Origin of the sequence: Burkholderia sp. LAS2 (assembly GCF_018417615.1) — a bacterium.
GTDB lineage: Bacteria > Pseudomonadota > Gammaproteobacteria > Burkholderiales > Burkholderiaceae > Burkholderia > Burkholderia sola.
Genome location: NZ_CP071053.1, coordinates 287,656 through 345,326, shown reverse-complemented (window position 1 = coordinate 345,326; position 57,671 = coordinate 287,656). Strand labels below are relative to the sequence as shown.

44 protein-coding genes and 1 pseudogene (2 of these 45 only partly in view) are annotated in these 57,671 nt (G+C 66.6%); 18 read left to right on the top strand and 27 right to left on the bottom strand.

What is annotated here, in order from left to right; genetic code table 11:
• The 4 genes from JYG37_RS21850 to JYG37_RS21835 all read right to left on the bottom strand — a co-directional run.
• Positions 1-3,777 carry the 5' portion of an NAD-glutamate dehydrogenase gene (locus JYG37_RS21850; RefSeq protein WP_124630746.1) on the bottom strand. The gene continues 1,065 nt to the left of window position 1, outside the view, so 3,777 of the gene's 4,842 nt are visible here — the first part of the coding sequence; it begins with the start codon at positions 3,775-3,777; its stop codon lies beyond the left edge, outside the window.
• Between the two features lie 201 nt (positions 3,778-3,978).
• On the bottom strand, positions 3,979-4,167 hold the full coding sequence (locus JYG37_RS21845; protein ID WP_050011899.1) for a 4-oxalocrotonate tautomerase: 189 nt from the start codon (positions 4,165-4,167) through the stop codon (positions 3,979-3,981).
• A gap of 65 nt (positions 4,168-4,232) precedes the next feature.
• Positions 4,233-5,006, bottom strand: a complete 774-nt coding sequence (locus JYG37_RS21840; RefSeq protein ID WP_050011898.1) for a class II aldolase/adducin family protein — start codon at positions 5,004-5,006, stop codon at positions 4,233-4,235.
• Complete coding sequence (locus JYG37_RS21835; protein WP_213346379.1) at positions 4,984-5,874, bottom strand: urea transporter; 891 nt, start codon at positions 5,872-5,874, stop codon at positions 4,984-4,986. Before JYG37_RS21835 ends, JYG37_RS21840 begins: the two co-directional genes overlap by 23 nt.
• 358 nt (positions 5,875-6,232) lie before the next feature.
• Here JYG37_RS21835 and JYG37_RS21830 point away from each other — a divergent pair, with 358 nt between their 5' ends.
• A complete protein-coding gene (locus tag JYG37_RS21830; RefSeq protein WP_050011896.1) occupies positions 6,233-6,787 on the top strand; it encodes a putative glycolipid-binding domain-containing protein in 555 nt (184 codons plus the stop codon).
• Here JYG37_RS21830 and JYG37_RS21825 read toward each other — a convergent pair.
• The 5 genes from JYG37_RS21825 to JYG37_RS21805 form a co-directional block, all read right to left on the bottom strand.
• On the bottom strand, positions 6,748-7,692 hold the full coding sequence (locus JYG37_RS21825) for an alpha/beta fold hydrolase (RefSeq protein WP_089489481.1): 945 nt from the start codon (positions 7,690-7,692) through the stop codon (positions 6,748-6,750). The two genes, JYG37_RS21830 and JYG37_RS21825, sit on opposite strands and share 40 nt — an antisense overlap.
• The gene (locus JYG37_RS21820; protein WP_050011894.1) at positions 7,689-8,594 is read right to left on the bottom strand and encodes a metal-dependent hydrolase; all 906 of its coding nucleotides are present in this window, start codon (positions 8,592-8,594) and stop codon (positions 7,689-7,691) included. Before JYG37_RS21820 ends, JYG37_RS21825 begins: the two co-directional genes overlap by 4 nt.
• Positions 8,591-9,514, bottom strand: a complete 924-nt coding sequence (locus tag JYG37_RS21815; RefSeq protein ID WP_050011893.1) for an SDR family NAD(P)-dependent oxidoreductase — start codon at positions 9,512-9,514, stop codon at positions 8,591-8,593. The genes JYG37_RS21820 and JYG37_RS21815 overlap by 4 nt, the downstream gene beginning before the upstream one ends.
• Before the next feature lie 21 nt (positions 9,515-9,535).
• The gene (locus tag JYG37_RS21810; RefSeq protein WP_050011892.1) at positions 9,536-11,116 is read right to left on the bottom strand and encodes a flavin-containing monooxygenase; all 1,581 of its coding nucleotides are present in this window, start codon (positions 11,114-11,116) and stop codon (positions 9,536-9,538) included.
• Positions 11,117-11,362: 246 nt separating this feature from the next.
• Positions 11,363-12,034: a lysoplasmalogenase gene (locus JYG37_RS21805; protein ID WP_050012098.1), complete on the bottom strand. Its 672-nt coding sequence runs from the start codon at positions 12,032-12,034 to the stop codon at positions 11,363-11,365.
• A 367-nt stretch (positions 12,035-12,401) separates the two neighbouring features.
• On the opposite strand from JYG37_RS21805, the gene speB reads away from it, so the two are divergent.
• Entirely contained in the window at positions 12,402-13,370 is a 969-nt protein-coding gene (gene speB / locus JYG37_RS21800; protein WP_050011891.1) for an agmatinase, read from the top strand.
• 79 nt (positions 13,371-13,449) lie between these two features.
• Here speB and JYG37_RS21795 read toward each other — a convergent pair whose 3' ends face one another.
• The 6 genes from JYG37_RS21795 to JYG37_RS21770 form a co-directional block, all read right to left on the bottom strand.
• Positions 13,450-14,430 carry a sulfonate ABC transporter substrate-binding protein gene (locus tag JYG37_RS21795; RefSeq protein WP_050011890.1) on the bottom strand — a complete coding sequence of 327 codons (981 nt, stop codon included), beginning with the start codon at positions 14,428-14,430 and terminating at the stop codon, positions 13,450-13,452.
• A 277-nt stretch (positions 14,431-14,707) separates the two neighbouring features.
• Positions 14,708-14,932: a hypothetical protein gene (locus tag JYG37_RS21790; protein ID WP_050011889.1), complete on the bottom strand. Its 225-nt coding sequence runs from the start codon at positions 14,930-14,932 to the stop codon at positions 14,708-14,710.
• Between the two features lie 279 nt (positions 14,933-15,211).
• Positions 15,212-15,415 carry a cold-shock protein gene (locus JYG37_RS21785; protein ID WP_006485974.1) on the bottom strand — a complete coding sequence of 68 codons (204 nt, stop codon included), beginning with the start codon at positions 15,413-15,415 and terminating at the stop codon, positions 15,212-15,214.
• Positions 15,416-15,796: 381 nt separating this feature from the next.
• Positions 15,797-16,636, bottom strand: coding sequence for a MerR family transcriptional regulator (locus JYG37_RS21780; RefSeq protein ID WP_050011888.1), 840 nt, complete (start codon positions 16,634-16,636; stop codon positions 15,797-15,799).
• Between the two features lie 9 nt (positions 16,637-16,645).
• Entirely contained in the window at positions 16,646-17,206 is a 561-nt protein-coding gene (locus JYG37_RS21775; RefSeq protein ID WP_124555010.1) for a GNAT family N-acetyltransferase, read from the bottom strand.
• Positions 17,207-17,285: 79 nt separating this feature from the next.
• A complete protein-coding gene (locus JYG37_RS21770) occupies positions 17,286-18,158 on the bottom strand; it encodes a LysR family transcriptional regulator (protein ID WP_213346378.1) in 873 nt (290 codons plus the stop codon).
• Positions 18,159-18,289: 131 nt separating this feature from the next.
• Here JYG37_RS21770 and JYG37_RS21765 point away from each other — a divergent pair, with 131 nt between their 5' ends.
• Entirely contained in the window at positions 18,290-19,288 is a 999-nt protein-coding gene (locus tag JYG37_RS21765; RefSeq protein ID WP_213346376.1) for a quinone oxidoreductase family protein, read from the top strand.
• Positions 19,289-19,328: 40 nt separating this feature from the next.
• Here the strand turns inward: JYG37_RS21765 and JYG37_RS21760 are convergent, their stop codons facing one another.
• The gene (locus JYG37_RS21760; protein ID WP_124630751.1) at positions 19,329-20,843 is read right to left on the bottom strand and encodes an MDR family MFS transporter; all 1,515 of its coding nucleotides are present in this window, start codon (positions 20,841-20,843) and stop codon (positions 19,329-19,331) included.
• 231 nt (positions 20,844-21,074) lie between these two features.
• Between JYG37_RS21760 and JYG37_RS21755 the strand changes: the two genes are divergently transcribed.
• Complete coding sequence (locus JYG37_RS21755; RefSeq protein WP_089489478.1) at positions 21,075-22,634, top strand: methyl-accepting chemotaxis protein; 1,560 nt, start codon at positions 21,075-21,077, stop codon at positions 22,632-22,634.
• 160 nt (positions 22,635-22,794) lie between these two features.
• Here JYG37_RS21755 and JYG37_RS21750 read toward each other — a convergent pair whose 3' ends face one another.
• The 4 genes from JYG37_RS21750 to JYG37_RS21735 all read right to left on the bottom strand — a co-directional run bounded on the left by JYG37_RS21750 (position 22,795) and on the right by JYG37_RS21735 (position 27,258).
• Positions 22,795-23,166 carry a hypothetical protein gene (locus JYG37_RS21750; RefSeq protein WP_239468978.1) on the bottom strand — a complete coding sequence of 124 codons (372 nt, stop codon included), beginning with the start codon at positions 23,164-23,166 and terminating at the stop codon, positions 22,795-22,797.
• A 26-nt stretch (positions 23,167-23,192) separates the two neighbouring features.
• Positions 23,193-24,410: a DUF6402 family protein gene (locus JYG37_RS21745; protein ID WP_213346375.1), complete on the bottom strand. Its 1,218-nt coding sequence runs from the start codon at positions 24,408-24,410 to the stop codon at positions 23,193-23,195.
• A gap of 196 nt (positions 24,411-24,606) precedes the next feature.
• A complete protein-coding gene (locus tag JYG37_RS21740; RefSeq protein WP_050011884.1) occupies positions 24,607-26,280 on the bottom strand; it encodes an ATP-binding domain-containing protein in 1,674 nt (557 codons plus the stop codon).
• 123 nt (positions 26,281-26,403) lie between these two features.
• Positions 26,404-27,258 carry a helix-turn-helix domain-containing protein gene (locus JYG37_RS21735; protein WP_050011883.1) on the bottom strand — a complete coding sequence of 285 codons (855 nt, stop codon included), beginning with the start codon at positions 27,256-27,258 and terminating at the stop codon, positions 26,404-26,406.
• A 487-nt stretch (positions 27,259-27,745) separates the two neighbouring features.
• Here JYG37_RS21735 and JYG37_RS21730 point away from each other — a divergent pair, with 487 nt between their 5' ends.
• Together JYG37_RS21730 and JYG37_RS21725 are read left to right on the top strand one after the other, a co-directional pair.
• Positions 27,746-27,955: a hypothetical protein gene (locus tag JYG37_RS21730; protein WP_027780901.1), complete on the top strand. Its 210-nt coding sequence runs from the start codon at positions 27,746-27,748 to the stop codon at positions 27,953-27,955.
• Positions 27,956-28,131: 176 nt separating this feature from the next.
• Positions 28,132-28,407, top strand: coding sequence for a hypothetical protein (locus JYG37_RS21725; protein WP_050011882.1), 276 nt, complete (start codon positions 28,132-28,134; stop codon positions 28,405-28,407).
• Between the two features lie 118 nt (positions 28,408-28,525).
• On the opposite strand, the gene JYG37_RS21720 is transcribed toward JYG37_RS21725, so the two are convergent.
• On the bottom strand, positions 28,526-29,173 hold the full coding sequence (locus JYG37_RS21720; protein ID WP_050011881.1) for a hypothetical protein: 648 nt from the start codon (positions 29,171-29,173) through the stop codon (positions 28,526-28,528).
• 598 nt (positions 29,174-29,771) lie between these two features.
• Here JYG37_RS21720 and JYG37_RS21715 point away from each other — a divergent pair.
• Together JYG37_RS21715 and JYG37_RS21710 are read left to right on the top strand one after the other, a co-directional pair.
• Complete coding sequence (locus tag JYG37_RS21715; protein WP_213346374.1) at positions 29,772-31,106, top strand: NAD(P)/FAD-dependent oxidoreductase; 1,335 nt, start codon at positions 29,772-29,774, stop codon at positions 31,104-31,106.
• Positions 31,107-31,166: 60 nt separating this feature from the next.
• The gene (locus JYG37_RS21710) at positions 31,167-32,261 is read left to right on the top strand and encodes a potassium channel family protein (protein ID WP_176015788.1); all 1,095 of its coding nucleotides are present in this window, start codon (positions 31,167-31,169) and stop codon (positions 32,259-32,261) included.
• A 119-nt stretch (positions 32,262-32,380) separates the two neighbouring features.
• Here the strand turns inward: JYG37_RS21710 and JYG37_RS21705 are convergent, their stop codons facing one another.
• Both JYG37_RS21705 and JYG37_RS21700 read right to left on the bottom strand, forming a co-directional pair.
• Positions 32,381-33,568, bottom strand: coding sequence for a GGDEF domain-containing protein (locus JYG37_RS21705; RefSeq protein WP_089489474.1), 1,188 nt, complete (start codon positions 33,566-33,568; stop codon positions 32,381-32,383).
• A gap of 174 nt (positions 33,569-33,742) precedes the next feature.
• Positions 33,743-34,651, bottom strand: coding sequence for a LysR family transcriptional regulator (locus tag JYG37_RS21700; RefSeq protein ID WP_124555000.1), 909 nt, complete (start codon positions 34,649-34,651; stop codon positions 33,743-33,745).
• A gap of 143 nt (positions 34,652-34,794) precedes the next feature.
• Between JYG37_RS21700 and JYG37_RS21695 the strand changes: the two genes are divergently transcribed.
• From JYG37_RS21695 to JYG37_RS21680, 4 genes are all read left to right on the top strand, one after another.
• Entirely contained in the window at positions 34,795-35,667 is an 873-nt protein-coding gene (locus JYG37_RS21695) for an NAD(P)-dependent oxidoreductase (RefSeq protein ID WP_213346372.1), read from the top strand.
• 54 nt (positions 35,668-35,721) lie between these two features.
• The gene (locus JYG37_RS21690; protein ID WP_050011875.1) at positions 35,722-37,239 is read left to right on the top strand and encodes an aldehyde dehydrogenase family protein; all 1,518 of its coding nucleotides are present in this window, start codon (positions 35,722-35,724) and stop codon (positions 37,237-37,239) included.
• A gap of 48 nt (positions 37,240-37,287) precedes the next feature.
• Positions 37,288-38,622, top strand: a complete 1,335-nt coding sequence (locus JYG37_RS21685; RefSeq protein ID WP_050011874.1) for a DUF3100 domain-containing protein — start codon at positions 37,288-37,290, stop codon at positions 38,620-38,622.
• 69 nt (positions 38,623-38,691) lie between these two features.
• Positions 38,692-39,882, top strand: coding sequence for a M20 aminoacylase family protein (locus JYG37_RS21680; RefSeq protein ID WP_124592887.1), 1,191 nt, complete (start codon positions 38,692-38,694; stop codon positions 39,880-39,882).
• Positions 39,883-39,905: 23 nt separating this feature from the next.
• Here JYG37_RS21680 and JYG37_RS34845 read toward each other — a convergent pair.
• Positions 39,906-40,025: pseudogene (locus JYG37_RS34845) on the bottom strand (diguanylate cyclase domain-containing protein); the annotation flags it as partial.
• 420 nt (positions 40,026-40,445) lie between these two features.
• Here JYG37_RS34845 and JYG37_RS21670 point away from each other — a divergent pair.
• The 4 genes from JYG37_RS21670 to JYG37_RS21655 all read left to right on the top strand — a co-directional run bounded on the left by JYG37_RS21670 (position 40,446) and on the right by JYG37_RS21655 (position 50,421).
• Positions 40,446-44,834, top strand: a complete 4,389-nt coding sequence (locus JYG37_RS21670; protein WP_213346371.1) for an autotransporter domain-containing protein — start codon at positions 40,446-40,448, stop codon at positions 44,832-44,834.
• Between the two features lie 651 nt (positions 44,835-45,485).
• Complete coding sequence (locus JYG37_RS21665; protein WP_050011871.1) at positions 45,486-47,618, top strand: polysaccharide deacetylase family protein; 2,133 nt, start codon at positions 45,486-45,488, stop codon at positions 47,616-47,618.
• Between the two features lie 33 nt (positions 47,619-47,651).
• Positions 47,652-48,887 (top strand): S53 family peptidase, encoded by a 1,236-nt coding sequence (locus tag JYG37_RS21660; protein WP_050011870.1) that lies wholly within the window; start codon positions 47,652-47,654, stop codon positions 48,885-48,887.
• A 385-nt stretch (positions 48,888-49,272) separates the two neighbouring features.
• Entirely contained in the window at positions 49,273-50,421 is a 1,149-nt protein-coding gene (locus tag JYG37_RS21655; protein WP_213346369.1) for a porin, read from the top strand.
• A 53-nt stretch (positions 50,422-50,474) separates the two neighbouring features.
• On the opposite strand, the gene JYG37_RS21650 is transcribed toward JYG37_RS21655, so the two are convergent.
• Entirely contained in the window at positions 50,475-50,933 is a 459-nt protein-coding gene (locus JYG37_RS21650) for an Lrp/AsnC family transcriptional regulator (protein WP_050012095.1), read from the bottom strand.
• Positions 50,934-51,116: 183 nt separating this feature from the next.
• On the opposite strand from JYG37_RS21650, the gene JYG37_RS21645 reads away from it, so the two are divergent.
• Both JYG37_RS21645 and JYG37_RS21640 read left to right on the top strand, forming a co-directional pair.
• Positions 51,117-52,214 (top strand): branched-chain amino acid aminotransferase, encoded by a 1,098-nt coding sequence (locus tag JYG37_RS21645; RefSeq protein WP_213346368.1) that lies wholly within the window; start codon positions 51,117-51,119, stop codon positions 52,212-52,214.
• Positions 52,215-52,351: 137 nt separating this feature from the next.
• Complete coding sequence (locus JYG37_RS21640) at positions 52,352-54,211, top strand: FUSC family protein (RefSeq protein WP_249746067.1); 1,860 nt, start codon at positions 52,352-52,354, stop codon at positions 54,209-54,211.
• A gap of 509 nt (positions 54,212-54,720) precedes the next feature.
• Here the strand turns inward: JYG37_RS21640 and JYG37_RS21635 are convergent.
• Both JYG37_RS21635 and JYG37_RS21630 read right to left on the bottom strand, forming a co-directional pair.
• Positions 54,721-55,659: a response regulator gene (locus tag JYG37_RS21635; protein ID WP_124555045.1), complete on the bottom strand. Its 939-nt coding sequence runs from the start codon at positions 55,657-55,659 to the stop codon at positions 54,721-54,723.
• Between the two features lie 67 nt (positions 55,660-55,726).
• Positions 55,727-57,671 carry the 3' portion of a hybrid sensor histidine kinase/response regulator gene (locus tag JYG37_RS21630; protein WP_050012865.1) on the bottom strand. Its footprint extends 1,475 nt past the window's final position, so 1,945 of the gene's 3,420 nt are visible here — the last part of the coding sequence; its start codon lies beyond the right edge, outside the window — the gene reads right to left on this strand; its stop codon occupies positions 55,727-55,729.

Here is a 57,671-nt window from a genome sequence, read left to right as displayed (position 1 = left end):
TTCGTCGTCGGTCGGCAGGAACTCGATCACGCGGTTCAGGCGGCCCGCGCGCTCGAGCCAGCGCATCAGGCGCGCCTCGGCGTCGAGCAGTTCGACCGCATAGCGGCCGGCGATCGACAGCGCCTGCGTCTGGTAGTAGTTGTCGCGCAGCACGAGCAGCCCGACTTCGTCGGTCATCTCGGCGAGCAGCGCGTTGCGCTGCTTCTCGGTCATCTCGCCGTCGGACACCACGAGTCCGAGCAGGATCTTGATGTTGACTTCGTGATCCGAACAATCGACGCCGGCCGAGTTGTCGATCGCGTCGGTATTGATGCGGCCGCCGCGCTGCGCGAATTCGATGCGGCCGAACTGCGTGCAGCCGAGATTGCCGCCTTCGCCGACGACCTTGCAGCGCAGGTCCGCGCCGTTCACGCGCACCGCGTCGTTCGCGCGGTCGCCGACTTGCGTGTGCGTTTCGCGCGCGGCCTTCACGTAGGTGCCGATGCCGCCGTTGTACAGCAGGTCGACCGGCGCCTGCAGGATCGCGCGGATCAGCTCGGTGGGCGGCAGCGCGTGCGCGTCGATGCCGAGCGCGGACTGCACGGCCGGCGACAGCGGGATCGTCTTCGCGGTGCGCGGATACACGCCGCCGCCCGGCGAAATCACCGACGTATCGTAGTCGGCCCAGCTCGAGCGTTCGAGCGCGAACATCCGCTGGCGCTCCGCGAAGCTCGTTGCCGGGTCGGGGTTCGGGTCGAGGAACACGTGCCGGTGATCGAACGCGGCGACGAGCCGGATATGCGGCGACAGCAGCATCCCGTTGCCGAACACGTCGCCCGACATGTCGCCGACGCCGACCACGGTGAAATCGGTCGCCTGCGTGTCGATGCCCATCTCGCGGAAGTGCCGCTTCACCGATTCCCACGCACCGCGCGCGGTGATCGCCATCTTCTTGTGGTCGTAGCCGACCGAGCCGCCGGACGCGAACGCGTCGTCGAGCCAGAAGCCGTATTCGTGCGAGATCGCGTTCGCATAGTCGGAGAAGGTGGCCGTGCCCTTGTCGGCGGCGACGACCAGGTACGGATCGTCGGCGTCGTGGCGCACCACGTCGGGCGGCGGCACGATCGCGTTGCCGGCGAGGTTGTCGGTGAGGTCGAGCAGCCCGCGCAGGAACGTCTGGTAGCACGCGATGCCTTCGCGCATCCACGCTTCGCGATCGCTCTGCGGCGGCGGGTTCTTCACGACGAAGCCGCCTTTCGAGCCGACCGGCACGATCACGACGTTCTTCACCATCTGCGCCTTCATCAGCCCGAGCACCTCGGTGCGGAAATCCTCGCGGCGATCCGACCAGCGCAGGCCGCCGCGCGCGACGCGCCCGCCGCGAAGGTGCACGCCCTCGACGCGCGGCGAATACACCCAGATCTCGAACATCGGCTTCGGTTCGGGCAGGCCGGGCACCTTCGCCGGATTGAACTTGAACGACAGGTACGGCTTCGATTCGCCGTTCGCGTCCGCGAGGAAGTAGTTCGTGCGCTCGGTCGCGTTGATCACGCCGAGGAACTGGCGCAGGATGCGATCCTCGTCGAGGTTCGGCACCTGGTCGAGCGCGCCTTCGATCGCCTTCAGCAGCCGTTCGGCCTGCACGTCGCGCGTGTCGCCGATGCGCGGATCGAAGCGCAGCAGGAACAGCTCGACGAGTTGCCGCGCGATCGCCGGATTGCCGGTCAGCGCGCGTTCGATATACGCGTCGCTGAAGGTCGAGCCGACCTGCCGCAGATATTTCGCATACGCGCGCAGGATCGTGACCTCGCGCGCGCTCAGGTGCGCGCGCAGCACGAGGCGGTTGAAGTCGTCGTTCTCGATCCGGCCGCTCCAGATCCGGTCGAACGCATCTTCGAACAGGCCTTTCACGCGCTCGATGTCGAACTCGGTATCGTCGGCGAGTTCCAGCCCGAAATCGTGTACCCACGCGTGCGCGGCGTCCTGCGTCTGGATCCGGTATGGCCGCTCCTCGTCGACGCGCACGCCGAGATGTTCGAGCATCGGCAGGCTGCGCGACAGCGCGATCGGGTCGCCCGCGCGATACACCTTGAAGCGGAACGCGCGCGGCTCGGCCTCGATCGGCCGGTACAGGTTCATCGCGAGCTGGCCCGAGTCCTTCACGCGCTCGATCAGCTCGATGTCGCGCACGGCCGTGCGCGCCGGATAGTCGTCGCGATAGCCTGCCGGGAATGAATCGGCATAGCGCTGCAGCAGGCGGTTGCCTTGTTCTTCGCCGAATGCGTCGAGCAGCGCGTCGGCGAGATCGTCCTGCCAGCGGCGCGTGACCTGCACGAGCCGCGTTTCGAGTTCGCGCGTGTCGACGTCGGGCATCGTGCCCGGTTCCGCATGCACGACGAAGTGAATGCGGGCGAGCGCCGATTCCGACAGCAGCGGCGTGAATTCGACGTTCACGCCGTTGTACGCGTCGACCAGCAGCTTCGCGATGCGGCGGCGCAGGTCGGTGTTGTACTTGTCGCGCGGCACGAACACGAGGCACGACACGAAGCGGTCGAACCGGTCGCGCCGCACGAACAGTCGCGTGCGCTGGTGTTCCTGCAGGCGCAGGATGCCGAGCGCGATGTCGTAGAGCCGGTCTTCGTCGGCCTGGAACAGTTCGTCGCGCGGATAGGTTTCGAGCACCGTCACGAGCGACTTGCCGAGATGCCCTTTCGGCAAAAAGCCCGCGCGCCGCACGATGTTCGCGCACTTGCGGCGCACGATCGGAATCTCGGTGTACGAACCGAAATAGGCGGTCGATGTGTAGAGCCCGATGAAGCGGCGCTCGCCGGTGACCTTGCCGTCGGCGCCGACGAGTTTCACGCCGACGTAGTCGAGGTAGCCGGGCCGGTGCACCGTCGCGCGCGAATTCGCCTTGGTCACGAAGATCGGCCAGGCGCCGGTGATGATGTCGGCGGCGGCCGGCGGCAGCGGCGTCACGTCGGCGGCGCCGGACGTGCGCAGCGATTCGCGCAGGATCCCGAAGCCCGAGCCCTCGATGCCGCGCAGGCCGAAGCCCGTGCCGTCCGATACGAGCGCGTAGTCGCGCTGACCGAGGAACGTGAAGTGATCGGCGGCCATCCATTCGAGGAACGCGCGCGCCTCGATGTCCTCCGCGGTCGATTCGCGCGCCTTCATCTCCTTGATCGTCGCGCGGGCGATGTCGACGATCTTCGGCCAGTCCTCGACCGACGCGCGCACGTCGCCGAGCACGCGCGCGATGTCCTCGCGCAGCGTGTCGAGCAGCGCGGCGTCGCCGCAGCGGTCGACTTCGAAATGGATGAACGACGCGAGTTGCGACTGGCCGTCGCCGGACGTCGCACCGCCCGCGTCGACGCGCTCGATGCCGCCGCCGGCGCCGCGCCAGATGCGGAACACCGGATGCAGCGCCGAGTGCAGCGCGAGCCCGAGACGGTTGATGGCCATCGTCACCGAGTCGACCAGGAACGGCATGTCGTCGTTGACGATCTCGATCACCGTGTGGTCGGAATGCCAGCCGTGCTGTTCGAGGATCGGGTTGTACACGCGCAGGCGTTCGCTGCCGGGCACGAATTTCTGGGCGGTCTGCCAGTGCGCCATCGCGGCGCCGTACAGGTCGGCGATGCCGCGGCTCTGCAGATCGTCGGCATCGACGAAATCGTAGTAATGACGCAGGAAGGGTTCGACGATCCGGAACGTGGCGTCGGGCAGACGAGCGCGCGCGAATTCGACGACATCGGAGAGCAGGTGTGCGACGACTTCCTCGTTCTTCGCTTCCATGGCGGTCTCCGTCGGGTGGCCATTGGCTGCTGCGTCTGTTCGGCATTATGCGCCGATTGCGTGACAAAGCGATGTGCGGGCGCACAACGGAGGCGAGTGGAGGCGCCGGCGTGCGGCACGCGTCGCAGGCGCTGCGGTGCAGGGCTCAGTGCAGGGCTCAGCACAGAGCGGACGGCGCCGACGCGACGCCGCCGTCGGTGCTCAGCGCTCGTCGCTCCACAGCTTCCCTGCCGTCGCCCAGTTCTCCTTCTTCACGTCGGTCAGGATGATGTCGACCGAGCCCGGCGTGCAGCCGAGCGTGTCGCACGTGACACGCGTGATTGCTTCGACGAATGCGCGCTTCTGCTCGACGGTGCGGCCTTCGAACAGCTGGATATTGAAAGTCGGCATGACACAGGCTCCGGTTGGGATTGAACGATTGACGATGGACGATTCGGTCGGGTGCGGATGCGCGGTCAGTCGCGATAAGACGGATCGATCCGGTCGAGCCGGCGCAGCAGCGCCGGCCATTCCAGTTCGCCTTCGATCGCGCCGCCGTCGCGCAACTGTTCGGCGGTGCGCTCGGCGATGGCCGGCTCCGGCAGCACGAGCGGCCCGCCGCCAGCTTGCGCGCGCACCTGGATGTCGCACGCCTTGATCAGCGTATCCATCAGCACGTACGCTTCGGCGACGGTCCGGCCGACCGTCAGCGTGCCGTGGTTGCGCAGCAGCATCGCGGATTTCGCGCCGAGGTTCGCGGTCAGCCGTGCGCCTTCGGCCGGCGAGAACGCGAGCGCTTCGTAGTCGTGGTACGCAAGATCGCCGTGAAAGCGCAACGCGTGCTGCGACGCCGGCAACAGCCCGTCGCGCTGGATCGACACGGCGATGCCGGCCGTATTGTGCAGGTGCATCACGCAGACGGCATCGGCGCGCGCGGCGTGCACGGCCGCATGCAGTGCAAAGCCGGTCACGTTGACCGCGTGCTCGCTGTCGCCGATCCGGTTGCCGGCGAGGTCGATCTTCACGAGGTTCGATGCGCGTACCTCGTCGAACGTGAGGCCGAACGGGTTGATCAGGAAGTGGCCGGGCTCGCCGGGCACGGTCGCGGATAGATGCGTGTAGATCAGGTCGTCCCAGCCGTTCAGCGCGACGAGCCGGTACGCGGCGGCGAGGTCGACGCGCAGCCTGCGTTCGGCGTCGGAGATCGGGCCGCCGGGCTTCACGGCGTCAGGACGGTGTGCGAATGACATCGGGTGCTCCGAGGGTGAGGCGGCGCGCGACGACTACGGTCACCCACGCCGCGAGCGCGAACGGGGCTGTAAACACCGAGATGCCCGCGCGCATCGCGAGCCACTGGATCAGCGCGGCGAGTGCGGCGGCCGCGAGCGCCGCACGCGGCCCGCGCGACATCAGCGCGAGTGCGGCGAGCGCGCCGTTGAAGCCGAGCAGGCCGCCGGCGAACGACGCGTCGCTTGCGCCGAGCGCGATCAGCAGCACGGTCGACGCGATCGCGCCGCCGAGCGCGAACGCGGCCGCGCGGCGTGACGCGACGGCGAGGGCGGCGACGACCAGCGCGCCGGCCCATGCGCCTTGCGCGAAGGTGGTCTGAGCAACGCCCGACAACAGCGCGCCGGTTGCGGAAGCGAGTGTCGGCACCGGGGCGGCGGTCGCGCCGTCCGCATGCTGCAACGCGACAAACGGCAGCCACAGCGCGGTGACGACCAGGCACGGGCTCGAATACGGGCACTGGCGCCAGCGGGCGAGCGACGCCCGCATCGCGCGTTGCACGAGCGCCGCGCCGATCGCGACCAGCGGCACCAGCGCGACGGCGGCGAGTTGATGGGGCGCGAACAATACGGCGATCAGCGCCGCGAGCGCGCCGTTGAAGCCGTGCAGCCCCTGTTCGACGTCGCGGCGTTCGGCGCCGGCCAGCACGGCCGTCATGCTGGCGGCGGCAGAGCCGACCAGCGCCGCGCATGCGAGCCGCAGGTCGTTCAGCGCGAGCGCGGCGAGCAGCAGCGACCCGGTGAGCGCATTCGCCTGCAGCACGATCTGCCCGATGCCGCGCAGCAGGATGCGCAGGTCGATCGACGGCGAAGCGGGGCGGGCAGTAGGCATGATCGCGGCGGAACAGGATGAGCCGCGAGCATAGGACATGCTGCGATGCACCGGAATAGGGAATTCCGGATAGTCAGGATTTGTGGTCGATGCCCTGAAGCGGGGCATCGCGAGGTGCGGTGCGCGTACTCGGGATGTGTTGTTAGCGTTTTCGCGAGATTCTGGCGATTCGATATCAAATTTGCGCCATCGCTATTGCTTTCGCGTGCACGCGGGGTTGCCGAGGGGGGACCCATGCGCGTCAGTTTCAACGCTCTAGCGACCGGGCCGCCGAGCTGGACTCAATCGACGGCGGCATTCCGGATAGCGACGATTTGTGTGACGATGCCCCGACGCGGGATACCAAGGAGGTGGAACGATGCGCGAAGTACGTTGGGCGTCGCTCGAAGGCGACGGAGTCGAACATCTGACGTTCGACCGGAGTGAATCCGGCATCGTCGTCGAAAGCGCGGTGGTCGGCCAGCGGTATGGCCGCGCGTACGGGCTCGCGTATCGCGTCGAATGCGATCTGCAATGGCGCGTGACCTACGCGGTGCTCAAGGTGATGGGCGGCGGCACGCTCGAACTGCGTGGCGACGGGGCTGGGCACTGGCGTGACGGCTCAGGCCGCGAACTGCACGAGCTCGACGGCTGCATCGATATCGACATCGCCGCGACGCCGTTCACGAATTCGCTGCCGATCGGCCGCCTCGGGCTCGCGCGCGGCGAGCGGCGGCCGCTCGACGTCGCGTACATCTCGACGCCGGATCTGAAGGTCATGCCGGTCAAGCAGGCTTATGCGTGCATCGAACCGGGCCGCCGCTACCGCTACGAAGGGATCTTCCGGGATTTCACCGCGGAGATGGACATCGACGACGACGGGCTCGTGATCGACTACGAAACGCTGTTCGAGCGACTGCCGCCGCTGCGCTGATCCGCGGCTCCCGTTCTCGTGGCCGGCGCCGCTGCCGACGCGGCGGCAACCGCGGGCCGTTCATGCGCGGCCGCGAACCGGTCGATCCGCGACGCGATCATGTCCGGATGGCGCAGCACGATCCAGTGCGTGCCGTCGATTTCCTCGCGCACGTGCTCGCCGAGCCAGCGGTCGAGGTCGACCGACATCTCGGGCGTCACGTAGCGGTCGCGCAGCGGAACGAGAATCTGCACCGGCGCCTGCGCGTACCGCTCACGCGGCTTGCGGGCCCGGGCAAGGAAGTTCGCGCGGTACATCTGCATCCCGTTCAGCGCGTTCTTCAGTTGCACGGGATCGCGCTCGGCGCGCACGCGTTCGGTGAGCTGCAGCCAGCGCGGCCACAGCGCGGCGCCGCCGAGCCGCCATACCAGCGACGGCACGAGCGGCAGATGGAAGAACCCGATGTACCACGACTTCAGGCTCTGCTTGAGCCGCATCTTCGCGCGGAACACGTGATCGAGACACGGGCCGGAGATCGACGTGTACGACGCGATGCGGCCGCGGAACGCGGGGTCGGTCACGGCCTCCCAGCACTGGATCGAGCCCCAGTCGTGGCCGACCAGGTGGAACGGCCGGCCGCCGCAGGTCGCGTCGGCCACCGCTTTCAGGTCGCCGGCGAGCCGTTCGAGCGTGTAGTCGGCACGGCGGCGCGGCGCATCGGATGCGCCGGCGCCGCGCACGTCGTACGCGATCACGCGGTAGCGCTTCGCGAGCCGCGCGCGGATCGGCGCCCACACGGTCGCCGAGTCCGGGTAGCCATGCACGAGGATCAGCGGCGGCGCGCGACGCGACCCGCTGACGTAGACGGCGAGTTTCACGTCGCCGGACCGGACGGTCAGCATCTCGTGAGCGCGCGATCGCGTCATGCCTGCGCTACCGAATGCAGCGGCACGCGGCGCGGGGCGGCTTGCGCCGCATAGCGCGCGTTGGTCGCGTCGATGTTATCGAGCAGCGTGTCGAGCTCCTGCAGGTACTGATGGTTGTCGTGATCCCACGGGTGGAAGCCCGGGCGGAAGTAGTCGAGCCATTCGCGCGCGATGCTCGGGAACACGCCGTTCTTCGGGCTGTACAGATACTTCACGAGGCGCCACATGCCGTCGAACTTGCCGTGTTCGCGACGGTGCGCGCGCATCAGCCGCACGTGGAAGTCGAACACGATCGCCCAGAAGAATACCGTCGTCGTCAGCATCGTGCCGGTGCGCAGCAGGTAGCTGCCGAGGCCCGGCTTCATCACGGTGCGCCACACGTCGTAGGACACCGCCTTGTGCTCGGTTTCCTCCATCGCGTGCCACATCCACATCTGCTGGTAGCCCTCGACCGAGCCGTCGATCCGGTGCTCGTGGCCCGACAGCAACTGGTTCGCGAGGATCGCCGTGTAGTGTTCGAGCGCGATCGTGATCGCCAGCTGCATCGAGTGCGGCAGCACTTTCTTGAACCAGCCGAGGATCGTCCACAGACGCTTGTCGAGCTTGTGCGCGGGCAGGCCTGACGCCTGCAGCAGATCGTTGTATTCGATGTGCTCGCGCGTGTGCATCGCTTCCTGCCCGATGAAGCCGATGACCTGCTTCTTCAGCTCGGGATCCTCGATCCGGTCGCGGTAGTGGCGCACCGAATCCATGAAGAAGCGTTCGCCGGCCGGGAACAGCAGCGACAGCGCATTCATGAAGTGCGTGACCGGCACGCCCTGCACATGCCAGTCCTTCGCGCGTTCGGGCGGCAGCGCGAAACGGATGTCGCGCCGCACGGGCATCATGTTCGGTGTCGTCATGATTGTTCTCCCTGATTGCCTGCATTGTTGTAGGTGGCGTGCACCGGTGCCGGCGTGCCGCGTGCGGCACGGCGGGCTTTCGCGGCCTCGCGGCGCGTCGCGAGCACGACGAGCGCCTGGTACGCGGCCGGCAGGAGGCGCGCCATCCAGTCCGCGCCCTTCGCGTCGCGGCCGATCAGCACGCGGCGCTTGTTCTTGCGCACGCCGGCGAGGATCGTGCGCGCGGCGTCGTCGGCGGTCGTGATGAAGAACTTCTCGAAGCTGTCCTTGCCTTGCTGTTCGCTCTCGACGATGAAGCCGACCATGTTCTTCGCGACGCGGCTCGACTGCGCGATGTTCGTGCGGATGCCGCCCGGATGCACGCAGGTGGCCGACACGCCGCACTTCATCATGTCGAGTTCCTGGCGCAGCGATTCGGTGAAGCCGCGCACCGCGAACTTGGTCGCGTTGTAGCCGCTCATGCCCGGCTGCGCGAAGATCCCGAAGATGCTCGACGTGTTGATCACGTGGCCGTCGCCCGATGCCTTCAGGTGCGGCAGGAACGCCTTCGTGCCGTGCACGACGCCCCAGAAGTTGATGTTGACGATCCACTCGAGATCGCTGTAGTCCATCCCTTCGATCGTGCTCGACAGCGCGACGCCCGCGTTGTTGAAGATCAGGTTGACCTTGCCGTGCGCCTTCGCGGTGTCGTCGGCCCACGCGAACATCGCGTCGCGATCGCCGACGTCGAGCACGCGCGTCGATACGCGCACGTTCGGCGCGATCGCACCGACGATTCGTTCGGTTTCGGCGAGGCCGACGCCGTTCTTGTCGGCGAGCGACACGTGGCAGCCGGCCTGCGCGAGCTGGATCGCGAGTGCGCGGCCCATGCCCGAGCCGGCACCCGTGATCGCGGCGACCTTGTTGGCGAAATCTCTCATGTCGATGGCTCCTTGTCTGGCTCAGGCCGCTTCGGCGGACGTGGAAGCGGAAGCGGCCGGCGCGGCGGCGGGCCGCGCGGTCGTGTCGTGCGGTGCGCGATACGCGTGGTAATCGGCGATCGAGAACTGCGCGGTGGCCTGGCGGAAGCGCCACGTGAAGCCCGGCCACAGCGTCGTGTTCTTGCCGGTGCGCGGGTCGAGGTACCAGCTCTTGCAGCCGCCCGTCGACCAGATCGCCTTCTTCAGCTTGCCCTGCAGGTCGTCGTTGTACTGCGCCTCGACGAGCGGGCGTACCTCGATCGCCTCCGCGCGCTCGCGGCGCATCGCCTGCAGCGCGCCGAGGATGTATTCGATCTGCGACTCGATCATGAACACCATCGAGTTGTGGCCGAGGCCCGTGTTCGGGCCGACGATCATGAAGAAGTTCGGGTAGCCGGGCAGCGTCGTGCCGAGATACGCGTGCGCGCCGTCGCGCCACGCATCGACGATGTCGAGGCCGCCGCGGCCGATGATCGCGCCGCGCGGATACGGGTCGGCCACCTGGAAGCCGGTGCCGTAGATCAGGCAGTCGACTTCATGACGCTTGCCGTCGGTCGTCACGACCGCGTCGGCTTCGATGCGATCGATGCCGGTCGTGATCACGTCGACGTTCTTGCGCGACAGCGCCGGGTAGTAGTCGTTCGAGATCAGCACGCGCTTGCAGCCGAGCGTGTAGTTCGGCGTGACGGCCTTGCGCAGTGCCGGATCGGGAATCTGCTTGCGGATGTGACGCAGCGCGAGCTTCTGCACGTTCTTCATCAGCGACGGATGGATCGCGAAGCCGAGCACGCGCGATTCGAGCATCCAGTAGATGCCGCTGCGCACGACCTTCTGCGTGAACGGCAGCGTGCGGAACAGCCATTTCTCGACGCCGGTCAGGTTGCGGTCGGGCTTCGGCATGATCCACGGCGGCGTGCGCTGGAACAGCGCGAGCGACTTCACGCGCGGCGCGATCTGCGGCACGAACTGGATCGCGCTCGCGCCGGTGCCGATCACCGCGACGCGCTTGCCTTCGAGCGGGTAGTCGTGATCCCACTGTTGCGAATGGAATGCGCGGCCCTTGAAGGTCTCGACACCGGGAATCGCCGGCAGTGCGGCGCGCGACAGCCCGCCCATCCCGGACACCAGCACGCGCGCCGACAGCCGCTTGCCGTTCGCGAACGTGAGGCGCCAGCGTTGCGCGGCTTCGTCGTACTCGGCGCGCTGCAACTCGTGATTCAGCCGCAGGTGCGGGCCGACGCCGAAGCGCTGCACGCAGTCTTCCAGATACGTGCGGATCTCCGGCTGCGGCGCGAACATGCGGGTCCAGCGCGGGTTCGGCGCGAACGAGAACGAATAGACGTGCGATTGCACGTCGCATGCGCACCCGGGGTAATGATTGTCGCGCCACGTGCCGCCGACCGACGCGGCCTTCTCGAGGACGACGAAGTCGGTCACGCCGGTTTGTTTCAGGCGGATCGCCATCCCGAGGCCGGCGAAGCCGGTGCCGATGATGGCGATGTCGATGGCTTCATCCCGGCCGTCAGGGCCGGGTGGACCGAAAGGCAACGTGCGAGCATTCATCCGGGTGTCTCCGATCTGGCTCATTTTTTAATGTTACATTGGTTGATGTAACGATAGTGGGTGAACCCGGAAACCGCAAGAGGCTAGAAGCGACGCTCTAAGGGCAGGAAATCAAGCGGGGAAAGGCTGAGCGGGGTTTGGAACGGTCCCGTTTCCGCCATGCGGGATGCGCGGAAAAGGCCGTCGGCAGGGCGGGAGGCGCTGGCGATCAAGCCGCCGGCGCGCGGCGGCCTGTTTGAAACGGTATCAGGGACGGATCGATCGAGCGGCCGTCTCATGGAAAACCCCGGCCACGATCGTGACCTGCGCGAGCGCATAAAGGCCCCAGATCAGATAGTCGATGCCCGGAAAACCGCCGAGGAACCGGCCGACGCCGATCAGCGTGTCCGAGCCGACGAAGATCAGGCTGCCGGTCGCGACCAGCGGGCCGTGCGTGCGGGCGGCGAGCGCGAAGCTCGCCATCGCGCACAGCACGAGCATATAGACGGCGACCGGCGCCAGCAGCTCGCCGAGGTGCGGGAAGAACGCCACGTAGAACGCCGGCGCGGCGATCCACAGCCCGACGAGCGCAACGATGCGCCAGCCACGCGGCCGCGCGCGCCACCGGAAGAAAATCGCGCAATAACACAGGTGCGTGAGCAGGAACGCGCCGAGGCCGAACACGAACGACAGTGGCCAGTCGGGCAACGCGAGCAGCACGTCGCCGAGCACGGCCGTCGCGAGTGCCGCGCACAGCCACGCGCGTTCGCGCGCCGCGCCGCAGGTGCCGCCCGCCGCGAGCAGCAGGATGCCCATCGCGGCCTTCGCGGCGGCCTGGCCCGGATAGGGCGCGGCGGCGAGCGACAGCCCGTACAGGAGCGCAGCCGCGATGGCGAGCGGCCAGAGCCGGCGGTAGGTGGCGGGAAGCGTGGCGATCAAGGCGGGTGTCTCCGGTTTGTTGTTGTCCGCGGTGGACGATGGGCCGTTCACCGCGTGGCTGCCGGCCATTATCCGGAAGAACGGGTGCGCGAAAACCGGCGAACCCTTCTAGGAAACGACGGCGACCGCGGGCGACGCCGCCACCGGACTTTTTTCGCGCGTTGCCCCGGCTGAACCGGGGCAACGGTTCCGATTCGGCTTGCTACGATCGCCGCGGTATTACCGTTGTCGTTGTCGTTGTCGATGTCCCGCCTTGCTTCGCGACTGGATGCGCGAGCCGGTACATGCCCGATGAATCCCCGCCGTGCCCGGCCCGCGCGCTCAGTCGAAGCGGGGCGGTCCGGCCATCACGAAAACAGGTCCGACCATGACCGAACTTTTCCACGGCGACGGCGCGATCCGTCGCACGACGCCGTACGGCTCGTCGATCGAAAACACCTACGCGGGCGTGCTGTCGTTCATGCGCCGCAACTACTCGCGCGCGCTCGACGGCGTCGACGTCGCGATCTCCGGCGTGCCGCTCGACCTCGCGACGACCTATCGCTCCGGTGCGCGGCTCGGGCCGGCCGCGATCCGCGCGGCGAGCGTGCAGCTCGCGGAGCTCAATCCGTATCCGTGGGGCTTCGATCCGTTCGACGATCTCGCGGCCGTCGACTACGGCGACTGCTGGTTCGATGCGCACAACCCGCTGTCGATCAAGCCGGCGATCGTCGAGCATGCGCGCACGATCCTGAGCTCGGGCGCGAAGATGCTGACGCTCGGCGGCGACCACTACATCACGTATCCGCTGCTGGTCGCGCACGCGGAGCGCTACGGCAAGCCGCTGTCGCTGATCCATTTCGACGCGCACTGCGATACGTGGGCCGACGACGATCCGGACAGCCTCAATCACGGGACGATGTTCTACAAGGCGGTAAAGGAAGGACTGATCGATCCCGCGACGTCGGTGCAGGTCGGCATCCGTACGTGGAACGACGACTTTCTCGGGATCGAGCGGCTCGATGCCGCGTGGGTGCATGACCATGGTCCGCGAGCGGCGGTCGAGCGGATCGTCGAGATCGTCGGCGCGCGGCCTGCGTATCTGACGTTCGATATCGATTGCCTCGATCCGGCGTTCGCGCCGGGGACGGGGACGCCGGTCGCGGGCGGATTGTCGTCCGCACAGGCGCTGGCGATCGTGCGCTCGCTCGGCGCGGTGAATCTGGTCGGAGCGGATGTGGTGGAGGTCGCGCCCGCGTACGATCACGCGGACATCACGGCGATCGCGGCTGCGCATGTGGCGTGCGATCTGCTGTGTTTGTGGCGGCAGAAGAAGGTGGCGGGGGCGCTGCGTTGAGCGCGTGCCGCTCTGGACACGAAAGCGGCCGGTGGGGCATCGCGCCCGGCCGGCCTGCTGATGGATGGGGCCGCGAGCGTTACTTCGCCGCCAGCGCACTCGCCACGGTTTTGTCGACCCATGCGTTGTCGGCCACGCTCAGCTTCTGCGGAATGAGCTTCGCCGCGTAGAACGCATCGGCGACACCCTGCTGCGCGGCGACGATGCGCTCATCGATCGGCACCGCACCGAACGGCACCCGCTTGATCCATGTTTCGACGAGTGCCTCGGGCAACCCGACCTTCGGTGCAAGCAGCGCGGCCGTGTCGGCCGGATGCCCGTTGACCCACTGGCCGGTTTCGCGCGCCTGTTTCAGGATCGCGCCGACCACGTCGGGATGCTGTTGCGCGAAACGCCGCGTCGCCTCGTAGAAATTGTTGGTCGCCGCGAGCCCCGCGTAATCGGACAGCGTGCGCACCTTCAGCGCGTTCTGCGCGGCCGCGTAGTACGGATCCCACACGGCCCACGCATCGACATTGCCGCTTTCGAACGCGGCGCGCGCGTCGGCCGGCGCGAGATACACGGGATGGATTTCGTCATAGCGCACGCCGGCTTTCTTCAGCGCCTCGAGCAGCAGGTAGTTCGCACTCGAGCCTTTCTGCAGCGCGACCTTCTTGCCGCGCAGGCCGGCCACCGTCCGGATCGGCGAATCGCTCTTCACGAATACCGCTTCGTTGTGCGGCGCCGGCGGTTCCGCGCCGACATAGACGAACTGCACGCCGGCCGCCTGCGCGAACACGGGTGGCGGCGCGCCGGTGTAGCCGAAGTCGATGCTGTTCGCGTTCAGTGCTTCGAGCAGTTGCGGGCCGGCCGGGAATTCGAACCATTGAACGTCATAGCCGAGCGGCTTGAGTCGCGCTTCGAGCGCGCCCTGCGCCTTGACGATCGACAGCAGGCCGGCCTTTTGATAACCGATGCGCACGATTTTGTCGGTGCCGCCTTGCGCGAATGCCGACGCGGCGGACAGCGCAACGAGCGAGACGGCGGCGGCGCGGGTGATCCAGCGGGTGAAACGAATCATCGAACGAACTCCATGCGAGGCATCTTCGGGGAGCGGCGGGCGCCGCTCGGTTGGAAGAATCGTCGCATGGGCGATCGCGCCCGCAAACGAAGCATTGCCGATATGGATATGACGGCGGCCGCCCTATGCTTTGGCGTCGTGGCCTGCCGGATCGGACGACTCCGTCGTGCCGGAATGCGGCGAAACAGGTGAACGGGCGTGTCATGCAAAAAGCCGGTGGGCACGTTGCCCGCCGGCTTTTTATGACCGTCTGCTGATATCGACAGTAGCGTGGCCTTTAACCGCGCGTATCGACCCAGTTGCGTGCCCAGCGTGCCGAATGCGCGATCGCCTGCGCTTCGCTCGCGAAGTAGTCGAGCGAATAGAACTGGTAGCGGCCTTCGTCGCGCGTGCTATCGGCGCGTTCGAGCAGCAGGTTGGATGAAAAGCTCCCGTCGGGCAGGCGATGCGCCGAGGGTTGGACGGCATAGCCGTTGTACTGTTGAATTCGTTGGTTGTGCATTTTAATTTTAATGATGATCGAGTGCGCGCGTGCCGTGCGAAATGCGCACGGGTATGCCGATTCAACGCCATTGCGAGCGGAATCTGACGCAGTCGGAAAGCGAAAAATAAGGCGTTGCGGCCGGAGGGGGGATGAAGTGCAACGAGACGTGTGGCGCCTGGCAAGCTGCTCACTGAACAAAGGCAGCTCAAGCCGATCGCGCCAACTTTGGGAGACGAAGCTCCGTGGGGATGTCGCTGCGACCCGGCGTCCGTCGACGGACGCCGGGCCCTTCAAACTTTACAGCGGCTTGATGTTGGCCGCTTGCAGACCCTTCGGGCCCTGCTTCGTTTCGAAGCTCACTTTTTGGTTTTCAGCCAGCGTCTTGAAGCCGTCGGCACGAATTTCCGAGAAGTGAGCGAACAGGTCGTCGCCGCCGTTGTCCGGCGTGATGAAACCAAAGCCTTTGCTGTCGTTGAACCACTTGACGATACCGGTATCCATGAAGATTCCTTGAGAAAAAAATAGAGATTTGCTCTGTTGAAGAGCGCGTGAAGCGTCAAGGAGGGAGAGGACAACGAATACCGCTGGGGAGGAGCGAGCAATTGATGAACAGCAATCGGACTTCTTGGACTTCGATGCGTACACTAACCGCCGGGCGGGCTTGCGTCAACCGATAACTTGTAACTGTGTCGCGGCACGCGGGGTTACCGTGCGGGGAGCGATGCGACGCCGTCCGGCTGGAATGCGCGCCGAGCGGCGCGCCTGGCCATTCGCCGACCCATGCGGACCGCGGTTGCGACCGGCAATGGCCGTCGGCGCTGCCGCGAACCGACTACGCACGCGTCGCGGCGACAAGCCGACGCCTGCATGACGGCCGCGCGCCTATCCGTTGTCGCCGTCGCCTTGCGTATCGCTCGTACCGGACTGCCGCGCCGCTTCGTCGCTGAGCTTCTTGTCGAGGATCGTCGCGACCCGGCCGCCGAGATACGCGCCGGCCGCGGTTTCGAGCGCGCGGTTCGTCTCGCCTTCGACGAACACGGCCGCGAGCGGGCGCAGCCGCCAGATCGCGTCGACCAGTTCGGGCACGTCGGTGGCCGGCGGCAGCGTGCCGGCGTCGTAGCGGTCGAGCCGCTTCACGACGAGATCGACGAGCAGCCGCGCGATCGCGTCGAAATGCGGCCGCGCGAGGCTGATCACGTCGAGCAGCTCGCGCGGCGGAATCCCTTCCTTCGTCATCGCGGCCGCCGCCTCGAGCAGCGCGGGGCTTTTCGCGACGAACGACAGGCCGCGCCGTTCGAGCAGCCCGAGCTCGGTCACGCGCGACAGTTGCGTGGTCGCTTGCGGGCCGAACATCTGAGCGAGTTGCGCGAGCGAATAGGTTTTCGGCAGCTCGTGCGACCAGCGGCCGCCGATCGCGTTTTCGAGGCCGAGGATCGAGCGCAGGTCGTGGCCTTCGTCGATCGCCTTGATCAAGTCCTGGATGTTCGACAGCGTGTAACCGCGCGCGAGCAGATGGTTGATCAGCTTCAGGCGCGCGACGTGCGTGTCGTCGTAGATGCCGACGCGTCCGCGTTTCTCCGGCGGCGCAAGCAGCCCGCGATCCTGGTACGCGCGGACGTTGCGCACGGTGGTGTCGGACACGCGCGCGAGTTCGTCGACCGTGTACTCGTTGCGGGAATCCGGCGCAGCCTCGTCGGGCGTGGAATGAGTCTGTTTTGACATGCGGTGATTTTAGCGCGCCGCGGCAGGCTCGGGCGAGGCGGGGCGCGTGTTCGCGCCGTCGCCGAGCGGGCGCTGCATCAGCGCCGTGTCGATCCAGCGGCCATGCTTGAAACCGACCGCTTTCAGCAGGCCGGCCGGTTCGAAGCCGAACGCGCGATGCAGCGACGTCGAGCCGCCGGTGCCGCCGTCGGCGATCACCGCGATCATCTGCCGCCACGGGCCGCCTTCGCAGCGCGCGATCAGCGCCTCGAGCAGCGCGCGGCCGATGCCGCGCCCGCGCTGCGTGTCGTCGATGTAGATCGAATCCTCGATCGTGAAGCGGTACGCGCTGCGCGTGCGGTACGGCGTCGCGTACGCGTAGCCTGCCACGCGGCCGTCGCATTCGGCGACGAGATACGGCAGCCCGTGGTTCAGCACCGCGTCGCGGCGTGCGCGCAGTTCGGCGGCGTCGGGCGGCGTTTCCTCGAACGACGCGACGCTGTGGTGAACGTGGTGCGCATAGATCGCGTGGATCGCGTCGAGGTCGGCGTCGGTCGCGTCGCGCACGACGCAGGCGGTGGCGGTGGACATGGCGGCAGGGCCTGAAGTCAAAACGCTACTATGCCGGCCGTCGACGCGCGTGGCAAAGCCCGTTTGCGGTTTCGGCGGCTTACAGCCGTCCGTCCGCCGCATGAACCGCATCGGCGATCGCGTCGGCGACGCGCTGCACGCGCGGCGACCGGCGTACGTCCGGGTGAACGACGAGCCAGATCTCGCGCTCGATGCCGCAGCGCGGCGCGTTCGCGAGTTCGACGAGCGGCGCGCCGGCGTGCGCGGCCGGATCGTCGACGAGAAACCGCGGCAGCAGCGCGACACCGGCCCCGGCTGCGCAGGCGCGATGCTGCGCGGCGAGGTCGTTGGCGATGAACGCAAAGCGACGCCCGGCCGCGAAGCGTTCGAGCCATTGCTGCTGCGGCGTTTGCGCGAGCGCATCGTCGTAGCCGATGAACGGCCAGCTGTCGGGCGTCGTGTTCGCCCATTCCGGCGTCGCGCACAGCGCGAAGCGCATCGTGCCGAGCCGGCGCGCGGTCAGCCCCGGCTCGCTCGGCCGCGACAGCCGCACCGCGAGATCGGCTTCGCGTGCATACAGGTTCGCCGCGTGCATCTCGCCCATCAGGTCGATCCGCAGCGCCGGCCATGCGCGCTGCGCACGGGCCAGGCGCGGCGCGAGGAAATGGCTGGCGAACACCGGCGACGCCGATACGCGCACGACGCCGTCGAGCGCGGCCGCGCCCTGTGCCGCACGCGCGAACGCATGCGCGTCGGCTTCGAGGCGCGCGGCGTGCTCGGCGAGGTGCAGCCCTTCGTCGGTCGGCGGCCAGCCGCGCGGCAGCCGGTCGAACAGCCGGATCCCGAGCGCCGACTCGAGCGCGTCGATGCGCCGCGCGACCGTCGAGTGCTGGACCTGCAGCGCCCGCGCCGCGGCCGACAGGCTGCCGCCGCGCATCACCGCAAGGAAGTAGCGGATGTCGTCCCAACTCATCGGCAGCGCGGGCGTCCCGGCAGAATCGTAATCGGTCGAATTTTGCACAGTAGGTGGGCGTTCAACGTGAATTCCGTTCGATTATGCACGATGGGATGATCGTGTCACTTCATTCGATAGCGAGGAACGTCATGATCCAAACAGCCAACGCCATCCGGATCGGGATCGACCGTTACGGCGACGCCGGCGTGCTGCGCCGCGTCGATGCGCCCGTCGCGCCGCCCGGCGCCGGCGAAGTGCGGATTCGCCAGACCACGATCGGCGTGAACTTCGTCGACATCTATTTCAGGACGGGTGCGCACGCGTTGCCCGCGCTGCCGGACGCGCTCGGCGTCGAGGCGGCCGGCGTGATCGACGCGGTCGGGCCGGGCGTGACGGCGCTCGTGCCCGGTCAGCGCGTCGCGTATGCCGGCATGCCGACCGGCAGCTATGCGAGCCTGCGCACGATGCCGGCCGAGCGCGTGCTGCCGATTCCCGACGGGCTGAGCGACGAAGCCGCCGCGGCCGGGCTGCTGAAGGGGATCACCGTCTACATGCTGCTGCATCGCGTCCGGCGGGTCGGCGCCGGCGATACGGTGCTCGTGCATGCGGCGGCCGGCGGCGTCGGGCTGCTGGCGACGCAGTGGGCGCGTGCGCTCGGCGCGCGCGTGATCGGTACCGTCGGATCGGCCGCGAAAGCCGCGCTCGTGCGCATGCACGGCGCCGAAGCGGTGGTCGATTATCGCGAGGAGGATTTCGTCGCGGCCGCGCGTGCGTTCGGCGGCGGTGCGGGCGTCGACTACGCGATCGACGGAATCGGCGGCGACGTGCTGACCCGCACGCTCGGGGCGGTGCGGCCGTTCGGGATGGTCGCGAGCATCGGGCAGGTGGCGGCGATCGGCGCGCGGCAGACGTTCGATCTCGACGAACTCGGGCCGGCCCGTTCGATCGCGCTGGCGCGGCCGAGCGTGCTCGGTTTCATCGCGCGCGACGTCGGCGCGTATCGGGACGCCGCGCGTGCGACGCTCGACCGGCTGGCGGGCGGGATGCACGTCGAGATCGGCGCGCGGCTGCCGCTCGAACAGGCGGCCGATGCGCACCGGTTGCTGGAGTCGCGCGCGACGACGGGCGGGGTCGTGCTGCTGGCGTGACGGCGGGTGCGGATGGAGCGCGTCGCGCTCCGCCGGCCGCTCAGTGATGCTTGCGCAGCGGCGCATCCTCGACGAACCATGCGAACACGAACGCGATCGCGATGATCGCCGCAGCCACCAGATACACGACGTGCAGCGAACCGGCGAACGCGTGCAGGTACGCGTCGCGCACGGCATCCGGCAACTGGCGCACGGCGGCCGGGCCGAGCGCGGGCGGCAGCTCGGTGCCGGCCGGCAGCGCGTGCATCATTCGCGACTGCAGCCCGTGCGAGAACAGCGCACCGAACCCGGCGACGCCGAGCGAGCCGCCGATCGACCGGAACAGCGTCGCGCCCGACGTCGCCACGCCCATATGCCGGAATTCGACGGTGTTCTGCACGGCGAGCGTCAGCACGGGCATCACCATTCCGAGCCCGATCCCGAGCAGCGCCATGTACGCGTACATCGTATGCAGCGGCGTATCGAGCGTCAGCGTCGACAGCAACGCCATCGCGATGCCGCCGGTCAGCGTCCCCGCGATCGGAAACGGCCGGTACGAGCCGAGCCGCGAGATCAGCCGCCCGCTGACGATCGACGTGACGAGCATCCCGCCCATCATCGGCAGCAGCTGCATGCCGGCCTGCGACGGCGTCGAGCCTTTCACGACCTGCAGGTAGAGCGGGATGAACGTCACCGAGCCGAACAGCGCGATGCCGACCACGAAGCCGATCAGGCTGACCAGCACGAAGGTGCGATGACGGAACAGCTCGAGCGGCATGATCGGTTCGGCCGCGATGCGTTCCTCATAAATGAAGCCGCCGATCGCGACGAGGCCGAGCACGAGCGTCATCCACAGCTGCGGCGACGTCCACGGCAGCAGCGAGCCGCCTTCGCTCGTGAACAGGATCACGGAGGTGAGGGCGGTCGCGAGGAACGCGGCGCCCATATAGTCGATCCGGTGCTTCACGTGCGCGGTGTGCGGCCGGAACGCGGTGCCGATCACCGCGAGCGCGAGCAGGCCGAGCGGCAGGTTGATCGTGAAGATCCAGCGCCATGAAAGATGCTCGACCAGGAAGCCGCCGAGCAGCGGGCCGACAATCGTCGCGAGGCCGTAGACGCCGCCGAACATCCCCTGGTAGCGCGCCCGGCGATCGGGCGGAACCAGATCGCCGATCGCGGCCATCGTGACGACCATCAGGCCGCCGCCGCCGAGCCCCTGCAGCGCGCGCAGCACGATCAGCTGCGTCATGTCCTGCGCGACGCCGCACAGCGCGGAGCCGGCGAGGAACAGCCCGATTGCGGCCTGCAGCACGATCTTGCGGCCGTACAGGTCGCCGAGCTTGCCGTACAGCGGCAGCACGACGGTGGACGACAGCAGGTATGCGGTGACGACCCAGGACAACTGGTCGAGCCCGCCGAGTTCGCCGACGATCGTCGGCAGTGCGGTCGACACGATCGTCTGGTCGAGCGCGGACAGCAGCATGACGAGCAGCAGTGCGGCGACGATCAGCCCGGTCGGCGCGTCGCGGCGGGCCGCGTCGGCGGCCGGCCGGGTGAGGAAAGTGTCCGTTGTCATCGAGATATCTGCCATGGCAGGGAATTGGGTCGAAATATAGCCATGGATGATTGACTAGTCAATTTCTGCCCAGCCTCTATATGTTGCAGTCGTAACAGGAGGTTGCCCGCCCGAAAAATTGACCACGGTCAGCCTCGATGCAGGAACGGACTCAAGTTTTTTGCAGGCAAACCGTAATACAGAGGGCCGCGGACCGATTGCCGCGGCATTTTTCATCGCTCACGTGCCGTCATGAACCTGAACGCCCTGTTTTCCCGTTTCTCGATCCGTACGCGGATTTTCTCCACGCTCGGCCTCGTCGCCGCGCTGCTCGTCGTGTCGGGGCTGATCGGCCTCGCGGGCATGCAGAGCTCGAACCGCGCCCTCGACGAGGCTTACACGCGGCAACTGGCCGCGAAGACCGCGCTGTCCGCGGCGAGCCTGAACCTGACGATCGTGCGCACCACGCTCGACCGCGCGCTGCTGCATCCGGAAGCGGCGGAGGTGCCCGAGCTCGTCAAGAAGGCCGAGGGTTATTTGTCGAAGGCCGACACGGCGTGGCGCAACTACGCGGCGATGCCGCACGGCGACGACGAAGGCCCGCTCGCGAGTCGCCTCGATGCCGCGCGCCAGGCGCTGATCGGACAGGCGCTGAAGCCGATGATCGATGCGATTCGCGAAGGGCGGCGCGACGAAGCCGACCGGTTGCTGATGACGGTCGCGCCGCCGCTGTCGGTCGCGCTCACGCAGGCGACCGACGCGCTCGATGCGTACCAGGCCGCGCGCGGCAAGGACGTGTACGACACTGCGCAAACCTATTACGGCTGGATGCGCATGGGCGCGATCGCGGGCATCGCATTTGGGCTTGCTGCGTGCCTCGGTTGCGCGATCGGCCTGCATTTCGCGATCACGCAACCGGTGAATCGCCTGCTGTCGCATTTCCGCCGGCTGTCGGACGGCGATCTCACGTCGGAAGTGCACTGGTCGTCGCGCGACGAGATGGCCGAACTGGTCAACGGCGTGACCGGCATGCAGCGCAGCCTCGCGGATACGGTGCGTCAGGTGAGCCAGGGTTCCGAAGCGATCTCGACGGCGACGCACCAGATCGCGGCCGGCAACACCGACCTGTCGCAGCGCACCGAGGAGCAGGCGTCGGCGCTGCAGGAGACGGCCGCGAGCATGGAGCAGCTGACGGCCACCGTGAAGCAGAACGCGGACCATGCGCTCGAGGCGCAGGCCTGCGCGGACAGCGCGAGCGAGATCGCGACGCGCGGCGCGACGGTCGTCGGCGAGGTGATCGGCACGATGAACGAGATCGACCGCAGTTCGCAGAAGGTCGCCGACATCATTGGCACGATCGAAGGCATCGCGTTCCAGACCAACATCCTCGCGCTGAATGCGGCGGTCGAGGCCGCGCGCGCGGGCGAGCAGGGGCGCGGCTTCGCGGTGGTCGCGGGCGAGGTGCGCACGCTGGCACAACGTTCGGCGTCCGCGGCGAAGGAAATCCGCACGCTGATCGGCGAATCGGTCGAGCGTGTCGCGACCGGCTCGCGGCTCGTCGGTACGGCCGGCGCGACGATGCAGGACATTCAGCAGGCGATCGGGCGCGTGACGGGCATCATGACGGAGATCGCGGCCGCATCGAGCGAGCAGCGCGACGGGATCGAGCAGGTGAACCGCGCGGTGTCGCAGATGGATCAGGTGTCGCAGCAGAACGCGGCGCTCGTCGAGCAGGCGGCCGCGGCGGCCGCATCGCTCGAGGAGCAGGCGGATGGGCTGCGTCGCGCGGTGGGGGCGTTTCGGGTGGCTTGAGCGTGACGAGGTGAATTGCCGCGGACCTGTGGGCTGATGCGACCTGTTTCGCGGGTTGGTCGATGCTCTCGTCGGTGATCCGAGCGCGCAGTCTGTCTAGAAACAAAGCCCCGCTAGCGGGGCTTTGTTTCTTATAAATCAAAAACTTAGGTTGTAACCCTTAAAACAAAGGCAATCTGGCGCGAAGCCAATCCCACTTGGAGGGAGGGATCATCAGATGTTTTTTTATATTCGATTCATCGGTCAAGTCGATATAGCGAACCAGGTTGCCCTCGTAGCGCAGGGGCGGGTGAGAGCTATCTCCGTGATACCAGTTGACGGAGAAATATCGTCTCGCAAGAAGCTCGCCATTTTCACTAAACACGCTTAGTTCGATGTTGTCGTCGGTCGCGTCCTGATCATTCCCGCCAGTGCCACACAGCTTGAATCGATACCAAACGCCATTCATGTTTTTTTTGCCGCCATCCAATGTATCCGCGCGATCATAGAAATCGCATCGTCCGTAGGCGGGGCGACTGAAATGAATGATCAAACCTGCGCATATGTAAATGGCAATGGTTAGGCCAATGTATCTGATGGCTCTATTCGGCATATTTCACCAAGATTAAGGTCGATCGGATTATTCAGCTTAAAATAGACTGGCTTTGAATATATCATGAAGTCTCGGCCTCTGTGATGCCTCTCTCTCCAGCGACTGTAATCTGCGTTGTAGATCGGAAAGTAAACGTCGGGCCTTTTGAATTTTCCGAACATGCTTCTTCGGGTGTCGACTGGTTTGTTGATATTTTTTGACCAAATATCAATGTCGAATTCTCGCCTTGGCGATCCTGATCCGGTGAGAAGCGACCCTGTCGCAATGATCACTCCATGTTTGTTCCAGTGGCCTAAATATTGTTTTTCGTTGAATGAGTAGTTGTCTTTCACGTAAACATAGATGTGCGTAATTTTCCCCGTGGCGCTTAGGCAATAAAAGGTGCTTGATTTTTCATATTTGAAGTATTTTTCACTGGAAATTTCGATGTTTCCAATGGACGCATAAATATTAAAATTGGCCAATGCCCCTGTGAGATCCGTCGGGGAAAGGTTTTTCGGGGTGTCAAAATTACCTATTTTAGATAGTTGAAATTGCCAATTGTTGTGAAATTTTTGAAAATTTCCTATAAACGACGAGGTGTTGAAATTGAATGTCGAATTTCTGTCAAAAAATAGCTCTTTGACAAAGGACTTCGTGATGTCTGTTGCTGTGCGTATGGAGCGATCGCTGTAAATATCGCTCTCAAGAAGTTTCTCGTATTTTTCCCTGACATTTCCGAATTTCAACACCCAATCAAGGGTAACGTCATCGTTATTCATCGGCTGGACCGACGTTGGATCGTCATTGTAGGTATGCGCCGCGCCCGCAAACCAGATTCGCGCAAGCCTGGCTGAAACCTTCCAGCCCAGATTGTCCATCGCAATCGGCACGTCCTGGAGATCGAAAGGCGGCGGGTTTTCGCAAACTTCCGATTCCGCCTGCGTCGGCGGTTCTTTGGTTCTTGCCTGATCGGTTTGCGGCGGCGGTCGAGGTGGCGCAGGAGGCTTCGGGGCATTCGAAGGCCCGGAAATCGCTTTCGGAGGCGGTGGCGGCGGCTTTTCGCCCGGTGCAAGCCGGTCGATCGATACGCTCCTTTGCGTATCAAGCGGAACGCACCCTTGGGAACCCTTGTATTCCCTCAACTCCGATCCGAACAATCCCTTTGTCGGTTTGTAGTACGGCAGCTTTTTCACGTCGGCCATGGGCTATTCCGTTTGCAACGAATGGCCTGGCATCGTAAAAGCCGGCTGCAAACGGACAAACCGTCAGGATGGCCTTAACAGGTCGAAACGAGCGTGGACAAGGGTCCGGAGCATCGAGAAATGTGCCCGATTGTGTCAACGGCCCCGATATCGAAGAGTGTCCCCGAAGCGGACAGGCGTTCGCCCGCCCGCCGCGTCAACCCGCGGCGTCCGCGAGTTGCGCGGCCGCGCGCGACGACGCGACGATCAGCAGCTTCATCGTCGCGCGCGTCGCGCCGACGAACAGCTTGCGCGCGGCACGCGCGTCGAGCGTGTCGAAGTCGACTTCGGTGAGGATCACGCACGGCGCCGACTGGCCCTTGAAGCGGTAGATCGAATCGAGCAGCACGTCGCCTTCGCGATACTCAGGGTTGCCGAACAGGTCGTACTTGCCGGTGAAGCGCTTGATCCGGTGTGGGCCGAGCTGGTCGAGCGGCGCGAGCACCGAGCCTTCGCGGCCGCGGTACGACAGCACCGCGATGTCCTGCTTGCGGAAGCCGAGTGACAGCGCCTGCGTGATCGCGCGCTTGGTCGCGTCGATGCAGGCTTGCGCCAATGCGTCGCCCGACGCGCCGTCTTCTCCGTATGCCGACACCGACGGATCGGAGCCGTCGAACGGGCTGCCCGAGCGCAGTTCGGCCGCGAGCGGCTCGACGCGGCCGACGACGTCGCGCACGAAGTCGAGCAGGTCGCGCGGGCTGCGGTAATTCGTGAGCGCCTTCAGCGTGACCCAGCCGGGCAGCGCGACGGGTTCGCGCATGTACAGGTTCTGCAGCGGATCTTCCAGCCACCACCATGCGGCGTTCGGCGCGAGCAGGCGCTCCAGCGCGGCCGCCCACGGCGCATGGAAATCCTGCCCTTCGTCGACGATCAGCACGTCGAAGCGCCAGCGTTCGGGAATCGGCGCTTGCGCGAAGCGCGCCTCGAGCCGTTCGAATTCGCCGGGTACCTGGAAGTCGGGCGTATAGCCGCTGTCGCGCGCGACCCAGTCGCACAGCTGGTGGTAGTTCGCGATCTTCGCGCCGGGCGGCGCGATGCGCGCGATGTAGTCGGCGAGCGGCCGGTTGAAGCAGACGTAGAGCACGCGCTGGCCGCCCGCGACGGCGTCGCGCATCACCTGCACCGCGAGCTGTGTCTTGCCCGACCCGGCGGTGCCCGTGATGCGCAGCCGGAACGGCGTGAAGTCGAGCTGGCGTGCCCATGCGGCGAGCCCGCCCGACAACCGGGTGACGAGCGTGCCGGCCTGCCCGACGAGCGCGCTCGTGTCGGGCGTGAGCGCGAGCTCGTCCGCGAGGAAATGGTGGAGCTTCGGCGCGTTCGGAAAGGGTTCGTCGTTCTCGGGCAGGATCTGCAGGATCACCTGCGCCAGCTGCGCCTTGCGCGACGCATCGACGATGCGGTCGGGCGCGACGCCCGCGATCGACGCGTCGCGGATCGCGTAGTCGGGGCAGTACAGCAGCGCCTCGACGCCGTAGACGCCCGCGCCGAGCGCGGCCGTCAGGCGCCGATGCAGCGTTTCCTGCGTGCGCGCGAGCTGGATCGGGACATTGCGCTCCTTCTGCAGGTAGACCTTCACGAGCCCTTTCGGGGTTTCGCGCAGGAAGCCGGCCTTCTGTTCGATCAGCAGCACGCGGCCGGCCGGGCTCACGACGACGAACGCGGCTTCGCCGAACACCGAGAACGCCTGGTCGGCGCGCGTCCAGTGGACGCCGTGATACACGGTGTAGCCGTCGGGCAGCGCGTGTTCGAGCGCGGCGAGCGTTTCGCGCTCGCGTTCGGCCGCGCCGGTCGCGGCGAGGCTTTTCCAGTCGTCGGGGATGAGGCGGGCCATGGAGTCGTGCGCCGGATGCCGGCGTGGGCGTGAACGGGTGCGGCTATTGTACTGAGGAACCCGTTCATGCCCGCGGCGCCGCGCGTGCGTTGGCCCTTCGACGGGCGGCCGGCCCGGCGGACGTCAGCCGCGCGCGAGCCGCTTCGCGAGATCGGCGCTGAGGATCGCCATGCGCGCGGGTTTTTCGTAGCACACCACGTCGAACGCGCGGATCACTTCGCTGATGTCGGCTTCGCTCGCGCGGCCGGTGAGCAGGTCGCCCGTCAGCACGAAAATCGGCGCGCCCGGGTTGTCGGACGTGCGCACGGCCTTGATCGCGGTGGCGGCCGTGCCGTCGTCGAACAGCCATTCGGTCAGGACCGCGTCGAAGGCCTGGCCCTGCAGCGCGTCGACGAACGCCGCGAGGCCGTCGAACGCGGCCGTCGCGAAACTTTGCCGTTCGAGATAGCGGCACAGCTCGGTCGCGCTGACGCGATCGGGATCGATCACCGCGACGACGAGCTTGTCGCTCTCCGCGCGGCGGGGGTAGATCTCGATCTTGTGCACGTCGTACGCGTTCTGGTACAGCACGCCGGTATGGCGCAGCACGCGCCAGCGGCCATTCTGTTCGTACGCGACGAACTCGGGGCGCGCGCCGGCTTCGAGCGGTGCGCCGATCCAGGCGGTGCACGGAATTTCTGCGACGCCCGCATACAGGACGGCTTCCTGCGAATAGGCGCCGACCATGCCGGGGTCGAGCGTTTGCGCGCCGAACAGCTGGGCGGCGGGCTCGCCGTACGCTTCGGCGACTTTCTTGATCTGCGCGAGCGTCCAGGGGCTGCTGCCGCGCAGTTTGCGGTGGCCTTGCGAGAAACTCAGATCGAGGATGCGGCACAGCTCGGTGGTCTGCTGGCGCTTGCCGATGCCGTTGCGGGTCATCAGCTCGCGCACGCGCTCGGCAACCGCGAGGGAATCCGTGGTGATTGCTTCAGTGGTCATGCTACGGGAACGGATCGTGACGTTCAGAACGACGCCTTGCGGCAGTCTCGGCGGACAGTCTTCATGACGTCCAATGGCGAGCCGACCGGCCACGCACGGAAAAGATAACTTTACCGCAAAATGGTCGCCATTCAGTGTGGTGAAAGGTGCGTTTGTGTGAAAGGTGTGTCATGAAGTTACGTTCGGCCTGCCGCGGCGCGTGCGCGAAAAGGTGCGTTCGGCAGCTCCGCGTCGGGATTGCTACGGACGGGAGGCGATTCCGCACGAGGCGGCAGGTAATCGCCGCGCCATGCACCAACGCGGGGCGCGTCCTTGCCCTGACCGAGGTATTCGCCCCATTTTTGAAGGATATCGCGCGACGGCCGCTGACGCCTTTGCAGGACGAGCGATTGACTGTTTCCTCTAGTGAAACCAACGTGGATACACTTTCGGGCGTCAGCGCAACTGCGTGCTACGATTTTTGCCGTCTCAAAAAAGTGTTGAACCGATGCAGAAGAAATTCTTGATGCGCGGATACGAAATGAACTGCGAGCCGCGCGTGACGGAGGCCGGCAAATACGCCGCGCAGGTCGAGGTCACGAAGGTGGGTTTCAGCCGTGAGGCTGCGTTCCGTAAGCTGGGTGAGTTCGAGACCGAAGCCGAAGCGGTCGCGTACGCGAGACAATTCTCCGAAGAGTGGCTGAGTCGCTATGCGTAGCGCGGCGCGTGCGCATGCCCGTGCCCGTGCAAAGACGGCATCGGGTTGACCGGTGCGGCGCCCCGAACGGCCGTCATTCCTGCCTGAAGATTGCGAATGCGTTCGGAAATTTGTAGATTGACGACTCCTGTTGTGAGGTATCGATCGTCCGAAGGCAACGCAATTGGAGACTGCGAATGTCCACTTTGTGCATGCAGACCGTCGTTCACGGCAAAACTGTCCAGATCGTGCTGTCGCCCGAGCGGCGTACCGCCAGGATCGACATCGTCGATGACGAAACCGGCAGCTATCCGCCCCGCACGATGAGCATCGAGCGGTACGTCAATGCCGGCATGGCCGCCGACGAAATCGCGCGGCATGTTCTCGAGGTCGTCGCGATGTCGATCGAGCAGCTTGCGAGGCTGCAGCCGTTCGACCGCACGGCAGGCACCCAAGCGCGCTATTCGCACTGACGGCGCTTGCATGGCGGCGGCGCCCGTGGAGATCGAGACGCCCGCCTCAATGGCCGTGTGGTTGATCCAGCGCTGCCATGTCGCCGTGGCGCCGATACGGATGGATTGCGCGTTCGCGCTACGCCGGCATATACATGAACGGCTCGCCGTCCTCCCGCTCGACGGACAGCAGCCGCTGGAGCTGATCCAGCGCGAACAGCCGTTTTCCATCCGCCGCGGCTTCGGCGATCGCCGCGTCGACCAGCTTGCGCGCCCGCGCAAGGATCACGGAGCGCTGACGCGCGATCTCGAGCACCATCCGTTGTTCGACGTTCTGCCGATTCGATTGCTTGTCGCTCAGGTGGCGCCAGCGATCGCGAAGCTCGGCCCAGGTGATGCGCTGAAATTCCGGAATCGTGCTCGGCAGCGTGCCTGCCTCGGCCGGCTCGGGCTGCCCGCGCAACGCGCAGCGCAGCGACGCGCGCGCACGCCATTCGTCCGAAAACGGCGCATACACGTCGCGCGTGCGCCCGATCGGGTTGGCACGCTCGATCTCCTTGTCGAGCAGGTAGCCGAGCCGCCGGAGCGCGGACCCATGCGCGAGCATGTCCGGATCGAGCACGCGGATGCGGCGCGATGCGTCCGCGACGTGGGCTTTCAACTCCCACAGCGTCAGGCGAAGGTGCTGCACTTCGAGGATCAGGCGCTGTACGTCCGCGTAGGTGCACTTCGTCCACCATTCGGTGAGGTCGTTCAGCTTCGGGGGATCGAATGGGGGGAGGATCATTTTTACTGCGATGATACTGTATGGATATACAGTTTATCTCGCGGCGGTCCGGGGTCGTCAAGCCGAAAAAACAGGGCCGGTCGATCGCGCCGGATCGGCCGCTGCTCGGGTAGCCGGAAGCGATTGCCGCAATTGCTTGTTGACCGGCGCCGACCGCGCATGACATGGCTAGATGCCCGACATGGAGCGGGCATGGTTTGCCGTTGCATTGGCAGTCCTGATTGAATAAAAAACGCCGAATGTTTGAGAGGACGATTGCATCGAGCGTCGAGCCCATTCGAAGCAGCCGTTCGCGTTGCGCTCCGCGGCTTCGCATCGTCGAATGGAATTTCCGCAACGGCGTTGGGTGTGGGCGCGCCGGTGTCGGTCGACGTTTTCATCGCTACCGGTATCGATGCGCAAGCGACGGCAACCGTCAATGCAATGCGCGGCTCCGGCGCCGTGGCTTCGGCAGACCCGCGCGACCGCCGTCGGCGTCAATGCGATGGTGGGCCTCGACGGGATGGCCGAATGACGGTTTCCCGCCATTTATCGCTTCATGCGACGACGTTGCCGCGATAAGCTTTGCCGGCCATGCATTGACACTCGACAGAAAACAATGACCACCACCTATCCGCTGCACGACGCATTGAGCCACGCCGATACGGCGTTTCCGCCCGAAGCCGACGTCGTGATCGCCGGCGCCGGCATCATGGGCTGCGCGGCTGCTTACTACCTCGGCCTGCGCGGCCTGAAAGCCGTCGTGCTCGACAAGTCGCGCATCGCCGGCCAGCAATCGACGCGCGCGTGGGGCTTCGTGCGACAGCAGGGACGCGAATCCGCCGAAGTGCCGCTGATGATGGCCGGCATGCGGATCTGGGAACGCCTGGAGCAGGCGCTCGGTTTCGATCTCGAATGGCGGCAGGGCGGTTGCCTCTACATGGCGGACAACGAAGACGACTGGGCGTCGTTCCAGGCGTGGCTCGCCGTGGCGCGCGAGCACGGGCTCGACACGCGCACGCTGACGCGCGCGCAGATCGACGAACGCGTGAATGGGCTGTCGACGCACGCGCGTACCCTCGGCGGCTTGTATACGGCGACCGACGGGCAGGCCGAGCCGCGTCGCGTGGCCGCCGCCTTCGCGGCGCGCGCGACCGAGGCCGGCGCGCGTTTCTTCGAAGGCTGCGGCGTGACCGCGATCGAGACGGCCGGCGGCGCGGTCGTCGGCGTCGCGACCGAACGCGGCACGATCCGCACGCGACGCGTAATCTGCGCGGCCGGCGCGACCAGTTTCCGGCTACTCGACGGCGTCGGCATCCGGCTGCCGCAGCAGGCCGTGCGCGGCACCTGCATGCGCACCAACGTGGTCCCGCCGGTGACGGCGGCGACGGTGTGGGGCCATGGCCTCGGCATCCGGCAGCGCAAGAGCGGCGCGATCAATCTCGCCGACGACATGCAGGTCGACGTCGATCTGACGCTCGGCCATTTGCGCGGATTGAGCCTCTTCTGGCCGCAATTCTGGTCGCAGCGCGACAAATTCCGGCTGCAACTGGGTGCGTCCGCGTGGCGCGACGTGCTCGCCCGCATCAACGGCGCGACCGGGCCGATCGAGCCGCGCGATCCTCAGCCGCAGCCGAATCGCACGCATGCGCCGCACGCGCTCGCGAAGCTCAAGGCGATCTTTCCCGCGCTGAAGGATGCGCAGATCGTCGAGGCGTGGGCCGGCCTGATCGACGTGTTGCCCGACGGCATCCCGGTGATCGATGCACCCGGCACGCCATCGGGGCTCGCGATCGCGACCGGGTTCTGCGGGCACGGTTTCGCGATGGGGCCGATCGTCGGCCGGCTGCTCGCCGAATGGATCGACACGGGCGCGCCGTCGCTCGACCTGTCGGCGTTTCGCGCAAGGCGTTTCGTCGACGGGACGATGGTGCGGCCGCGCAGCATGCTGTGACGGCCGGGCGCATGCGTTCCCGTCGTAGAATCGAGCCCGCATCCTTCAGGAGATTCCCCGTTGGCCACGCCATCCGATCAGCGCCGCTCGTTGCGCATGCGCCTGCGTCGCGCCCGCAATCCGTGGCAGGCGCCGCGTGCGCGCACGTTGTTCACACGCCCCGCGACGTCGCCGCGGCGCACGCTGCTGTTCCGTCTCGGCGCGGTCGTGCTGTTGTGCATGCTTGCGTTCCTCGTGCTGTATCTCGATCGCGACGGCCTGCGCGATTCGACCAAGAGCACGCCGATGACGGTCGCCGATCTCGTGTACTTCACGATGGTCACGGTCGCGACGGTCGGCTACGGCGATATCGTGCCCGTCACGGCGCGGGCGCGCCTGCTCGATGCGTTCTTCATCGTGCCGATCCGCATCGGCATCTGGTTCATTTTCCTGGGCACGGCGTATCAGTTCGTGATCCAGCGCGTCATCGAGGAATTCCGCATGAAACGCCTGCAGAAGCAACTGTCCGATCACATCGTCGTGTGCGGTTATGGCCTGTCGGGGTCGATCGCGGTGCGCGAGCTGCTGGAAAGCGGCGTCGATCCGGCGACGGTGATCGTGATCGATTCGCAGCAGCAAGCTCTCGAGGCGGCGACGTCGCTCGGCGTGACCGGATTGCTCGGCGATCCGGCGCACGAGGATCTGCTGCAGCAGGCGCAGGTGCGCGCGGCGAAGGCCGTGATCATTTCGGTGACCGACGATCCGACCGCGATCCTGCTGACGCTGTCGGTGCGCAGCATCGCGCCCGATACGAAGATCGTCGTGCGGATCCAGGAGAACCTGTACCAGCGGCAACTGCGGCAGGCCGGCGCGGATGTGATCGTATCGTCGACGAAGATCGGCGCGCTGCTGCTGGCGGATGCGGTCCATAGCCGCTACATCGTGCCGTTCGTCAACGACATGCTGTCGACGCGCGGGCGCGCGACGCTGCTGGAGCGCGAGGCGTTGCCGCATGAAATCGGCTGCCTGACGAACGTCGTGCCGGGCGCGATCGTGATCGGGCTCGATCGCTGCGGGAAGATTTATTCGTTTTACGAGGATCCGCCGTGCAGGATCGAGGCGGGCGACACGCTGGTGGTGATTCAGTCGGCGCGGATTCCGGATCCGGATGTTTGAGGGCGTTTTGAGTTTTGATAACTCAATGGATTGACTGTTTTTATTTCAGCTGAATTGCCGGATATAGCCATCCTGGCCTGCAACGATATCCGGAGTCGGGCCGCAAGGGCTCCATTCTTTCAAAACACTGCTGCATGTCCGGTGTGTTCGCCCGTTGCGTGGACGAGACGATTTCCGCCGAGCGATTTTGCTCGATACAGTGCCTGGTCGGCAACCGAGAGCAAGTGGGTAAGCGAAGCCGTCTCATGATCCGACTCGGCCAGGCCAATGCTTACGGTAGCGCGAATGCGATTGCCGTCAGTGCCATGCGATATCGCCGCGAACCGGTTTGCGATGGTCTCTGCCACCGTTCTTGCGCGGTGGGTGTCGTAACCTGGCAGCAGCGCAGCGAATTCTTCGCCGCCGATGCGCGCGAGAACCACGCTCGTCTCTGCGTCGACAACGGATCGAACCGTATCCGCGAATGACTTCAATACCTCGTCGCCGGTTTGGTGCCCGAAGCGATCGTTAATTCTCTTGAATTGATCGAGATCAAATGCAAGGAGAGCGACAGGTAGCCGACGTATCCCGTGCTCGTGGATAACCCGGTCTCCCTCTTCGAAAAACAGCCGGCGATTCCCCAGGCGAGTCAAGTAATCGGTACGGGACTCCTGCAAGAGCTCGCCATGAATTTCTTCCCGTGTCAGGCGGAGCAACGTCATCGGCAAAATAACGGAATAAAGGACCCCTTCGTACATGGTGATTTTGCTGGCAATCGATTGTGCGCCGGCTCCAAAGACCGAGATCAGCCATGGCAGGGCGAATGCTCTGGTGGCATAGAACAGGGCGTGGATTCCCGTCACCGCCACCGCGACGCGTCGGGATTGAACCGCTGGAATGCCATCGCGTCGCGTGAGCTCGAAGGCCGTCATGGCGGAGACGAGCGCGATCGGGATTGCGCTGACATAGAGCCAGATGACCGTCTGAGAGGACGCTGTAGAGGCTGTCCATGTCAGCCCCATCAAGAGAAGCAAACCCGTTGAGCTTTTGACATACCGTCGGCCATTGAACATTGCCACGGCGTGCAGAACCAGCAGATAGCCACCCAGAATCACGAGGTTGCTCACGGCGGCGCCAGCGGCGCCCAGCAGTTCGCGCCGAAATGTCGCGAGTGCGCAGCCGCCACCGAGTGCCGCATATCCAATCGCCAGCATTCGCAGTTCGTTGCCGCGCTTGGGATGTGAAATATGTTCCCAGTACGTCATGGCGGAACTGGCAAGCAACGTTCCGATCGCCAGCAGGTAGAGGGTAGCTAGATCGACTGTCATTGCCGACGCCAAGGCGAGTCCCCGCCACGACGAGGAAAGGTTGAGGGAATACCGAGATAACGGCAGACGCGTCGAATTCTTGAAAAAAGTCCGGTCCGGATCGCCAGCGGCGAAAACCCGCGTTTCCGACAGGGGTGGTCAGGCGTCGCGAGGAGGAGTCGGGCCAGCCCCCCGCTAACGAAACGCCCGCATCTGCCCCGTCATCATCTGCAGCATCTTGTTCGCGGCCACCGACAGCTTGCGTCCCACGCGCGTGACCATGTGCGCCTCGGCGTTCTCGAGGATCGGATGCGCGATGTCGATCGCGAACAACTCCCTGGCCTGCAGTTCGGCCGTCACCGCGAACGCCGGCATCACCGCGATGCCGAGCCCCGATTTCACGAACTCCTTCAGGATCGCGAAGGAATTGGTGGTGACGACCGGCGTGAGCCGCACGCGCTCCGCGTATTCCACGGCCTCCATCATCTGCCGCGTGCCGTAGGACGGGTGGGTGGCCGCCAGCGGGTAGGTGGCGAGCTGCTGCACCGTCAGCACCTTGTGGCTGCGGCGCGGGAAGTCGGGGCCGACGATCGCCATCATCGGCTGTCGCTTCGACGCGCGCGACACCAGCTTGGGCTCGGCGGGCGGGTTGTAGACCAAGCCGATCTCGCCCTCGTCGTTCGAGATTTTGCGGATCACGTCGTTGGTGCTGCCCACGTCGAGGTTGACGCGGATCCCGGGGAACTGCCGGCAGAACTGCTCCATCGGCCCGGCCAGCAGGTCCGACACGAAGCCCTCGCCGAGCACCAGGCTGACCTGCCCGGTCTTGAGCCCGCGCAGCTCCTGCAGGCGCGAGATCAGGTCGTCGCGGTGCGCGAGCTGCTCGCGGAAATACTCGATCACGCAGTGTCCCGCCTCGGTGGGCGTCACGCCGCGCGCGTGGCGCTCCACCAGGGTGGCGTCGAGCTCCTTCTCCAGCAGCCCGATCTGGCGGCTCACGGCCGACGGCGCCACGTCGAGCCAGTCCGCCGCGGCGCGAATCGTGCCGCAGCGCACGGCCTCGTAGAAATAGACGATCCGGCTGTCGGTCAGGGTATCGCTCATGATTCGGGTGTTCTAAAAAAGAGAACAATATCAATATTGGCGTTGATTGATTATACGGGTCGCCGGACCGAACATCGTTGCCATGCAAGGCGGGTGCAAGCTGATGCGCCGGCCTCGAACCAACAGCTATCGGGAGTCGTCGGATGAAAACGGTGGGCGTGATCGGTCTGGGCAACATGGGGCGCGGCATGGCGGGTTCGCTGCGGCGCGGCGGCTACACGGTGCTCGGCTACGACGCGGCGCCCGGCGTGGCGCTCGCGCTGGCCGGGCAGGAAGTGCTGTCGGCGCGCGATTCGGTGGCCGGGATCGCGCGCGACGCCGACGTGCTGCTGCTGTCGCTGCCGACCTCGGCGGTGGTCGAGGCGGTGGTGCTGGGCGCGGGTGGCGTGCTCGAGAACGCAAAGCCGGGCAGCATCGTGATCGACACCACCACGGCCGATCCGGACAGCACGCGGCGCGTGGCGGCAGCCCTGGCCGAGCGCGGCATCGGCTTCGTCGACGGCCCGGTGAGCGGCGGCCCGAAGGGCGCGGCCACCGCCACCATGACGATGGTGCTGGGCGGCTCGGACAGCGATATCGCGGCCATCGAGCCGATCCTCGCGGCGATCAGCGCCAAGCGCGTGCATGTGGGCCCGGTGGGCGCCGGCCACGTCACCAAGCTGCTCAACAATCTGCTGACGGGCGTGCACTTGCTGGTCGCCAGCGAGGCGGTGCGCACCGCGCGCGCGGCCGGCGTCGATCCGGAAAAGCTGGTCGACGCGCTCAACGGCGGCTCCGGCCGCAACAGCGCGACGCTGACCAACTACCCGACCTGGATCTTCAACGGCAAGTTCGATTCCGGTTTCACGATGAAGCTGATGCGCAAGGACGTGCGGCTCGCGCTGGGGCTGCTCGACCAGTTCGGCAGCGTCGCGCCGGTGGCGCGCGAGGCCGCGCGCGTGTGGGCCGCGAGCGAGGGTTCCGTCGCCGACGGCGAGGACTTCAACCGCATCGTCGACTTCGTCGATCCTGCCTGAGGCCGGGCAGCCCGCGCCACGATTCCGCTCGACCCACCTATACGGAAACCCGACATGACCCAGCACGCAGACCAGTTGCTTGCCGCCTTCGCCCATTTTTTCCCCGGTGCCGCCACGATCGGCTCGTATATCGACGGCGAACTCGTCGCCGGCCAGGGCGACACGATCCAGCTTGACGATGCGGCGACGGGCGAGGCCACGCTCGCCTATCGCGACGCCGGCGCAGCCGTGGTCGACCATGCCGCCGAAAGCGCGCGCCGCGCGCAGCGCGAATGGTGGGCGCTCACGCATGCCGCACGCGGTCGCGTGATGCAGGAGGTGGCGCGCGCGATCCGCGCCGAGGCCGAGGCGATCGCGCGGCTGGAGGCGCTAGGCTCGGGCAAGCCGATCCGCGACTGCCGGGGCGAGGTGGCGAAGGTCGCCGAGATGTTCGAGTACTACGCGGGCTGGACCGACAAGTTCTACGGCAGCGTGATCCCGGTGCCGACCTCGCACCTCAACTACACGCGCCGCGAGCCGGCCGGCGTGGTGCTGCAGATCACGCCGTGGAATGCGCCGGTGTTCACTTGCGGCTGGCAGGTGGCGCCCGCGGTGGCGATGGGCAACGGCGTGCTGCTCAAGCCCTCGGAGCTGACGCCCTTCACGTCGCTGGCGGTCGCCAGACTCGGCGAGCGTGCGGGGCTGCCGCGCGGCCTGGTCAACGTGCTGGCCGGCTTCGGCCACACCGCCGGGCAGGCCGCGATCGCGCATCGCGTGGTCAGCAAGGTGGTGTTCGTCGGTTCGCCGGCCACCGGCGCGCGCATCGCCGAGGCCGCCGCGCGCCGCGTGCTGCCCTGTGTGCTGGAGCTGGGCGGCAAGTCGGCCAATATCGTGTTCGCCGATGCCGACCTCAAGCGCGCCGCGCTGACCGCCCAGGCGGCGATCTTCGCCGGCGCGGGCCAGAGCTGCGTGGCCGGCTCGCGTCTGCTGGTGCAGCGCGCCGTCTACGACGAATTCGTCGCGATGGTGGCGGCCGGCGCGAAGAAGATCCGTGTCGGCGCACCGCTCGACGAGGCGACCGAGGTGGGCCCGATCAACAATCGCAAGCAGTACGACCACGTGATGTCGATGATCGCGCGCGGCGTGGCGGCGGGCGCCACGCTTGCCAGCGGCTCGGCCGAGCGGGTCGGGGAAGGCCGCGGCGGCTACTTCGTGGCGCCCACCGTGCTGGCCGGCGTGTCGAACGCGATGGACGTGGCGCGCACCGAGATCTTCGGGCCGGTGGTGGCGGCCATCCCGTTCGACACCGAGGAGGAGGCGATCGCGATCGCCAACGACACCGACTTCGGCCTGGCCGGCGCGGCCTGGACTACCGACGTGGCGCGTGCGCATCGCGTGGCCGCGCAGGTGAATGCCGGCACCTTCTGGGTCAACGGCTACAAGACCATCAACGTGGCTTCCCCGTTCGGCGGCTACGGCATGAGCGGTTACGGCCGCTCGAGCGGGGTCGAGGCGCTGTACGAATACACGCAGACCAAGAGCGTGTGGGTCGAGACGGCCGAAGCGCCGCCCACCGCGTTCGGTTATTTGTAATCACCGGCCCGCATGCGACGGCAGCCGGGCTTCAAGGGGAGACTCGTCATGGAACACGCACTGGGTATCGAGCGCCGCGAGCTGGGCGGCGCGGCCACCGCCAAGGTCCTGCTTTACGCGGCCGGCATCCTGCTGGTCGCCGAATGGATCGGTTCGTTCACGTTCAAGCTCGGACCGGGCAAGGTCGTGCTGCTGCCGATGATCTGGGCGCTGCTGCTCGGCGCCGCGGTCGGACTGGCCAGCGCGCGCTGGAACAGCAGCGCGCGCCTGAGCGTGCCCGACCAGTTTTTCGCGGCCGCGATCCTGCAGCCGGCGCTGTTGCTGTTCGTCTCCAAGCTCGGGTTGATGGTGGGCAGCGCGCTGCCCAAGCTGGCGTCCGCGGGCTGGGCGCTGGCCTTCCAGGAATTCGGCCACTTCGTCGGCACCATCCTGCTCGGCCTGCCGCTTGCGTTGCTGCTCGGCATCAAGCGCGAAGCGATTGGCGCGACCTTCTCGGTGGGCCGCGAGCCGAGCCTCGCGATCATCGGCGAGAAGTACGGGATGGATTCGGCCGAAGGCCGCGGCGTGCTGGCCGAGTACCTGACCGGCACAGTGTTCGGTGCGGTGTTCATCGCCGTATTCGCGGGTTTCGTGAGCAGCCTCGGCATCTTCGATCCACTCGCGCTGGCGATGGGCTCGGGCGTCGGCTCGGGCAGCATGATGGCGGCCGCGTCGGGCGCGATCGCCGCGCAGCAGGACCCGGAGACGGCGAAATCGGTGCTCGCGTTCGCCGCGGCCAGCAACCTGATCACCACCACCATCGGTACCTACTTCACGCTGTTCATCTCGCTGCCGCTCGCGGTCTGGGGCTATCGCGTGCTGGAGCCGCTGATCGGACGCACCACCAAGGCATCGGCGCAGCCCGAGGCGGCCAGCCCGTCGCTGGGCGACGTGCGGACCGAGGCGCCCGCGCTCGGCTACGGCGGCAAGCTGCTGGCCTGGATCGTGACGGCCGCGATGGCGCTGGTGTGCGACTGGATTGCCCACGGCACCACCCCGCTGGCGGGACTGCCGGGCATCGCGATCATGGTGTGCGCGACGATCGTCGGCGATGCGCTGGCGCGTGTGACGGGGCGGCGGATTCCGGCGGTCTGCTGGGTATCGGTGGTGGCGATGTTCCTGACCTCGCCGTGGTCCCCGTGGGCATCGCAGATCGCCGCGCTCAGCTCGCACAACGATTTCCTCGGCGTGACCACGCCGATGCTGGTGTTCGCGGGGCTGTCGATCGCCAAGGACATCCCGGCCTTCCGCCGGCTCGGCTGGCGCATCGTGCTGGTGTCCTTCGTGGCCAATGCCGGCACCTTCATCGGCGCGACCCTGGTGGCGCAGCTGTTCCATATCTGATCCGATGCGTCGCGGCGCGGCCCGCCGCCGTGCCGCGACGCGACGACCGACAAGAGCGCTTCCTTCCGCATGACACTGATCGATTCCATCGTCGCGTACGCCGACGAACTGACGGCGATTCGCCGCGATATCCATGCCCATCCCGAGGTGGGCTACGACGTGTTCCGCACCGCCGAACTCGTCGCCGAGCGGCTCGAGCAATGGGGTTACGCCGTCACGCGCGGCGTCGGCCGCACCGGCGTGGTCGGCACCTTGAAGCGCGGCGGCAGCGCGCGCGCGATCGGCCTGCGCGCCGACATGGATGCGCTGCCCGTGCACGAGGCCAACACCTTCGCGCATCGTTCGACGGTGCCCGGCGCGATGCATGCGTGCGGCCACGACGGGCATACCGCGATGCTGCTGGGGGCCGCGCGCCATCTGGCGCGGCATGGCGAGTTCGACGGCACCGTGCAGTTGTTCTTCCAGCCGGCCGAGGAGGCGGGCGGCGGCGCGCGCGCGATGATCGAGGACGGCCTGTTCGAGCGTTTTCCGGTGGATGCCGTGTTCGGGCTGCACAACTGGCCCGGCATCGCGGCCGGCGATTTCGCGGTGCGGCCGGGGCCGCTGATGGCGTCGACCAGTCTGTTCCGGATCGACTTGCGCGGCGCCGGCTGCCACGCGGCCATGCCGCACCTGGGCCGCGATCCGGTGTTCGCGGCGGGACAGGTGCTGAGCGCCCTGCAGGGCATCGTCACGCGCAACCGCAATCCGATCGACGGCGCGGTGCTGTCGGTCACGCAGGTGCATGCGGGCGAGGCGATGAACGTGGTGCCGACCGATGCGTGGCTCGGCGGCACGGTGCGGACCTTCTCCGAGGCGACGCTCGACCTGATCGAGACGCGCATGCGCGCCGTGGCGGCCGCGACGGCCGCGGCCTTCGATTGCGAGAGCGAGGTGGATTTCCAGCGCCAGTATCCGGCCACCGTGAACGACGCCGGGCAGACGGCGGTGGCGGTGACGGTGATGCGCGAGCTGGTGGGCGACGCGCATGTGAACGCAGCCGTCGATCCGACCATGGCGGCGGAGGATTTCTCGTTCATGCTGCGCGAGAAGCCGGGTTGCTATGCATTCCTCGGGAACGGGGCGGGCGATCATCGCGTGCATGGGCATGGCGGCGGGCCTTGCCTGCTGCATAACGCCAGCTACGACTTCAACGATGCGTTGTTGCCGGTGGGCGCGAGTTATTTCGTGAAGTTGGTGGAGCGGGTTCTGGCGCGGTAGGGACGCGGTGGCGACTTTTCGGAGGCGATCGCCAACTTGGCGGCACCTCGTTCGCCGGTATCGGGCAATACGGCGACGAATTCCTCATCGCCGTAGCGTGTGGCGAGATCGTTGCTCCGCCGCGTATGCGCGCGGATGCATCGAACATCGACCGAAAGCGCATGCAGTCACGCGTTCGAGCGCATGTCCGGACCTGCGCCGACGGCATATCGACGGGGGCAGCGAGCGCGGCCGCGTTTGACGCGAGCGTGACGCGAAGGCCGCGACGAAGCGATGATGATGCAAGTCAAGCATGGTTGCCCGGCTCGATCGCGACGGGTAGTCGGCCGTGCTTTATCTTCCTCTCGCCCTTGGACAGTGGCGGCCCCGCGACAGCGCTGGATGTGTGTTCGCGGCAGGTGTTATATTGCGCGCGCATGCGCCCCGACCGATGAGCCAACACAATCAGTATCCGCGGACCGGCGCGCCATAGAAAGACAACAACGACGGGTCCGTCGCGCCACCGGTACAGCCTCTTCGTGACCAGCGCCAGGCCCATGGGTCTATGCACCGAGGGGATCGACATGAACCGGGTCTATCGGCTGGTCTGGAGCCGTAGCTTGCGTGCTCCGCAAGTGGTATCCGAACACACGAGGGCATCACACGGCGGAGTCGACGCCGGTCATGGCGCCACGCCCGCGCGCCGCTGCGCTTCCATCGCTTCCGTCGTTTCGATCGGCGTGTCGCTCGGCCTGGCCGGCGCGGCCGTCCCGGGTTGGGCCGTCACGTGCTCTTCCGGCACCATCGCGAATTGCAGCGCCCCCGGCGGCGCCGGCATCCCGGACCGAAGCGGCAACGGCGGCAGCGGTAACGGCGGTGGCGGGGGTTCCTCCACGTTGGGCGGCGGCTCCGCCACGGTCCAGGTTCCCGGCGGCCCCACGTCGGGCGGGACCGGCGGCACCGGCGCGACGAACGACAGCGGGCAGGGCGGCGTCGGCGGTGCACCCGCGGTGGTGCTTGCCGGCGATGCGGTGGTCAACGCGAACGCGCAAGGCGGCGCAGGTCAGGCCTTCGACGGATTCAATTTTGCCGGTGGCGCGGGCGGCGGTGGCGCGGGCGTGTATTCGACCGGCACCAGCGTGACCGTCAGCAACGGCGTGACCGTGCAGGGCGGCAGCGGCGGGAATGGCGGTGCCGGTACGTCGGGGCCTGCGTCGAACGGCGGCGGTGGCGGGGGCGGAGGCGGTGGGCTGGTCATGGTGACGCCGGCGGCCGACGTGATGAACCAGGGGACGCTCGTCGGCGGAAACGGCGGCACCGGGGGCGGCGGCGGAAACCCGGGCGGCGGAGGCGGGGGCGGCGACGGGCTGCTGATCTTGGGCCCCGGTTCGCAGGTAACCAATCTCGGGACCGTCGTCGGTGGCGTGGGCGGCGTCAGCGGCGGCGGCGCAAGCACGGCCGGCGCCAGCGGCGCGGGCGTCAACCTGGCTAGCGACTTCACCGTGCTGACCAACGTCGGCACGATCACCGGCGGCGCCGGCAACGGCGGGGCTGCCGGTGCCGGTGTCATCGCCAATGGCCGCGATGTCGTCGTCAACGGCGGCACGATCGCGGGCGGCTTGTACGCGGACGGCGTGACGCGCGCATCAGCCATCCGGTTCAACGGCGCGAACAATACGCTGCAGTTGGTCACCGGGTCCAACATCGTCGGTAACCTCGAGGTGACGGCCGGGGCGACGACCACCATCACCGCGGGCTCCGCGGGGCTCTCGTTGTCCAACCAGGTCACGCTCGGCGATGCCGCGTCCCGCGTGACCTTCGATTCCACCACGACCGACCTCGTGGTGTCAGGCGTGATATCCGGGGCGGGCAACGTCGCGGTGCGCGGTGGCCGAACGATCATGCTGACGGGAGACAACACCTATACCGGCGGCACCACGATCACCGCCGGCACGCTGCAGATCGGCAGCGGCGGGACCACGGGCTCCGTCGCCGGCGACATCGTCAACAACGGCACGTTGGCGTTCAACCGCAGCGACACGGTGTCGTATGGCGGCACGATCAGCGGGACGGGCAGCCTCGTGCAGGCGGGGACCGGCACGCTCGCGATATCCAGCGTCGCCGGCTATGCGGGGAGCACCACCATCAACGCCGGCACGCTCGCGCTGATCGGCGCGGGCAGCATTGCTGCTTCCAGCGGAGTCGTCGCGAACGGCACGTTCGATATCTCGGGGACGACCGCGGGGGCGACGATCAACGCGCTGACCGGCACGGGCATGGTCGCGCTGGGCGGCCGCACGCTGACGCTGGCCAATGCGGTCGGTACGTTCAGCGGCGCGATTGGCGGCACGGGCGGGCTGACGGTTGCGGGCGGTACGCAAACGCTGTCGGGCGCCAACGGCTTTACCGGTGCAACGTCGATCAACGCCGGTACGCTGGCGTTGACCGGTTCGGGCAGCGTCGCCGCGTCCAGCGGCGTCGTCAACAACGGCACGTTCGATATCTCGGGGACGACCGCGGGGGCGACGATCAATGCGCTGACCGGGACGGGCACGGTTGCGCTGGGCGACCGCACGCTGACGCTGGCCAATGCAGCCGGCACGTTCAGCGGCGCCATTGGCGGCACGGGTGGGCTCACCGTGGCGGGCGGCACGCAAACGCTATCCGGCGCCAACGGCTTTACCGGTGCAACGTCGATCAACGCCGGCACGCTGGCGTTGACCGGTTCGGGCAGCGTCGCCGCGTCCAGCGGTGTCGTCAATAACGGCACGTTCGATATCTCGGGGACCACCACCGGCGCGACGATCAATGCGCTCACCGGCAGCGGCACGGTCGCGCTGGGCAGCCGCACGCTGACGCTGGCCAATGCGGCCGGCACGTTCGGCGGGACCATCAACGGGACCGGTGGAGTGACCGTCGGCGGCGGTACGCAAACACTGTCGGCGGCGAATGCCTACACGGGCACCACCACGGTCAATGCCGGCACGCTGGCGCTGACCGGCGCCGGCAGCATTGCCGCCTCGAGCGGCGTCGTCGACAACGGCACGCTGGACATTTCGGCGACCACCTCCGGCGCCACGATCAACACGCTCACCGGCAGCGGCACGGTCGCGCTCGGCAGCCGCACGCTGACACTCGCCAATGCGGCCGGCACGTTTGGCGGAACCGTCAGCGGCAGCGGCGGGCTGACGGTTGCGGGCGGTACGCAGACGCTGTCCGGCGTGAACACCTATACAGGCGCGACGACGGTTAACGCGGGCACGCTCGCGTTGTCGGGCGCCGGTCGGCTGGCATCGTCCACGGCGGTCACGCTCGCCGGCCCCGTGGCCGCGCTCGACCTGTCCGCGGCCGGCAGCCAGACGGTCGCGCATCTGTCCGGCGTGGCAGGCAGCCGCGTGGTGCTGGGCGGCAGTGCGCTCACGCTGTCCGACGACTCGTCGCAAACCTTCGGCGGCAGTCTCGTCGGCACCGGCGGCCTGGTCAAACAGGGCGCGGGCATGCTGACGCTGAACGGTGTCAGCAACGCGTTCTCCGGCACGACGACGGTGGCGGGCGGCACCTTGGCCATCGGCGACGCGGCGAATCCCGCCGCGGTGCTGGGTGGCAACGTCGTGGTGAATTCGCTCGGCGCGTTGCGCGGCCACGGCACGATATCGGGCGACGTCAGCAGCAGCGGCGTGGTCGCACCGGGCGGCTCGATCGGAACGCTGTCGGTGGGCGGCAACTATACGCAGGCGGCCGGCGGCACGCTGTCGATCGAGGTCAGCCCGACGGAAGCATCGCAACTGCGCGTAGGCGGCGCCGCGACGCTCGGCGGCACGTTGGCCGTTCTGTTCGATCCCGGCACCTATACGGCCCGCCGCTACACCGTGCTGAGCGCGGCCAACGGCGTGACGGGCCATTTCGAGACCGTCGGCACCACCACGGCCGGCGCGAATCTCGGCGCGTTGCAATCGTCGGTGGACTACGGCGCCAACGCGGTCGACCTGCTGCTCGCCGAGCCGACGGGGCCCGGTACGCCGGCCGGCCCGACGATCATCGCGCCGACCAGGACGTCGATCTACTCGGCGCTCGGCACGATGGCCTTGCTGCAGGCGCAGAGCGCCAGTTCGACGCTGCTCGGGCGTCTGGCGGCCCCGGAGGACGATGCGTCCGGCTCCCGCAACGTGTGGGCCGTTGCCAGCGGTTCCAGCACCAAGGTGGGCGGCACGAGCGGCGCGCCGGGCTTCCTCACGCACGCGTACGGGTTCCTGGCGGGCGGGCAGGGACGGCTCGGCGACGCCACCGTCGGTGCGGCCGGCGGCTACACGCACACCGCGCTGTCCGAAGACACGACAGGCGCATCGGGCGCCATCGACACGCTGCGCGTCGCGCTGTACGGCGCGCAGCCGATCGGCGCGGTCAACCTGTCGGCCACGCTCGGTTACGGTCTCGATTTCCTGTCGCAGAAGCGGCCATTCGGCAGCGCGGGTACCGCCGAAGGCGACCATCTCGGCCACGAATTCACCGCCGCTACGCAGGCCAGCCTGCCGATGGCGGCCGGCGGCTTCCGGTTCGCGCCGCACGTCGGGCTGCGGTATGCATACGTGCGCGGCAGCGGCTTCAGCGAGGACGGCGCCAACGGCCAGAACCTGCACGTCGGCCCCGACAGCGCGAGGAGCCTGCAGCCGTACGTGGGTGTGTCGCTCGCCAAGGCGTTCGGCGATGCCGTGCGCCCGGTCGACGTCCAGCTGCGCGTCGGCTATGCGCACGAGGTGCTGCGCGACAGTCGCGTCGTCCAGGTGCAGAGCCAGGACGGGACCGTGTTCGCGGCGCCGGGTACCGATCTGCCACGCTCGTTCCTCACCACGGGCGCCAGCGTCACGCTGCAGGCCGCCAAGACGACCACGGTATCGCTCGGGCTGGATGCGACGATCAATACGGGCCATGTGTCGGCGCAGTCGGCATATGTGCGCGTCAATTCCAGGTTCTGACCGCGTGGGAACAGGGATGGTGAAACGGGTCTTTCGATGTGGCGGGTTGTCCCTCGTCTTCAATCGATCGATGAACCGTCGTCAATTTCCTATGCTTCGCAGGTAGAACCGCACGCCGTGCAGGCGAGCCCGGCACGGCCACATGCGTGCCGAGCCGGTGTTGCACGGCGGAATCATTTTCCGTTGAATCCCCGCGCGCTTGCCGATGCCCGACAACGCAGGCAGCGATCGGAAGCCCCATCCGGCGCGGCGCCGAATAGCCTCACGTCGTCCATCGCGACGGTTCCCCCGGCCCCGCTTCATTACCCGCCACGTGCGCCGTATCGGCGCTGTAACGTTTTTGGCGCGATTTTCCCGTGCCGGATGCCCGGCATCGCCGCGGGCCGTCCCGACAACGCAGTCGCGAGACTGGCACGTTGTTCGCTTCACCGGGGGGCGGTAGGAACGATAGTCGCCATGCACTCCTGATCGTCCGACAAATCGACGCGCATGCGTCGCGGGGCGTCCGAAACACGGCACGTTCGCTCTGCGCCGCCAGCCGATGGCGCACCCCGATCCGGACGCGGACCGCTCGATCATGACGAGCGCAACGCGCACGCAGTGACGAGTCGAGCATCGGCTGTCATCCCACCTCCTACGGGGAGAGAAAAAATGTCGGCCAAGCCAATCCGGACCCTACGAGCGTTTCTGATCGTCTTTTCCGTTTGCCTGATGACGTTGGCACCCGGGCGGGCGAGCGCGTTGTCGAACCAGTTGCTGTTGCTGCTGCCGGACAACTTCACGTTGCCGGACCCGCGTGTGTCCGCATGGCTCGATTCCGCGGCGGAGGAGGGACTGCAGATCTCGCTGATCAGCGACACGCAATTCAAGCAGGGCGGCACGTCGCTGCAGCAGTACCAGGGACTCATCCTGCCTGACCAGGTGCATACGGTCGCCGACGATACGCTCGTGACCGCCATCCAGAGCTATGCGTTGAACGGCGGGCGCGTGATGCTCGTCTATGATTTCGGCGTACTGAACGCGACGGGATTCTATCCGGCCGGGCAATCGCGTTTCAGCTCGATGGCCGGCGTCAACTACGTGCTCTACGACACGCTCGGCGGGAACATGATCGGCCTCGGCAACGTGACCGGCATGGGCAGCACGTTGCGCGCGCTACAGATTCCTCCGGGGAAGTCGATGGCATGGCCGGGCTCGACGACGGCGGCGACCGCGTTGGCCTCAACCGCGTCGACTACATCGACCGGCTCGACGACGAACCCGTTGCTCTACCTGCAGCCGAGCCCGTCGAACCCGGGCGGGCTTGCCGGTTACAACCATCAGGCGTATTTCACGTACAAGACGGTCAACGGGCGCATGACCGGCGTGCCGCTGAATCTCGGGCGCGTGTCGGCCGGCGCAAAGGTCGGATCCGGATCGTACTCGCCGACCTCGACGATGCTGTCGCCGGTATCGACGGCGGTGAAGGGCGCGACGTCGTTCGCGACCGCGTCGCCCGCCGCGACGACCGACGTGCTCGAAGGCATCTCCGGCTACGTATACGGCTTCCTCACCTATCCGAGCTACGTCACGCAAGGCACGTATACCGGCACGACGCTGCTGACGTCGCCGAACTTCGGGCTCGTCGCCGGCTATCAGGCGTATGGAAACGGCGGCGTGATGTTCGTCAACCTGCCGCTCGCGTATCTCGACGGGCAAACCGACAGCATGCCGATCCACGGCTTCCTGCATTACTTCACGACGAACATCCTGTCGATGCCGCACCTGTCGCTGCAGCCGCGGGCGCAGGCCGGGATGGTCCTGAACTGGCACTTCTGTGCGCGAGATCAGATTCAGCCGGCGCAGTACCTGAAGAATTACGGCGTCTGGAACAGCGGCCCGTATTCGATCGTGATGACGGCCGGCCCTGACGACGTGACGATCGGCGACGGTCTCGGCATCAACCTGACGAACAATACGCAGGCGAAACAACTGGTCGCGTTCCTGCTCAAGCGCGGGCACAAGGTCGGCAGCCACGGCGGCTGGGCGCACGACTACTGGGGGGCGAACGCGAGCGAAACCAATGCGAGCACGTTCACGCAGTATCTGGTGCTGAACCACAATGCGGTTCAGTCGGTGACGGGCAAGCCGGACGTCGAGTGGGCGGCCCCGGAAGGCAATACGCCGACGTGGGCGGTGAACTGGCTCGAATCGAACGGCTACTCCGGCTACTACTTCACCGGCCATACCGGCAATGCGCAAACGCGTGCGTATCGCAACGGTTCGCTGCTGAATCCGGGCATCTGGGCGTTTCCGGTGATGCCGTTCGGCAAGTATGCGACGTTCGAAGAGTTCCAGGAGTTCGCGGTGCCGACGACGGACGTCCAGAACTGGTATCTGTCGCTGATGGATTTCGTCGTCGCGAACCGCACGAGCCGGTTGATCTACATGCACCCGCTGGGCGCGTCGTGGTATCCGAACGTCGTCACGACGATTCTCGGCTACGCCGCGTCGCTGGCGACGACCGGCCAGTTCAAGTGGTTCACGATGGATCAGCTCACGCAGTTCGACCGGCGCCGTCTGCTCGTGAACTGGACGGCGACCGATACCGGCACCGGCTGGACGTTCAGCGCGACGCAGCCGACCAGTCTGCAGGACATGACGTGGCTGTTGCCGAAGAGCACGTACCAGTTGCCGAGCGTGAAAAGCGGCAGCGCGACGGTCGTGAGCACCGATCCGGTCAACTGGCTGGTCATCGCGGGCTCGGGCAAGTCGCTGACGTTCACGAGCGCGAAGGTGCACTGACGCGCGCCGGCTCCTTTGCCAACGGGGAACACCATGAAGCGAGCTTCGTTTGCGCGTGCGCTGCGCATGCTGGCCGTATCGGCGAGCATCGCGCTGATGTTCGGCGTGTCGTTCGCACAGTCCGCGCATCGAGCGCCGCGCGGGTTTGCACGGCCGCCGCTCCATCTGCATGGCGCCGCGAAACGGAATCCTGTGGGCCTGTCGCCGCAGCAGATTCGCCGTTTCTACGGGTTCGACGCGTTGCCGGCGCGCGGCTACGGTGGCGACGATCAGATCATCGCCATCGTCGATGCGTACGACAATCCGAACGTCGAGGCGGATCTGCGCTTGTTCAGCCGCACGTTCGGCCTGCCGCCGTGCGCGTCGCCGCGCTGCTTCACGAAGGTGTACGCGACGGCGGACAAGCGTCCGCCGCCGCCGGACGCACTGTGGGCACTCGAGAGTTCGCTGGACGTGCAGTGGGCGCACGCGATCGCACCGAATGCGCGGATCGTGCTGGTCGAAGCCGCATCGAGTTCGCTCGATGACCTGATGAGCGCGGTCGCACTCGCGACGCGTCCGGCACCGGGCGGGGTCGGCGCGAAGGTCGTGTCGATCAGTTGGGGGAGCGGCGAGTTCCTGGCCGAAACGCAATTCGACGGGCAGCTCGCCAGCGCGAACGGCGTGTCGTTCGTCGCGGCATCCGGCGACGGCGGCAACGGGGTCGACTACCCGGCCGCGTCGCCGTATGTGCTGAGCGTCGGCGGCACGTCGATCGCAACCGATGCGAGCGGCGCCTATGTCGACGAAACGGCGTGGGTCGGCAGCGGCGGCGGGCAGAGCGCCGTCGAGACGGCGCCGACGTATCAGTCGAACTTCGGACTGCCGTCGAATAGCCTCGGGCTGCGCGGCCTGCCCGACGTCGCCTATGACGCCGACCCGGCGTCCGGCTTCGCGGTCTACGATTCGTACGGCTATGCGGGGCAGGGCGGGTGGTTCGTCGTCGGCGGCACGAGCGCCGGCGCACCGCAATGGTCCGCGTTGATCGCGATCGCGAACAGCGTGCGCATCGCGCGCGGCAAGACGACGCTGAACGCGGTGAGCGCGATCCAGAGTGTGCTGTACGGGCTCGCGTCGAGCGCCTACGCGACGAACTTCCGCGACATCGTCAGCGGCTCGAACGGCGCATGCGGCACGCTTTGCACGGCGGCAACCGGATACGACTACGTAACCGGTCTCGGGCGCCCGATGGCCGCCAATCTGGTCCAGGCGTTGATCGCCGCGCCGTGACACGGGTAAGGCCGCGGAAGAGGCAGGCGGGCTCGATCACGCTGACGGCTGGTCGACATCGCCGTTAGCGCGAATGGGCGATTCCCCTCGCACCCTGTAATAGCCTTCGATCGACACGTCCGGATCCCGGCTCCGGGCTACGCGCCAAACGGCGCGCGACTGTCCATGGAGCGCCGGCCGGTCCACCGTTCAACCGCCCGCTAGCCGTTTTCCTCGCTGACAAACATCCCCCATTTTGAAGAGCACCTTCCTGCCGCGAGGGGCTAACAGTAAAAAATCGGCTCATTACACTGCGCCCGTCGCATCGCCGAGCAGTCTCGACGCGGCACAGACGCAGCGCGCAAGCGTTACGACCGGCAAACGAAAGATTTGGGGGTAAATCGTCATGAACAAGCGTTGGGGGATCGTCGCACCCGCCGCGTTGCTTGCTGCAGCCGCTCATGCGCAGAGCAGCGTGACCCTGTACGGCAAGATCGAGGACGGTATCAACTACACGAGCAACGCACGCGGCCACGGAACCGTGCAACTGCAAAGCGGCTATGACTACGGGAGCCGCTGGGGCATCAAGGGCACGGAAGACCTTGGCGCGGGCTACCAGGCGATTTTCACGCTCGAGAGCGGTTTCGACGTCAACACCGGCAAGATGAACCAGGGTGGTCGGGAGTTCGGCCGCCAGGCTTTCGTCGGCATCGCGTCGGATCGATACGGCACGCTGACGTTCGGTCGCCAGTACGACCCGAGCGTCGATCTCTTCTCGCCGCTCACCGCGAACGGCAACTGGACGGGCTACCTGTTCTCGCATCCGTACGACAACGACAACACCGACTACTCGTTCCGCGTGAATAACGCGGTCAAGTACGTGTCGCCGGTGTGGCACGGCGTGACCGCGGAGGCGATGTACGGGTTCAGCAATCAGGCGGGCGGTTTCGCGAACAACCGCCTGTATGGCGCCGCGCTGCAATACCAGCGGGGCGGGCTGACGGTCGGCGCGTCGTATCTGAAGATCAACAACGCACGCAATGCCGATTCGACCGGGGCGATCACCGGCGACAACACGTTCGATGCGTCGTCGCAGCAGAACATCGGCATCGGCGTGAATTATGCGTTCTCGAATGCGCTCGTGGGATTCACGTATTCGCACGTCGACGTCTACGACCCGACTTCGAACGCGTATTTCACCGGCACGACGCAGCCGGCGGGCGGTGCATGGAAATCGTGGAAATTCGACAACTTCGAGGTGAACGGCCTCTATCACTTCACGACTGCGTTTTACGTCGGCGCGGCATACACGTACACGCAGGCCCGCGTCGCGTCGACGGTCGGCGCGTTCAATCCGAAGTGGCATCAGCTGAGCACGAAGGTGAATTACGACTTGTCGAAACGCACGTCGGTATTCGTAGAGGGCGTCTATCAGCATGCGATGAACGCGCACACGGGAACCGACTTCGATTACGCGTACATTCCGGGCGCCGCCGATATCTCGTCAGGCCCGAATCAATATGTCGCACGTATCGCGCTGCTGCATCACTTCTGATGCCCATGCCCCGTTCGACACGACGCGCCGGCGTTTCCTGGCGCCGTGCGCGATCACAGCGGAAGCACGGAAGTCTGCTTGATCTTCTGCATCGGAATCTCGGTCTTCACGCTCTGCACGCCTTCGATCCGGGTCAGGTGGTCGATCTGGAGTTGCCGATAGGCGTCGATATCGGCGGTCACGACACGCAGCAGGCAATCGCAATCGCCCGCCATCAAGTGGCACTCGAGCACCTGTGGAAGACGCTGAACCGCTTCGGTGAAACGGTCGACGGTTTTCGCGTCCTGGCTCGTCAGCCAGATGCGGACGAAGACGGTCAACCCCGCGCCGATCTTCGATGCGTCGAGCAGCGCCGCGTAGCGCTCGATGACGCCAGCCTGTTCCAGCTGCTTGACCCGACGCAGGCACGGTGACGGCGACAGTCCCACCTTCTGCGCGAGTTCCACGTTCTGGATTCGTCCGTCTTCCTGAAGCACGTTCAGAATGCGACGGTCCATTTCGTCCAGTTCGATGACGGCCATTGATCGGACCTATTCGGTTGAGGCACGCGGTGCCCGGGTTTTCGGGTTTTGAAGCATGGAATTGCTAAATCGCGCCCATCTTAAGGCGAACACGCAACCTGAAATTATTTTTTCTACGATAAATTTTTGCCCGTAGCAGCCGGGACGGTCCCGCTGCCGATCAAGGGGCAAACGATGAGCACCGATTCCGTCCAGCACTTCGAATTCGAACAAAATCCTCACCCCGTCGCGGCGGCCGAGCGCGCCGCGCTGCTCGCCAATCCCGGTTTCGGCCGGGTCTTCACGGATCACATGGTGACGATCCGGTACTCGGCGGACGAAGGGTGGCATCACGCGAAAATCGGGCCGCGCGAACCGTTCCGGTTCGATCCGGCGACGCTCGTGCTGCACTACGCGCAGGAAATCTTCGAGGGCTTGAAAGCCTTCCGGCTGCCGGACGGCGGCGCGGCGTTGTTCCGTCCCGATGCGAATGCGCGGCGCTTTCGTCATTCGGCCGAGCGGCTCTCGATGGCGCCGTTGCCGGAGGCGATGTTCGTCGAATCGGTACGTGCGCTCGTCCACGCCGATCGCGACTGGATTCCGGCGTTCGACGGCGCGGCGCTGTATTTGCGGCCGTTCATGATCGCGACGGAGGCGGTGCTCGGCGTAAAGCCGTCGCCGGAGTATCTGTATTGCGTGATCGCGACGCCGGTCGGCGCGTACTTCAAGAGCGGCGCGTCGGGCGTGACGCTCTGGGTGTCGGAGCAGTACACGCGGGCGGCGCCGGGCGGCACGGGCGACGCGAAATGCGGCGGCAACTACGCGGCGAGCCTGGCCGCACAGGCGGAGGCGACTCGCGAAGGCTGCGAGCAGGTGGTGTTTCTCGATGCGGTCGAACGCCGCTGGATCGAGGAACTGGGCGGGATGAACGTGTTCTTCGTGTTCGACGACGGATCGATCCAGACGCCGCCGCTGAACGGGACGATTCTGCCTGGCATCACGCGCGCGTCGTTGATCACGCTGGCTCGGGAACTGAATTACACGGTGCGGGAGGAGGGCTACACGATCGAGCAGTGGCAGGCGGACGCGCGCAGCGGTCGGCTGGTCGAGGCGTTCGCCTGCGGCACGGCGGCGGTCGTGACGGCGATCGGCCGGGTGAAGGGTCGCGCGTACGACTTCACGATCGGCGAAGGCGGCGCGGGGCCGGTCACGTCGCGGCTGAAGGGGGCGCTGCTCGATATCCAGAACGGGCGCGAAGCCGATCGCCACGGCTGGGTGGACCGCGTGTTTTGAGTTCGGCACGGCGGCCATCGCGTGTCGTGGCGGCCGTCCTGAAAGCCGCGGCCGGCATGCCGGCCGGAAGCAGCCGTGCCGCCTCCTGGAATGCTTTGATCATGTCAGCTGTTTCGTTGTCACGCGCCATTGACCGCTTGTTCATTGTCGACCCCGGTCTTCACCGGCTGCTGGGCGGTGTGCGCGCCGCACTCGCGAGCGTGCTCGTCGGCGCGCTCGGCATTGCATCGGCGCTGCATCTCGGTCTCGCGATCACCACCGGCGCCGTGGGCATACTGTTCGCGATGATCGCGCCGCTCTTCCTGCGCGATGCTCGCCGGCTGGACTGGTATGAATCGCTGGCGTGGCAATACGGCGTCGCATGCGCGAGTTTCGCCGCGGCCGCCGTCGCGAGTGCGTGGCCAGCGGTCGGCAAGGCGGGTTTCGTGATCGTCCTGTTCTGTTCGATGCTGTGCCAGACTCAAGGGCCGCGCACGATCGGATGTGCGTTCCTGGCGATCGCGATGTACTACCTTGGCCTCTATCTGCATCCGGCCGCGCTACAGGTCGGCCACATGCTGGCGATGTCGATCGCGGGCCCGGCGGGCGTCGTGCTCGTCTGCCGGATGCTGTTGCCGACGCATGCGGCGCACACGCCCCGGCTCATCGCGCGCTCGGTATCGCTGCACGCGGCATGCATTGCGCGAAGCGCCGTGTCGGACGCGGGCGAGTTCGATGCGATGGCGCATTTGCTCGCGTTGAACGAAGCCGCCATCGCACTCGAGAATCATGCGTCGACATTCGGTGAACGCGACGCGCGTGCATTGCACGCCGCGCTCGTCGCATTGGAGCTCGCAGCCGCCCGGCGCGTGCTGAACCACGACCGGACGGATGCCGCCGCCGCGGCGCTACGCGCGGCGATTGCGCGCTTCGATGCCGTCGCCGGCGACGTGGCGGCGCGCAGGACCGCCACACGTCCGCCCGCGTCCCCGCCGCATGCGCGTGCGGTTCGGTGGGGCGCCGGCTGGCGCACGCTTGCATGGTTGCCGGCGATCCGCGCCGTGGCGGCTGCGTGCGCCGCGATGTTGATCGGCGAGACGCTGTCGTCGGAGCGATGGATGTGGGCGGTGCTTAGCACGTTCGTCGTGTTCTTCGGCACGTATTCGTGTGCGGACACGATCTATCGCGGCACGCAACGTGTCGTCGGCACGCTCGCCGGCGCGCTTGCGAGCGTACTCGTCGTCAGTGCCGTTCATCATGCGAATGCAGTCGTGGTCATCGTCATGGGCGTGTGCGTGTTTGCCTGGGCGTACCACATCCTGCATGCCTACGGGCGCGGCGTATTCTTTTTGACGGTGCTGATCGGCGTCGTCTATGCGCAACTGGGCTTCGAGATCGGAACGCTTGCGGAACTGCGTATCGGCGAGGTGTTGATCGGCTGCGCGGTTTCGCTCGCGGCGGCGATGCTGGTGATGCCACTGGCGGCGTCGCGCCACATCGCGATGCGTTCGCACAACCTGTTGGCGGCGCTGCGCGAACTCATGCACGAGCGCGACGATGGCACGCGGCCGGAGGCGGCGCAGATGCGCGCGGCCGATCGCCGTTTTCACGACGTGCGTATGGCGATCAGGCCGCTGGCTGCGTGGAGCATGTTCCGCGTATCCGGCGATGCGCGACGGTTGTCGGACACGCTGCTGTCTTGCTGGCTGCATGGCCGGATCGTCGCGACGCTCCTGCCTGCTGAAGCCGACGGCTCGGTTGTCGGATTCGAACGGCATTCACGCGCAGCCATCGTCACGCGAATCGATGCGTTGATGGACGATCTGGATCACAGTCGCTCGATGCGACTCGACGCGGCCGCGAACGTGGGGCACGGAACGCTCGCGATATCCGGTGATCGTCCGTTACCGGCCCATCCGGAACTGGCTCGGCTCGACGCGAAGCTGACCGAACTCAACCGGGCATTCGAGCACGCGCTGTTCGGAAAAGTGGAGGGCGAGGAACGGTGGCGGAGATAACGGCGGCGCTCGCATCGTTCGCGCGTTGAGCGCTGACACGCATTCTGGTGCGCTAGGGTCTGTTTACATATGGAACGCGCATGCGTTGCCACGAGAACGGCCGCTCGCGAGGCGCGCGACGCCGCGAATACTGACGTATTCGCAAGGAGCGCAACGTGGCGAACGGCCGTTCTCGTGGCAACCCCAAATTAAAAAATCATTCCACGGGAATGCCCGAAATCGCCCGTATGGCGGCGTCGCTCGTCGCTTGTTTGGCTCGGCCAAACGGCGCTCCTCACTCCTTGCCATACGCCCCGGAGGAAGTCCCCTTGGGGGACGAGCGATTTCGGGCATTCGCATGCGCGTTCCATATGTAAACAGACCCTAGGAATCGACGGATCTCGCGCATCGGGCTGCCGACTGGCTATCGTTGGCGGCACCCGCTATCCGCCGATCGTTCGGACGGTCGTTCAACGCATCGCCCCGCCAGCAACGTTCGCGCCACCGATATGCGGGAAAGCGGTAGCTTTTCACGTGCGCTCGAGCATCTTGATCGCTGCTGCGGCGGCTCCCGCACGGGTCTCGACATGCAACTTCCGGAACAGGTGTTCGAGATGCTTGTTCACCGTGCGCGGGGCGATGCCCAGAATGTCGCCGATATCGCGGTTCGTCTTGCCGTGCGACACCCACAGCAACACTTCGGCTTCCCGCATGGTCAGGCCGAAGCGTTCGGCGAGCGCATTGCAATGCACCGTGTCGTCTCTTTCCTTGAGGATCACGATCCATTCACCCGGCTCCGGACCGAGCGTCGCACTGGCCGAGCGGCGTATCTGGCCCGAGCCGAATTCATGCACGGCGTCGTCCTGGGCGCCGCGCGCGAGCCAGTCGATGAACCAGGCGCGCAGCGGCGCAGGCAGTTTCGGCGGCGCATCGGTATCACGCGCGTTCGTGGTTTGCGCGGCATCGAAGCGGTCGTCATGCGCGGCCGTGTATGCAGCGATATGATGCGCAGCCTGAGGGCTCTGCCACCGAATCGTGCCGTCCGCGCCGACGATCAGCGCCGCGCGCGTGTCGAGCGACAGTGCGGCCTCCGCATACAACTGTGCGCGTGAACGCCGCACGTGGGCGCCGATGCGTGCGCACAACTCCTCGGGCTGCACCGGCTTGGTCACGTAATCGATGCCGCCCACGCGAAAGCCGCGTACGACGTGCTCGCTTTCCGTCAATGCAGTCATGAAGATGACGGGCAGATGCTCGTGCCGTCCGTCCTGCTTGATGCGCACACAGGTTTCGAAGCCGTCCATGCCGGGCATCATTGCGTCGAGCAACACCACGTCGGGCGTCACGCGCGCGAGGCGCTTGAGCGCGTCGTCGCCGGACAGCGCGACGATCACCGCGTAGCCGTGCGCCTGCAGCGTATCGGAGAGAAAGGCGAGGTTCTCCGGCGTATCGTCGACGATCAATATCATGGGCCGTTCGCGCAGCCACACGGCCGGAGCCTCGACGATCGGGGAGGCCGCGATCGGGGTGTGCGCGTCATGCGTCCGCGCCGCGCGCGAGTCGGTCAAGTTCATGCTCGAGTTCCCTTAGCTGAAAACGTTCCGCCAACGAGCGCAACGCGTCGATTTGATCCCGCAACGCGGGCCAGGCCTCACGGGCGGCGTCGAGCTGTTCGATCACGCCCTGTACGTAGCCGACTTCGAGATGCGCATGCAGATGCTCGACGAGCCCCCGCGGCCACACGGCGGCCGTGAGCGGCGCTGTCGCGACCGGCGCGCTCGCGCCGGTATCGGACGCGATCCAGTCGAGTGCAAGCAGTTGCGCAAGCTTGTCGAGCAGCAGATTCACCTGCAGCGGTTTCACCAGATAACCCTTGCATCCGGTCGCGCTCGCGCGATCGCGGTCGTCGGCGAACGCGTTGGCGGAGAGCAGCACGATGGGTGCGCTCGACAACTGATTCTCGGAGATCAGGCGGCTGGTTTCGTAGCCGTCCATCAACGGCATCGAAATGTCCATGACGATCGCGTCCGCCGTGTGCATCGCCAGCCAGCGCAGCGCATCGGTGCCGCTGGCCGCTTCGGCGACGTCGAAGCCGAGCGGCGTCAGCAATTGCACGACGATATCGCGCTGGTCGTCGAGGTCGTCGACCACGAGAATGGTGCGGCGCGCACCCGTATAGCCGCGAATCGACGCGAGTTCGGTCGGGGTTTCGGCCGCCGCGTCGACGGCCGGGGCGAACAGGCGTACCACGAAGCGCGTGCCGTGGCCGACTTCGCTGTCCACTTCGAGGCTGCCGCCGAGCGCGTGCGTGAGCAGGCGGCAGATCGTGAGTCCGAGGCCGGCGCCGTGATCGTACGCATGGGCCGCTTCGCCGCGTTCGAACGGCAGGAACAGGCGCTCCATTTCGGCGGGCGGGATGCCGGGGCCGGTATCGATCACCTCGAACTTGAGCGTATCGAGCCCGTGACTCACGCGCAGCGTGATCGTGCCGCTCGACGTGAAGCGGATCGCATTGCCGATCAGGTTCGTGAGGATCTGGCTCATGCACTTCTGGTCGGTGCGCACGGTGGCGGGCAGCCGGCCGGCCGTCTGCACATCGAAGGCGAGCGCCTTTTCGAGCGCCTGCGGACGGAGCATCGACGTCAGATGCGCGACGAAATCGGCGAGCGATACCTTGGCGATGTTCAACTGAAGCTTGCCCGCCTCGATGCGCGCGATGTCGAGCAGACCGTCGACGAGCGCGAGCAAATGCTCGCCGCTGCGATGGATCGTGCGCACGGCGTTGTAGCGCGTGGGCGTGAGTTCTTCCTTCGCCTGCAGCAGCAACTGCGTGTAGCCGAGAATGCTGTTCAGCGGCGTGCGCAACTCGTGGCTCAAGCCGGACACGTAACGGCTCTTGGCCTGATTGGCCGATTCCGCGGCGGCGGTCGCGCGCTTGAGCGCCGCGTCGGTTTTCTGATGCGCGTCGATTTCCAGCATCAGCAATTCGTTTTGCCGCTGCGATTCTTCCTGCGTGACACGACGGTTTTCGCGCTCGAGCACGAACCACCAGGCCGCGATGCAGCCCACCAGCGAGAGCGCGAGAAAGATATTCAGAAAACTGCCCGAGAGCGCATGGCCGATCGACGGTCCGGCGGCGCTCATCGACGTCGCGCTCTGCGACCAGATCAGATAGAGCACGCTCCCCAGCACCGCGAGCATCGCGAACACGAGGCTCGCATAGTGGATCAGGCGTAGCGCGGCGGGGCCGAGTCGCGCACCGGGCAGCACGCGATGCAGCGCGCGGCCGGCCTGCGACGCGAAGCGCGCGTGCGGCTTGCAGCGGTCGTGGCAGCGCGAGTCGAGCGAGCAGCACAGCGAGCAAATCGTGCCGCCATAGGCCGGGCAGTACGCCGTATCGTCGGGTTCGAAGGTGTTTTCGCAGATCGCGCAGCGCAGCGAGGTGGCGTCGCCGGTCGGTTGCGCGGCGCGGGCAATGTAA

Excerpts from the sequence above, each read along its gene's own strand:
- JYG37_RS21725 (WP_050011882.1), top strand. The coding sequence starts at position 28,132 with ATGTCCACTTTGTGCATGCAGACCGTCGTTCACGGCAAAACTGTCCAG.
- JYG37_RS21820 (WP_050011894.1), bottom strand. The coding sequence starts at position 8,594 with ATGACGACACCGAACATGATGCCCGTGCGGCGCGACATCCGTTTCGCG.
- JYG37_RS21670 (WP_213346371.1), top strand. The coding sequence starts at position 40,446 with ATGAACCGGGTCTATCGGCTGGTCTGGAGCCGTAGCTTGCGTGCTCCG.
- JYG37_RS21685 (WP_050011874.1), top strand. The coding sequence starts at position 37,288 with ATGGAACACGCACTGGGTATCGAGCGCCGCGAGCTGGGCGGCGCGGCC.
- JYG37_RS21795 (WP_050011890.1), bottom strand. The coding sequence starts at position 14,430 with ATGATTCGTTTCACCCGCTGGATCACCCGCGCCGCCGCCGTCTCGCTC.
- JYG37_RS21835 (WP_213346379.1), bottom strand. The coding sequence starts at position 5,874 with ATGCCTACTGCCCGCCCCGCTTCGCCGTCGATCGACCTGCGCATCCTG.
- JYG37_RS21655 (WP_213346369.1), top strand. The coding sequence starts at position 49,273 with ATGAACAAGCGTTGGGGGATCGTCGCACCCGCCGCGTTGCTTGCTGCA.
- JYG37_RS21785 (WP_006485974.1), bottom strand. The coding sequence starts at position 15,415 with ATGGATACCGGTATCGTCAAGTGGTTCAACGACAGCAAAGGCTTTGGT.
- JYG37_RS21690 (WP_050011875.1), top strand. The coding sequence starts at position 35,722 with ATGACCCAGCACGCAGACCAGTTGCTTGCCGCCTTCGCCCATTTTTTC.
- JYG37_RS21840 (WP_050011898.1), bottom strand. The coding sequence starts at position 5,006 with ATGTCATTCGCACACCGTCCTGACGCCGTGAAGCCCGGCGGCCCGATC.
- JYG37_RS21635 (WP_124555045.1), bottom strand. The coding sequence starts at position 55,659 with ATGATATTGATCGTCGACGATACGCCGGAGAACCTCGCCTTTCTCTCC.
- JYG37_RS21745 (WP_213346375.1), bottom strand. The coding sequence starts at position 24,410 with ATGGCCGACGTGAAAAAGCTGCCGTACTACAAACCGACAAAGGGATTG.
- JYG37_RS21815 (WP_050011893.1), bottom strand. The coding sequence starts at position 9,514 with ATGAGAGATTTCGCCAACAAGGTCGCCGCGATCACGGGTGCCGGCTCG.
- JYG37_RS21770 (WP_213346378.1), bottom strand. The coding sequence starts at position 18,158 with ATGAGTTGGGACGACATCCGCTACTTCCTTGCGGTGATGCGCGGCGGC.
- JYG37_RS21845 (WP_050011899.1), bottom strand. The coding sequence starts at position 4,167 with ATGCCGACTTTCAATATCCAGCTGTTCGAAGGCCGCACCGTCGAGCAG.
- JYG37_RS21720 (WP_050011881.1), bottom strand. The coding sequence starts at position 29,173 with ATGATCCTCCCCCCATTCGATCCCCCGAAGCTGAACGACCTCACCGAA.
- JYG37_RS21735 (WP_050011883.1), bottom strand. The coding sequence starts at position 27,258 with ATGACCACTGAAGCAATCACCACGGATTCCCTCGCGGTTGCCGAGCGC.
- JYG37_RS21695 (WP_213346372.1), top strand. The coding sequence starts at position 34,795 with ATGAAAACGGTGGGCGTGATCGGTCTGGGCAACATGGGGCGCGGCATG.
- JYG37_RS21660 (WP_050011870.1), top strand. The coding sequence starts at position 47,652 with ATGAAGCGAGCTTCGTTTGCGCGTGCGCTGCGCATGCTGGCCGTATCG.
- JYG37_RS21740 (WP_050011884.1), bottom strand. The coding sequence starts at position 26,280 with ATGGCCCGCCTCATCCCCGACGACTGGAAAAGCCTCGCCGCGACCGGC.
- JYG37_RS21730 (WP_027780901.1), top strand. The coding sequence starts at position 27,746 with ATGCAGAAGAAATTCTTGATGCGCGGATACGAAATGAACTGCGAGCCG.
- JYG37_RS21780 (WP_050011888.1), bottom strand. The coding sequence starts at position 16,636 with ATGTCAAAACAGACTCATTCCACGCCCGACGAGGCTGCGCCGGATTCC.
- JYG37_RS21825 (WP_089489481.1), bottom strand. The coding sequence starts at position 7,692 with ATGACGCGATCGCGCGCTCACGAGATGCTGACCGTCCGGTCCGGCGAC.
- JYG37_RS21705 (WP_089489474.1), bottom strand. The coding sequence starts at position 33,568 with ATGACAGTCGATCTAGCTACCCTCTACCTGCTGGCGATCGGAACGTTG.
- JYG37_RS21645 (WP_213346368.1), top strand. The coding sequence starts at position 51,117 with ATGAGCACCGATTCCGTCCAGCACTTCGAATTCGAACAAAATCCTCAC.
- JYG37_RS21810 (WP_050011892.1), bottom strand. The coding sequence starts at position 11,116 with ATGAATGCTCGCACGTTGCCTTTCGGTCCACCCGGCCCTGACGGCCGG.
- JYG37_RS21790 (WP_050011889.1), bottom strand. The coding sequence starts at position 14,932 with ATGCACAACCAACGAATTCAACAGTACAACGGCTATGCCGTCCAACCC.
- speB (WP_050011891.1), top strand. The coding sequence starts at position 12,402 with ATGACCGAACTTTTCCACGGCGACGGCGCGATCCGTCGCACGACGCCG.
- JYG37_RS21775 (WP_124555010.1), bottom strand. The coding sequence starts at position 17,206 with ATGTCCACCGCCACCGCCTGCGTCGTGCGCGACGCGACCGACGCCGAC.
- JYG37_RS21755 (WP_089489478.1), top strand. The coding sequence starts at position 21,075 with ATGAACCTGAACGCCCTGTTTTCCCGTTTCTCGATCCGTACGCGGATT.
- JYG37_RS21700 (WP_124555000.1), bottom strand. The coding sequence starts at position 34,651 with ATGAGCGATACCCTGACCGACAGCCGGATCGTCTATTTCTACGAGGCC.
- JYG37_RS21760 (WP_124630751.1), bottom strand. The coding sequence starts at position 20,843 with ATGACAACGGACACTTTCCTCACCCGGCCGGCCGCCGACGCGGCCCGC.
- JYG37_RS21765 (WP_213346376.1), top strand. The coding sequence starts at position 18,290 with ATGATCCAAACAGCCAACGCCATCCGGATCGGGATCGACCGTTACGGC.
- JYG37_RS21680 (WP_124592887.1), top strand. The coding sequence starts at position 38,692 with ATGACACTGATCGATTCCATCGTCGCGTACGCCGACGAACTGACGGCG.
- JYG37_RS21715 (WP_213346374.1), top strand. The coding sequence starts at position 29,772 with ATGACCACCACCTATCCGCTGCACGACGCATTGAGCCACGCCGATACG.
- JYG37_RS21665 (WP_050011871.1), top strand. The coding sequence starts at position 45,486 with ATGTCGGCCAAGCCAATCCGGACCCTACGAGCGTTTCTGATCGTCTTT.
- JYG37_RS21830 (WP_050011896.1), top strand. The coding sequence starts at position 6,233 with ATGCGCGAAGTACGTTGGGCGTCGCTCGAAGGCGACGGAGTCGAACAT.